This window comes from Geomicrobium sp. JCM 19037 (assembly GCF_000698105.1).
Lineage (GTDB): Bacteria > Bacillota > Bacilli > Bacillales > Marinococcaceae > Geomicrobium_A.
The window spans coordinates 57672-115342 of record NZ_BAWZ01000005.1 but is presented as its reverse complement, the minus strand read 5'-3'; the positions used below and the strand labels follow the sequence as shown (position 1 = coordinate 115342).

Sequence of the window (57671 nt, the reverse complement as noted above, 5' to 3'; positions counted from 1 at the left end):
TGACCATTTGCTGAATTATCGAGTAATGAACTCCACTCTTGTTGATCAAGAGAGATGTTAATATTAAATTCGCTCAACTGATCTTGAACAATCTCTGCCATTTGGATGCTTAATGGGTTCGATTCATCCACGAGTAGCGAAGCGTCGAATCCATCTTCATAACCGGCTGCATCTAACAATTCTTGTGCCTCTTCTGGGTCATACTCCAAAGGCGTCAACCCTTCACTATATCCAAATACGAGAGGGTTCAAAGGACCAATCGCTTCTGAACCATATCCTTCATAGATGCCTTGAACGATCGTTGATTTATCCACTGCCATCGCAATCGCTCGGCGAACATCAGGATCATCAAACGGCTCCACTTCATTGTTCATCCCGATATAATCAAGACGTAAACTCTCAACAGTTGACACATCAGCGTTCTCAAGACTTTCAATTTGTGACATATTAATCGGCTCAATGTCATCAATAACGTGTGCTTCTCCAGTCTCTAACTGGCCAATCCGTGTTGATTGTTCTGGCACAACGCTGTACGTTGCAGTATCAAGGTAGGTTGGCTCACCCCAATAATCTTCATTTCTAGTGAGTACGACTTCGTTTCCTTGATCCCAATTTTCTAACATAAATGGTCCCGTACCGACAGGCTCAAGGTCGAGGTTTCGCTCACCATTCGCTTCTTCCTCAATCGCTTGTGCACTGATCATTCCCCCGCCGTCATGGGCAAGGTTTGCTGCTAATGGCGCAAACGGGAATTCAGTTATAATTTGAACCGTATAGTCATCAACAATTTCAATCTCATCAATCATTTCATACATAAAATTCTTCGGTGAAGCCGTCTCTTCATCGAGTACACGCTCTAATGTCGCTTGAACAGACTCCGCATTAAACGGTGTGCCATCTGTAAACGTTACATCTTCACGTAAAGTAAACTCCCATGTGTATTCATCCAATTGTTCAAAGTCTTCAGCCAATTCAGGTTGAATTTCCATATTCTCATCATGATTGACGAGCTTTTCATAAATATTCGTTCGGATATGTGTAGAAGCCGTGTCATTCGAACCATGCGGATCAAGAGATACAGCATCACGGAATACAGCTATTTGCAAATTCCCACCTTGTTGTGCCTCTCCCGTTTCAGCAGTGTCATCCCCATTGTCATCGTCATCTGCTTCATCATCAGGATCATCTTCTGTTTCCTCAGTATCTGGGCCTTCTTCCACCGTGTCTTCATCAACAGGATCGCTTGAACATGCTGCCATCAAGCCTGCAAACGTTAAAACAGCAACACCACTAACAATTCCCCTTTTGAATTTTCTCACTTTTTATCCCCCTTATCGATCCTTGCAATAATATGATCAAGATCATTGTAGCTTTTTATCTCGTGATAGACAAGATGTTATTTTTTTCCTAGTTTAAATATACAGACAATGTATTCGAACTAGGAGCGATAAAGATCCGTTGAAGGAAAGAAATTCACAGGTTCTTGAGGTTGTAACTACATGAAGCCTCCGCTCCAAACACTCGTCTAAGAAACTCCACCACTTCTTTTAGTCTCAAAAGCCAACAAGCCGTCAGCACAAGTCATGCCATAGACCGTTCGGTTTATCTTCGGCTCCGAAGGTGTTGATGCTTGCTAGGATAAAGCAAAGTTGACGTTCGGTGTAGAAACGAATGTTCAGAGATGGACTAGCGTCTCTTAAGCTGTGGAGTTTCAAAGCGATCTAGATCGTCATTCACCTAGAAATCCCCAAAACTAAGGAGCTATCGCTGGTGCAGAAAGTCGTGAAAAATGATCTAGATAGTGTGAACTTTAGATTTTCCTGATTGGGTAGTGACCCCCAAAAGTTAAAATTTATATTATGAGGCTGATTGGCTGGTTAAAGTTCGGTATTGTACCGGACTATGACCAGCCTAGACTCTGTCTTACGGCAAGGTCACTGAAAAATAACGTCTCACTCTCTAAGTTACTCGTTAACGCGAACAAGCAGGTCCGACCTATGACCTATGTGGGGATTTCAACTATATGGAGCGTTGCGATAGTACATTATCCCATCATAGAACCGTCTATGTGGGGTTATCGCCTTTCTATGTGGGAATTCCGGCTAAAAATGGTTCCTCCTTGAAGAAAATCCCATCATAGACAGGGTCTACGTGGGATTTTCTATTTATAGCAAACGAAACGTTGTTATACATTTTTCAATGAATCTCTGACGACCTGCGAGGCCTCGTCTCGTTCCTTTTTCACCGCATTTCGTTCCAATCAACGGTACTGAAGAGGCGACATTGTTGTGCTAGAGGAACTTAATTGTGACACTGAACGGTGGTCATAGAAACGATTCATTGCTACGTCTACTGTGAACGATTAACATTGATCTTCAATGACGTTGAACTTTTGACGTTAACGGTTGGTTTACCATTGGCTTTTGAAGAAATTCTTTAGTTCAACTTATATAGATCGACCAGTATTTGGTAAAAACCGACGTTTTCCCACGATCTAGATCTCCTAAAAATCCCAAATATTTCTATTCGTGACCTCTAAGGTTAAACATGATGACTTGCGCTCGGCCAACGCTAGAGCGTAAATCTCACATTCATAAAAACTTATGCCCAAACCTGCGATCACCGGCTATTGAATTTTAGCGTTCGGTATATAATTCCCATTCTCCATCTTCAATGATGACATACACTTCGCCATGTTCAGCGGTTCCAAACAAATCAATGCCTTTTTCGTGTATACGTTCGACCACTTCATCATGAGGATGACCGTATTCGTTGTCTGCACCAGCAGAATAGATCGCAACTTCAGGATCTACTGCATCTAAGAACGGAGCCGTGTTTGACGTCGATGAACCGTGATGCCCTGCATGAAAAATGTCGGCTTGTAGACGTTCTGGCTGTTCGAGCATTTGTTCTTCGGCGTCCTCTTCCGCATCACCTGTAAACAGCATCTTCACTCCTTCAACCTCCACGCGCATCGCAATAGAACCATCATTAAGATTTCCCGTCAGTTGATCAGGCCCTACAACTTCAATTTGGAATTGTCCAATGTTCGTATCATCCCCTGCGCGTGGTTCTTCATAATCCGCATCACTCTCAAGAATAGCGTCAACGATTCTTTCATACGTTAAAGATGTATGTTCTTCCCCACTCATCCACACTTCTGACACGTCATATTGATCCAAAATGACATCGGCATTACCGATATGGTCTGCATGAGGGTGTGTTAAAACTAAAAGATCAATCGTTCCAACCTCATCCTCTTCTAAGTACGAAAGAATACGATCGTCATCGTGTCTACCTGTATCGATAAGAATTGTAGTTTCACCGTCACGGAGAAGTGTACTATCCCCTTGCCCTACGTCATAAAATACAATTTCCGCATGGTTCCAATCACTTTCTCCACCTGGATCTCGTTCTGCACCTCCGCTCTCTTCAAAATCACAGCCAACTAGGAGAAGGGTTAGGCATAACACAGGCACCCATTTGCCTAATCTGTTCATTTCATCGTTCCTTTCTGAGCTTTACAATTCCTTTAGAAGCTTTCGGAATTATACTACTGAAAATCCTATAAATACAAGTGTCTTTAGGAATGTTTGCGCTCTTATAAAACCGATGGCAAAATAGTAAAGAGTAAGAAAAACTGAGGAGGCACCTATGTCACAAATTGAACAGCAATTAAAAGCCAATCGTGAACGTCATTTGCAAGAATTGAAAAACTACCTTGCCATCCCGAGTGTGAGTGCATTATCTGAGCATAAAGAGGATACAAGAAAAGCCGCGGAATGGACTGCCGAGCAACTGAAAACAATCGGTCTGGAGCACGTTGAGATTATGGAAACAAACGGTCATCCTGTCGTTTATGGGGATTGGCTCCATGCGAGTGATAAACCGACGGTACTCATTTATGGGCATTATGATGTTCAACCTGTCGACCCCCTTGAACTGTGGGAAACGCCCCCTTTTGAGGCGAGTATCCGTGATAACAAAATTTATGCACGCGGGGCTACAGATGATAAAGGGCAAACGTTTATGCACATTAAAGCGTTGGAGACATTGATGAATGTCAACGGTGAATTGCCAATCAATGTAAAAGTAATGATTGAAGGGGAAGAAGAAGTGGGCAGTCCGAATTTGGACGCGTTCGTGGATACGTACAAAGAAAAGCTCCAGTCTGACGTTCTCGTTATCTCTGACACGACGATGATTGAGAAAGGGAAACCGACGGTATGCTATGGCTTGCGTGGGCTTGCTGGGTTGCGAGTGGACCTAAAGGGAGCAAAAGGGGACCTTCACTCCGGCCTTTACGGCGGCGGTGTACAAAACCCTCTTCACGCATTAACGAAACTGCTTGCATCCATGCATGACGAAAAAGGGAAAATTACTGTGGATGGCTTTTATGATGGGGTTATCGCACTTACTGATGAAGAACGTCGCGCCTATGATGCGTTGAACTTCGATGAACTAGCCTTACTAAAGAGCTCGACGTCCCTGAATTGTACGGTGAAGACGGGTACAGCTTCTTAGAGCGGACATGGGTACGACCCACGCTTGAAATGAATGGCATGCATGGTGGTTTTCAAGGAGAAGGCGTGAAAACTGTTCTGCCATCCGAAGCATCTGCCAAAATAAGTTGCCGTCTCGTTCCTGGACAAGACCCAGATGACATTTTGGAAAAGTTGTATGCGCATATTGAAGCACATACTCCAGCAGGTGTGACAGTAAAGACGACACCATTTGATAAAGGCAAGCCGTTTTTAACACCGTATGATCACCCGGCCATCCAAGCAGCAGGTGATGCGCTGGAGTCTGTCTACAATGAAAAAACGGCATACACACGCATGGGTGGATCCTTGCCGATTGCCGAAACCTTTAGTGAGATTCTAGATGTACCGATTGTCTTGATGGGCTTCGGGCTTCCATCTGAGAATTTCCATGCCCCCAATGAACATTTTCACCTTGAAAACTTCGACCAAGGACTGCGCGCCATTTGTAATTATTATACACGTGTCGCCGACCTAGACTTAGACTGAAGGAACTTTTGTTCCTTCAGTTTTTTTATGTTCCCTCAGCAACTCGATTCGGTTTACGTTTATGAATATATTTTCCGAGTAGAATTCCAATCTCGTAAAGAATGATAAACGGAACGACGACGAGAATATCGGTCAAAAAGTCTGGTGGGTGATGAGGACAGAAATACAGAACAGCACAAAGTAAGCGTATTTACGAATTTTCCCGAGGGAATAAGGATCGATGAGTCCAAACGATGTGAGCGCCATAATGATTAACGGAAGCTCAAACAAAAATCCAGCTGGAATGGTTGTCATGACTACGAAAGAAAAATATTCGGATGCGGTAATCATCATATCAAAGTGAAGCTCACCCAATTCGATTAAAAATGAAAAAGCAAGCGGATGGATGACGAAAAAACCAAATGCTAATCCAATGATAAAGCAAACAAAAATCGCCGGTATGTAGTTAAAAAGAATACTTGCTTCTTTTTGCTTAGCGCAGGTTTTACGAAATTCCAAGCTTCTAAAGCCAAGTACGGTGCAGAAAACCCTAGACCGAGCACACCTGCAAGTGTGAAGTAAAGTTTAATCGCATCAAGTGGCCCTAACATCACTAGATTTGCATCTCCAATGAGAACATCCATATAAAAACGCAGCAATATAAATAGACCAATAAATGCAATCGCGTACACAATTAAAGATCGGATAATGGCCCCTCTGAGCACGGTAATATGTTCTAAGGTAGGTTGTTTATCCATTTGTTCATTCGTCATCACGTCGGTATAGTCCCTCCTCTTTGCTAGTGTTCTTACTATCCCCAGCAATCCAAAAAACATACTTTAAAGGAATAGTTCACCAATGTTTGGCAAATGCTGAGAGAGAACTTACCTTTGAGGAGTGAAACGATGCCACCTGTAACGAGAAGTTTAGAACAAGAATTCGAAGTTGTTTTGCAACGACTCATTGCCAATGAACATAGCCTAGCTCTTTTGCGTTGGGACAGCTATATGTATGGATCTACGAAAGGTGCTCAAATGAGAGCAAACTTAATGGGTACATTAGCCGAAGATACGTACAGACATCTCACATCAGAGTCTGTAAAACAAGTCGTTGAACAATTAGATCCAAATGATTTACCTACTGGAATGTTGTCGAGTTTTACTTATATTCAAAAACAAGCACGTCGTTTAGAAAAGATTCCTTACGAGTGGTATACCAAATATGAAAAACACGCTGCCAAGGCGATGCAAATGTGGACAGAAGCACGAAAAGCAAACGACTTTTCCGTTTTCCGGCCGTTTTTTGACCGGCTGGTAGCATTGCAAATGGATTATGCCGATTACGCAGGCTTCGGAGATGATCGGTACGGTGCCATTTTAGATCTCCGAGAAGACGGTCTCACTTCTGAGCAAGTAGATGCGTGGTTCCAACAATTGCAAGAAGTCGTTTTACCACTACTCTCCCACGTGAAACAATCAAACAAACAACCGAAAACTGGCTTCCTATTCGAAGAGATCGAAATTGAAGAACAAATGGATGTTGCAAAATCTTTATTTGAACTTACAAACTTTGACTTTGAGAGTGGGCGCATCGATTCATCAATTCATCCTTTCTTCGTTCCATTATCACCAGAGGACGTACGCGTAGGCATTTCTGCTCCATCTGCAAAAGAGTTCAAGAAGATGATGAAAGAAACGCTTTATTCATGTGGACAAAGCTTGTTCGCGCAAACGAGCAATCACTTGTTACAAGCAGAAGTACCTGCCAGCATGCAACAAGCATACGGACTGCTGTTCTCCTCATTTATTAGCAAAAGCAAATCATTTTTTCTACAGTGCAAAGAGCACTTACCTGATGCCATTCACCGTTACTCTATTGATGAAATTCACGCTGGCATGAACGCTGTTGATTTCACTATCGTCAAAAATGATTCAAGCGAACTCATGGTGCCTCTGCATTTGCAAATTGGCTATGAACTAGAAAAAGCCATCATGAATGGGGAAATTGCCACACGTGACTTGCCTCACGTATGGGCAGATAAAGCAGGCGACTATTTGTCTCTTGCCACCCCACATGACCTCGGAGGTATTCTCCAAGAGTATCATTTCGCCACGGCTGACTTTGGTCCCAAGCCGTTGAACTAAAGAGCTATCTACAAGCAGCCACCCTCTATCAAACCGTACAAAAAGAAGGGGACACCGATTCGTTGTCCGCAAAAGTTGACCGACTGCGGCAACTCATCGCAACACCACAAAAAGAGACATCGACTAAAGATTTTAGCGATTGGCTCTCTCTGACGTATACGTCAATCTACTAACTGGTAACTCCCACCCCGAAAGGAGTGGGGTTACTCGTTTTAAAAAAAGTAAATATGCCTCTCTGGATGCTTGTAGTCCGGACTACAAGTGCAACATCGGTGGCCCAAATACAGCGACCGTGTTTTCTATGCAGTCCAGACTATAAGGGCAACAACGGTGGTCAAAAAACGCCCACCGTGTTTCTTGACACTCCAGAGCACAAGAGCATCACGGTTCACTTTTCTGACTACTGGCCACAGTGTATAGAAAGAAGTCGAAATGCCCCATAAATTCATTTAAGTGACACTTGAGAAAGAAAAATCATGATTTTAAACGTGAATGCGCACATAAACGGTGTCAACTGTCACAAATATTGCGATTTGTGACAGTTGCGTGCGGAAATTGCCCGGTTTGAGGCTGGATTGTCACATACTTGTGCCAGGTGGTGAGCCTCGGTCACGACTTTTTACCCTTCGGCAAACGTTTTTCGTGTTGCCCGCAACCCTTACAGTGGCGAACGTTGTCGAAGTGAAACGAGATGAACTTCAACAAGCAATGGGTAGGCGTTTGCCCGTATAGACCAATCGCGATCATAGAATTCAATTAAATTCTTTAGTTCAATTCATCTATATAGAATGGACTTAAAATTTCCCTGATTTGCGCTGTTGGTTGTTGGGTTGGGGGGGAAGCGCGTTGCTGGGTGCCATTTTGCGCTCTAGTTTACACTTTCTACGCTCAAGTTTGCCTAGTTTAACGATTTTGGTGCTCATTTCGCTAAACTTGCGCGCAGTTTGTTCGAACTGGAGCGCAGATTCAATGCCCATAAGCGAGCACCCTGTCGGTCCAAGCAGGCCGAAGCCAAATCGGACTCGGTTCGGCGCGGCTCGCGCCGACGTCTCGTGGGAACTTCGGGGCAGGGATGTACTCCTGACCTTGTGATCTGTTACCGAGTTTGCTCATTCTGTTCCCTAGTTTATGAGAATATATCGTTTTTCCTGCGATTTTCCCCAACTTGAGAACAGTTCGGTCGCAACTCGAGCATAGTTTTCACTTTACCAAGCTTACGATTGGTTGTTGAAGAAGTTCTTTAGTTCAATTTATATAAATCCCGGTCGAACGATGATTTTACCAGATACTGGACGATCTAGATCATTTAGAACACCGCAGTTTACCTGACAATGGCCGACCTATGAACGCTCGTTTCTACACTGAACTTAAAACCATTATTCTAGCAACCTTCGGCACCTCTGGTGTCGATGATAAGCCTAACGATCTCCGCCATGAATCATACGAACATGTTGTTGGTTGTGTGACCGAAAAGGGCGGTGGAATTTCTTACGACGAGCGCATGGAGTCGGGGGGATGATGTAGCTAAAACCACAGCAACCCATGTACTCAACGTATATAGACCTTTAAATTGCGGTATGTCGTGTTCATGCGCTAAAACCGAGTGCCCCAGACATATCCGAATAATTCTTTACACTACCCTCGCAACACAAGCTTTTAACGTAGTCTTCCTGCCACTCAGGCAAGACATGGTTGTTTTCAGCGAGCAGAGGCCCCTAACTACGTAAATAACCTTGCCAACTGGCAAGGTTATTTAGGATACTTCATAAGCAAATGACTAAGCTTCACGATCGGGTTTATCCAAGGTATCTTCTTTTGGAGTAGCAGCCGGAGTATCTTCGAAGATTTGAGTTGTGGACTTTTTGAATTCAGTAATGGTTTTACCAAAGGCCCCGCCAATCTCCGGCAGTTTTTTGGGTCCAAAAATTAAGAGAGCTAACAGAGAAATCAAGATAAGACTTGGGATTCCGACGTTAAATGGACTCATATGTTCACCTCCTGCTTTCTTAGTTGTTAGACTGCTCCAATTTCCCATTTTTTATCAAAAAAAATGTACAGCAAAGAAAAACTTTGCTGTACGGGTGACGCTATTCATGTAATGAACAGATGAGATCGATATACGTGGCTACTCCGGTGCTCAATACCCGTTCATCATAGTCAAATGACGGGTGGTGATGTCCTGCTGCCAGTGGAGTGCCAAAGATCATGTACGTAGCCTCTCCACCTGCATTTTGAACGTCTGTCATGAGTACTGCAGCATCCTCTGATGCACCAATAGGGAGGGTCGGTATAATTGTATTCACAAACGGATTCGCCTCGGTTGCTGCGGTCAGCCGATTGACCCAGACGTCATCGCACCTTGCGGTCATGCCATGACCCACTACTTCTATATTGGCCTCTACATCGCTCATTAACGCCGCGGCCTTTGCCACGCGCTGTACTTCGTCAAACATATACGAGTCCAACTCATCTGTCTGTCCTCGTGTTTCTCCTTGAAGGACCGCTCGGTCAGGAATGACATTTCGACCACTTCCAGACGTTAACGTACCGATATTAATGCGTGTTGTTCCTCGCTATGCCTTGGGATGGCAAGAGCATTTTGCACGAAGGCCGATGCCGCGATCATCGCATTCTTACCTGTCTCGGGATATGCTCCAGCGTGGGCAGCTTTGCCTGTGAACGCGAGATCAAATTTAGTCGTGGCTAGAAAACCCGTGGTCGTTGCCGCGACTTGGCCGATTTCTCGATCTTGAATGCCGATATGACCGGATAGAAAATAGTCTGCACCAGTGAGCCAACCTTTAGCTGCCATCGTTTTTGCCCCACGACTACCTTCTTCTGCAGGTTGGAACAACAACGTAAAGGTTCCGGTGAGCTCATCTTGATGATGAGAAATGTAATGCGCAACAGCTAGACCAATCGCTGTATGCCCGTCGTGCCCACACGCATGCATGTTACCCGCAATCGTTGATTGAAACGATTCTTTAAACGGTAGATGGTTGTCGTCTGTCGCCTCTTTAATTGGCAGTCCATCTATATCAAAGCGGAGTACAGTATGTGCCCCAGCTCGTCCTGTATCAAGGCGTGCAACAACACCTGTCGTTCCGTTTTTCATCTTGTCGAGCAATGCAGTTGGAACGCCATACTCTTTCGCACGCAGCATCGCTTCGTCCAACTCTTCTTGGTCGGGAACACCTAAACGCTCATCTGCAGCGATGGCATCCTCTCCTATGTGCAGTAAGAACCCTTTGCCTTCAAGTTTCTCTACAATTTTGGCGGTCGTAACAAACTCCGTCCAGCCTACTTCCGGAACTTGGTGGAATTCTCGTCTCCAGCTTACGAAGCGCTCTTCATTTTGCTCGACCCATTCATGACTTCTCATGTTGTCACCGTTCTTTCATGTTTTCTTTCATCGTAACATGAAAAAAATTACCGGTGTTGTTCATATACAATGGCTTGAGAGCTTCGTTGCAATTTCTCATATTCTTCGTCAGTAAGTGAAGGCAAATCCATCGCTCCGACATTCTCCAACACTTGCTCCACTGAACTTGCTCCCGCAGTAACCGTTGAAACAGCAGGGTGATGAAGCACATAACGAATGGCAAGTTGAGCGGGTGTACCCAAGTGTCTCATTGACGACAGCGCATCCGCCGCAAACTGCACTTCACCTTTCGTATAATCTAAGAAACCTTCTTCAGGCGTCTTCACTCCCGACTTTTCTGTTAACATGCCTTTTGCGATCGGACCTCTTACGATGACACCGATGTCATTTTGATGGAGAAAATCTAACATCGATTCTTCAGGTCTTCTGTCCAACAAATTGTATTGCATCATACACTCGTCATCCCTGAATCCGCATATTCCTTTATGACATTCGGTCGAATTGAAGAAATGCCAAACGCACGAATTAACCCTTCTTGCTTCAATTCTTGGAACGCCTCAATCGTCTCGTCAATCGGATCATCAATTGTTCCACCGTGCAATTGATACACATCAAGATAATCGGTACCTAAACGTCGCAAGCTGTTTTTACACGCCTCTTTAATATACGCTTTAGAAGGATCCCAAAACCAATCATCCTGCCTTCTTGCCAATGATTCCCCCCCTTAGACGCCAGCACAAGTTGTTCTCTTCTGCCTTTGATGATTTCACCGACGACCTCCTCGTTTTTTCCGAATTGATACAGATCTGCGGTGTCCACATAATTCATGCCTTTTTCTATACCTGCTTCAAGGACGAGCCTTGCTTCTTCTATATTTTCAGAAAGACTCATCGTTCCAAAGCCAATTTCACTAACATGAATGTCTGACTTCCCTAGTCTACGCATTTGCATTTGTTTTCCTCCTTCAACGTTCTTAGTCCACGTTTACCCGTTTTCGCTTCGGTTCATACGTACATTTGCGCTTGTTGTTTTGACAGTTTTTTGTCAAAATAGACAATAGTCGTGATTTAAAAGAATGGGGGACCCATAATGAAGACTTACGAACAGTTGCAGCAGACCATTCAGAAAAAAGTGATCGGTCAAGATGGGGTAATTGAGTTGATGACAATCGCCTTATTAAATCATGGGCATGTGTTGCTTGAGAGTGTGCCCGGTACAGGAAAAACGTTATTAGCAAAAACGTTTGCTTCTGCGCTACATATGTCTTTTAGTCGCATTCAGTTTACACCAGACATTTTGCCGAGCGACGTTACCGGCTTACGTTTTTTCCATCCGAAGCATCAAGAGTTTCAATTAGAAAAAGGGCCTGTATTTACGAATGTACTCCTTGCTGATGAAATCAACCGCGCCACACCGAAAACACAATCATCATTATTAGAAGTCATGGAAGAGAGACAAGTGACAATTGACGGGGAAACACATCTGATCGACGGGCCTTTTATCGTTATTGCCACGCAAAACCCAGTCGAATCTCAACAAGGAACGTATGCACTTCCTGCTGCTCAATTGGACAGATTTTTCTTAAAAATCCCAATGAGATACCCGAATGTCGAACAAGAGCGATCAATTTTACATACACATGCCTCCCCTTCTAAAGAAGAGATAGAAGCCGTATTAACAAAAGAAGAGATTTTCTCTCTCCAAGAACAAGTCGCTCGTATTACCGTCGACCAAGATGTCGAAACGTACCTTTTGACACTCGCCCAAGAGACGCGAAATCACCCGCTTATCGAAGTGGGGATCAGTCCTCGGGGAACGCTCGCTTGGCTTCGAGCAGCAAAAGGCATGGCTTTTCTACGCGAGCGAAGTTATGTTCATCCAAATGATCTACAAGACACCGCTCCTTATGTCATCGCTCACCGACTTCTTTTATCCACAGAAGTACATGACAAAAGGGGCCGATCAAATTCTCAAAGATATACTTCATGAAGTTCCTGTCCCTGTTGAGGCGAATGAAGCATGAACCGGACCGTTGAGAGCTCGCGTGTCACAGGCATCGCTACGCTAGCCTTTTCACTATCTTTAGTCTTCGCTTTAATTCAAGGCGAAGCCTTATGGTTATTGCTTTCCGTTTTTGGTGTGTTATGGGTAGGTGTCTCAAACGTAATACTCAAACGCCTTGGTACGCAAATTTCACTCACCGAGACTGGAAAGAAAAGGCGGTATCATATCGACAATGAAGGTGCCTTTGAATTTACGATTCGCAATGACGGTCTGCCCATTTACCAAGCAACACTCATCATTCAATTTGATAACAATGTCAATCCGATTGATGTTGAGAAGACAACGAGTTCTGGCGAAGGCATTCATGAGGTTCGGACTCGGATCACGTTAGGATACCGCTCTGAAAAAACAATCCATATTCCTTTTGTTGCTTTTGAACGGGGAATCGGTCGCATTCGTTCAATTCGCATTGACATTCCGAATTGGGCAGGATTTGGGCATGTGGAACTTCGCTATTACCATACGCTCAAGCAAGAAGCACTTGTTTTTCCAAAGCTTCTCCCTGTTGCTGAAACGGAAAAGCCGCTCACTCAATTTGAAGGAGACTTCCCTAAACCTTTTGCACTGTTTCAAGATCGCATGTTGCCCGTTAGCGTTCGTGATTATCAATTTGGGGATGATTTCAAAGATATTCATTGGAAAGCGAGTGCAAAGATGCAAAAGCTTCAAACGAAACAATATGAAACGATTACCGATCAAAGTGTACTTCTCACCGTTAATATCACTTCCGACTATGGACTTTCTAAAGATTTAGATGCCCTCGTAGAGCATAGCGCATTTATTGCTAACGAAGTTTAGGAGACGACATGGCCTTTGGCCTTGCATGAATCGCATGACATTTGGCAGTTTTCGGTTCATGCACACGCAGGCAGGAACGGGTAATGAACAGCTGCTCTATTTACTCGAACAGTTAGCTTCTGTGACGAAGGGACGTACACTCACAACGTCCTATACGAAACTGCTCTCACATCTCATCTATCAGCGGGAACATCCCGTTCATTGGATTCATGCTGGAGAGCGCACCCAAGAGGTTGACGAGATGCTTCACCACTTGCATAGAAACGGTCAACCGCTGAGCATTTTGCACCTGCACAAAGAAACCGCCTATTTATCCCCGTATACGCCACTCGAACAAAGGGGGAGAGATCATGGCTCGTAAGATTATGTTCGGTTTCTACACTGGAATTGAAGTGAACCTATTACTCGGATTATTCTATGTGATCTATGCACTCATTTCACCGAGCTTTCCATTGCTCCAACTCGTTTTGTTCGTGTTCACTTGCTCATTCATTCTCGTATGGGCTGTAGAAACGCCCAAAAAAAGCAAAGACTTTTCATTATTGGGGCTTTACTCCTTCTATTTGTCGTTGGGTGGGGTCTGTATCAAATCATACTCATTCCAGTACTTCTTATACAATTGCTCGTGATGTATCGAATTATTTCTCATCAACCATTCTCGGTATCTGAACGACTCGTGGGGAGATTCCTTGTTTTAATAGGGATGAACGTGATGGTCGCCGCTTTTCTCCAAAGCTTCGGAGCAACACTTCCAGTAACGGAGTTGTTTTTTTACTTAGCGAGTATGACATTAGCTGCAATCACGTATTTAACGTTATCTTTTATGAGTGCAAATAACGGCAAAAGTAACCAAACACTCATTGTATGGCAAGGTGGACTCATCGGATCTCTATTGCTTATTTTAACGGTCATCTATTTCAACTTATCCGTTATCGAACGAATGGTAGCGATGATTATTGAAGGGATACTCACATTACTAACGTTCATCGTCACACCTATTTTCCAACTATTTGGAATGCTGTTTGCGTTAATCGCGCCAGAAGATGTGGAACCTCCCCTTGAAGCAGAAATCGAGATGGGCGCAGGTTCGCTTGAAGAACAGGAAACGTACGTTCCAACTGAACTGTTTGACATCACTTGGATCTTTGCGACACTCACGTTTCTCGTTTGTATCGTGTTGGCTGTCATTTTCATACGAAAAGTGATCCGCGGAAATGAAGATTACGCACAAAACAACCACCTCGTCCAAAATGCTTCATCTGGACTGCAAAAAACATTAACAAATCGATTTAAAAACCTTTATTCCGCTCCAGACAAACAACAACTCATTCGAAAAGAAGTCGAGAAATTGGAACAGTACGCCAAGAAAAAAGAGGTACCAAGAGACCCTAGGCAGACCATTCATCAATGGCTGCTCATTGTGACGAAAAATCTCACTGACTTTGACTTAACAGCGTACGTTGATGTGTACGAAGGCGCCCGCTATGGTCACCGAACGATTGATGATCAAGATACTAACTGGTTTAAAAAAGAAACGAAACGAATTAAGAAACATTTGAAAAACTAGAAAACCTGGGCAGAGGACCGGGTTTTCTAGTTAAGTTGAACGAAAGAAATTCACTGAAACGATGACCGAGATCGGTCTTTGAGGGTGAATGGTTACCGTATATTGTCTGTTGGAATTCATCTGTTTGTCGATCGTTGTTCGTCACTGTAAAGGTTGCGGGCAATACGCAAAACGTTTGCCGAAAGGTAAAAAGTCGTGACCGGTGCTCACCACCTGGCACAAGCGTGTGATGGCCGGTCACGTATGTGACAATCCAGCCCTCAAACCGGGCAAATTCGGCGCGCAACGGTCACTTATCTCAGGATTTGTGACTGTTTGTGTCCCGGCCCCTGCACTCTCATATATACTTCTCTTCGATTGCATGGGGCGGAGGGCGGCTGAGATCGACGGAAACAGTATGGTGCGAGGAATTGTGTCCGGAGAGCGCCTTAGTCGTGCACTTCGATGTCGAAAACGTGCACTTGCATCTGTACCAGATGGTTTGTGCATGCTACGTAGGGCAAGGATCCATCCCGGATCGAGCATGGCTTTGCATTCGCAAGATGAGAAGCTGGAAGTACTATCTTGCTGTCGGCACCGGTGGTGCCGAAGAAAAAGCGAGCGAGTCGAGGCGACTGGGGTTGGCTTCGGCGCCGGAGGCGCCGACATGTTGCTAGTCTTTCGGATTTTCTTAGCGTCTGTTGCGTCTATACGGAGCTGCTCAGGGTTAGAAGGACAGAGACTTGGGCGGTGCGAGGAATTGTGTCCGGAGAGCGCTCCTAGACGGACAGAAGAGCTCATTTATGTGACCATCCGTACTGGAAATAATGCTCGTAGCGACTCCGATTGTCACTGAAACGACTTTTTGTGACCAGTCGGAACCTTTTTGTGACATTTGCCAGCACCAAACACCGGTTTTGCTACCTGAACTGTCACTTATCTGAGGATTTGTGACAATTGACACTGTTTATGTGCGCATTCACGTTTAAAATCTTCATTTTTCTTTCTCAAATGTCACTTAAATGAATTTATGGGGCATTTGGACTTCTTTCAGCACACCGTTGCCAAAAGGCAGAAACGTGAATCGTGTTGCACTTGTGCTCTGGAGTACATAGAAAACACGGTGGCTGTCTTTTGGCACCGATGTTGCACTTGTAGTCTGGACTGCATAGAAAACACGGGGGCTGTCTTTTGGCCACCGATGTTGCACTTGTAGTCTGGACTGCATAGAAAACACGGGGGCGTACTTTGCCCACCGATGGACACATCTTTTTACACGTGATCCTTCTCAATGAGTGCATTCCGTGCAACTCTTTTTATTACAGCGCAATCGTTTTGTCACAAAAATAAGACCCATTTTCCGCCTTTTGCCCAATTTCCCTCAATGAGTACCAAATGTTTCATCGTTTCCCAAGCATATCGTTTGTGGTTTTATCAGTTTATCTTTATACTGATAAATAAGGAGGTCATTCTATGGACCACACATCGACACATGACCGCCGACTTGCCATATTATTATGGTTTAGGTTGGCTCGTTTCTACAATCAAAGCATTAAAGCCTCCAATAAACACCTTGAACAGTGGCAGTTAACGACCGCGCAATTTGATCTACTCGTACAAGTAGGCGCCCATCAGCCGTAACTCAGCAGCATTTAGCAGAAAAGCTACTCGTTACAAAAGGGAACATTACACACCTCGTTAAAAAGATGGAAGAACGTGGCCTGATTATGAGGCAGCAAGATTGGAAAACCAAATACTTGTCTTTAACAGAGGAAGGGACCACCTTCTACGAAGAAGTGGTTCCGCAGCAAGAACAGTTTCAAATTGACCAATTTGGTGAGCTCGATACGGCTGATCAAAAAGAACTGCTTCGACTGCTCAATATACTTCATAAACAAGGAGAGAATTAACTTGCACTTACGTGGCATTCATCACGTGTCCGCCATCACAGCCCATGCAAGCGCAAATTATGACTTTTACACGAAAATTCTAGGCTTACGACTCGTGAAAAAATCTGTTAATCAAGACGACCTAGGCGTATATCATTTGTTTTATGGTGATCAAACTGGAGCTCCAGGAACGAAGATCACGTTCTTTGAAATGCCAGATGCTGAAGTGAACAAACACGGGTCAGGTAGCATTTCAAGCACTTCATTTAGAGTAGCCAATGAACAGGCGTTGCAGTATTGGAAAGAACGATTCCTCGACAAAAACATTGAACACGGAGAAATCAGTCGCTGGGCCGGAAAGCTCGTCCTCCCTTTTCAAGACTTCGAAGGCCAACGATTGCGAATCGTCTCGGATGATCCGGACAACGCGTCGCCGAACGGATCACCTTGGGAACATTCTCCCGTCCCTGAATCAAATGCGATTCACAGATTGGGTCCTATTGAGATTAGTGTGCGAAATGAAAAGCCAACCTTGAAGTTACTCACAACGGTATTTGGCATGCATGTCGTACACGAAGAAACAGTAGAAGAAAAGAAAACATTGTATCGACTCGCTATGTCTAGCGAACAGACGACCGACGAGGTACACGTCATACGTGACCCGGCACTTCATTTCCAACGTCCCGGTCGAGGTGGTGTTCACCACGTTGCTTTTCGTGTGAAAAACCGCGAAGAGCTCCAAAGCTGGGTCGACTACGTGAATGAGTTAGGTATCCCTAATTCTGGTTTTGTTGACCGCTATTACTTTCAATCATTGTATGTAAGAGACCCGAATGGCATTTTGTTTGAACTTGCCACCGATGAACCTGGGTTTCTGATAGACGAAGCGGAACATCAATTGGGTGAATCCCTTTCATTACCTCCATTTCTGGAGAATAAACGAACACAAATCGAAGCCAAACTACTGCCATTGAATACAACTTGGCATAAGGAGTGAAAAATCATGAAACACATTTTTCAACAAGGTACTGACAGCCAAAAACCTGTTTTGCTACTTTTGCACGGGACGGGTGGAGATGAGCAAGACTTACTTCCGCTCAGTCAATTAATTTCACCTGGATCTTCTGTACTCAGTGTAAGAGGAAACGTTTCTGAAAATGGCATGCCACGTTTCTTCCGTCGCTTAAGAGAAGGTGTTTTTGATGAAGAGGACTTGATTTTTCGCACGAAAGAGTTAGCAGAATTTCTCGACCAAAGTGCAGAACAGTACGGATTTGATCGCAACAACATCGTTGCTGTTGGATATTCTAACGGGGCAAACATTGCCGCTAGCTTGCTTTTCCATTTTGAACACGCACTTAAAGGGGCAGTGCTTCATCACCCGATGGTCCCAAGGCGTGGCATTGATCTTCCAAACTTAGCGAACACTCCAATCTTTATTGGTGCTGGAGAACAAGATCCAATTTGTCGTCCTGAAGAAACGGAAGAACTAACAAACTTGCTCAAAGGTGCAGATGCTGATGTACACCTTCATTGGGAACCAGGCGGTCACCAATTAACTCAAACTGAAGTAAACGAAGCTTCTGCATGGTTCAAAAAGAATTTTTAATACACATCGGTGCAAAGGGCTGCCTCTTCAAAACGAAGGCAGCCCTTTTACATTCGTTATAATGGCACATTTCCATCTAAGATGTATGTAGCAGCCTTTCTTACGAGCGGTGAACTGTTCAACTCCGTCATCTCCTCTAACCCGATCCATTCAACACCACTCGAATCATTTGTCGTCACCGCTTGACCTTTGAGCTGAGCTTCTATTTCAGGCGTAGTCCAATGTTCAATTGAGACATCGACGAAAATGGCGATATGATGCGTCACGTCTGTCTGTTTATAACGATAATCAACTAAAAAATCAAACGTGCCAATTTGATGATTGATCAAAATGTTTTGACCTGTTTCTTCAAGAAATTCCCTTTTCAACGCTTGCCTCAACGTTTCGCACTCATTTATAGACCCACCTGGCAAATCAAACATGCCTTTATAAGGACCTTTAGTTTTGTGAATGACGAGTAGTTCATTGTGATCGTGGCAAATCCCATAGATCCCTAGATGCCGATGCCAACGCGACAACACATTCCCCCCCTTATCGTACGAACCACATATGTACTGAAAAGCCACACCAAAACCTCAATAGATTTTGGTGTGGTGACTGGGTTGTACGTTTATGATTCTACTTGTGTGATGCGATCTTCAACGCTTGGAATTGTTGCACCAGACTGAAAGTAGTCAATTAAGATTTCACTTAACAGCTCTCCTGTGGACAAAACGATTTCTTGATCGCTAAACATAGAATAACCGTCGCCTCCAGCTGCTAGAAAATCATTCGTACCGACGACATACTCGGCTTCGGTGTCCAATGGTTCATCACCGATCATTACGTCTTGTACGCGGTTGTAAGGTTCTGCATTCGGGTCATACGTAAAACTCATTCCTGAGACATGTAAGAAGCCACCATTGCTCTCAGGATATAAGCTGACAGATTCTTCAAGTGCCTGAACAACGACATCGCCTGTCATCTTTTGGGCTTCAACGAGATTAATAAATGGGAAAGCATTCACAACGTCATGCATCGTCACTTCGCCTGCATCAATGCTGTCACGAATTCCTCCACCGTTCATAAAAGCAATGTCAGCACCTGTGCGCTCACGCATCGCATCCGTTATTAAGTTACCAAGATTGGATTCACTCGAGCGGACAACTTCACGGTCACCAATGAGACGCTCACTCGACTCCCCAACGACTTCACCGAGAGCTTCCTCGACTTCAGAAACGACACCTCGAACTTTTTCTTCTGTGTCAGGATGGTTTTCGAACCGAGTGCCGTCATCACGGATGAGCTGACCGTTCATTGACGCTAACTCATCCTCGTAATAAAACATATTCACAACGCCTACGGCTTTCGTATGCTCATGTGCTTGGGCGACGAACGTTCCCGATTCATAAAACGGGCGTTCTACCGCTGTGTGACTATGGCCACCAATGACTAGGTCTACGCCTTCAATCTCTTCAGCCATCGTTTGTTCAACAGCGTGACCGGAGTGTGTAAGTAGTATGACGTGGTCCACATCATCTTGCATGGCTTCAACTTCACGTTGGGCAATTTCAACATCATCATAAAATGCTAAACCTTCAACATTACTCGGGTGCGTTCGAATCGGTGTATCTTCTGTCACAATCCCGATAACACCTACTGTTTTATCCCCTAGCTCTAGGATCGTGTTTCGCTCAAGCAGTGGATCGCCCGTTTCCTCAACAATGACGTTGCTTGCTAACACGTCAAAATTCGCTTGCTCACTTATTTCAACTAACCGCTCATATCCGTAGTTAAACTCATGGTTGCCTGCAGCCATCGCATCAAAACCAATGTGATTCATCAGATCAACCATTGCTTGTCCTTCGGTGAAATGGACATTATTCGTCCCGTGGAACGTGTCTCCTGCATCTAAGAGGAGCGTATCTTCACTCGTCTCTTTAATGTGATTGTAGATCGTGTGAACACGTGGTAAACCCATCACATCTTCGTCAAGCTCCTCTACGACACGTCCGTGTATATCATTCGTATGGACAATCGAATAACGATCAAACCGCTCGTCAACCCGATTTAGAATGGACTCGACTTGGTGAGGATAAATCGTTTGTGCCGGTCGTATGGAGCCGTCTGAATATCCCGTCATAATGCCATACGCTGCGGTCGCCGCTATTGCCTCAACACCCCAACTGTTCTCATCAATGTCAGTAAGTCGTTCAATTGCATCTAAATTATCTGTTTGCAAATTCATCGCTCGTGTGAGAAATAATGACGCATGTGCTCGGGTAACGGGGTCATCTGTCCCAAATGTTGTTTCCGTTCTCCCGGTTGTGATTCCTAGCTCTAAAGCAGCCGCTACATAAGGTTTATACTCATCATTCACATCTTCAAACGGAAGAGACTCTGTATCATAATGATGAACCTCAACATCTAAACTCGTCATCATACTCTTCAAGAATTCCCCTCGAGAAACATCTGCTGCATCTGTCACTGCGGGTAGACAAAGCAATGAAGCCCCTAGACCGAAGGCTACAATATTCTTTTTCATTCGTTCTCCCACCTCCCATAAGATTACTTCTATCGTAGCAAAATCTCATATATCGACAAGACACGAGAAGGAACTTTTACACAAAAGAAGGAATTGTTTACAAATCAATAACAAAGACCTGCACCTTTCGTCTAAGGCGCAGGTCTTCGTGTTTATGAATGCGGACGACGATGTCGTTCTTTGTTCTCAGCTTGTCGCTCTTCTTGCGTCCCGAGAATTGGCTCTAGATCGTCTTGAACCGTCCTCTTATCTAGTGGGACACCACTTCGATAAGCTGCTCGGCACACAAGATGACCTGCAACAGGTGCAGTCAAGAAGACGAATACAATTCCAAGCACGAGACGAATGCTAAAGAATCCTTCTTCAAGACCGAAAAACATAAAGGCACCTGTCAACGTGACGAGTACGCCGAGCGTAGCACTTTTGGTCGCAGCGTGGGACCTCGTATAGACGTCTGGCAATCGTATGAGACCAAATGCACTAATCAAGGCGAGGATGACACCGAACAATACCAACACACTAACAATCACTTCAATCGTCGTTACGTTCAATGGCGACACCTCTCTCAATGTATTTGGCAAAGGCGACTGTACCAATAAATGCTAAGATCCCTAGTAAGAGAACCGCTTCGAGATAAGCGGTCGACCTCATATAAATGGAAAAGACGGCAATCAGAGCGATCATATTAATCCCAATTAAGTCCAGAGCATAGACGCGGTCTGGCATTGATGGACCTTTAATGACTCGGTACAACCCAACGAGTATAGAAAGGGTAAGAAGCAATAGCGAAATGAGAAGTACAACATCAAACATCTCTTGTTACCCCCTTAATCGCTTTTTCAAATTGATCTTTTGAGCGCAGTACCATGTCACTTGAATCCGGAATGTCCATTGCATGCATGTAGAATGTCTTACCATCTTCAGAAAGCTCAACGACAACAGAGCCCGGTGTGAGCATTAATAGCAATGCTAAAAGCGTAATTTCAAAATCTGTCTCCAGTGATGTTTCCATCGTGAATATCCCTGGTTTAATTGTTAGTTTCGGACTCATAATCTGTTTTGTAATGAGAATGCTCGAAGAGATCAACTCTCGTACAAATAAGATTAACAAGGACACTAGTGCACCGACACGTTTCAGATAGAAAGGAGCGTTGAAAAACCTTCGCATGAGGAAGATTAACAAGAGGCCGAGAATATACCTAACGTAAACGCGCTGATGCTCCAATCATTTTGCAAAAACATCCATAGAACAGCAATAAAAATGTTAACTAATAACTGAATCGGCATTCTCTCACCTCTTTTACTCCGTAATCTGCATCACTGCATCAATATATAGTGAAGGATTGCTCATCACTTCTGCTGCTTGCATAATATATGGGCTGACAAACTCTGCACCTACACCCATACCAATAACTAAGACGGTCAAAATCGCACAAGGCAAAAGCGCTCCTTTTGTTGACATCTTCTCATCTTCAACACTTAGTTGGTTTTCACCCCAGAAGCCGTTAATGAATATCTTCACGACAGAGTAGAGAACCATCAAACTCGTAATCAAACCGACGGCCGCAATGACATAAAAACCTTCACCTATAGCCTCATGCAATACTAACAGTTTGCCCATAAAACCACTGAGCGGTGGAACTCCAGCAAGTGCAAGCGCGGCAATAAAGAACATCCACCCTAACGCAGCGTGATTTCGAATCATCCCGCTCATTTCTCTTAACTTGTCTGTTCCCGTCAATCCAATCATGATTCCACCGAGAATAAAGAGCAGCGCTTTAACGAGCATGTCATGCACAATATAGAAAACAGATCCTGCCATAGATGTTGTTGTAAAGATGGCAAAACCAGCGACCATAAAACCAACCGCAACAACGACGTTATACGCGAGAATCTTTCGTAAGCTCCAATGTGCAACGGCACCTATTGCACCGAGAATCATTGTAATAATTCCGAGCCACGCGAGAATCTGATGTGTCATTCCCTCTTGATGATAAAACACAAGGGAAAACATCCTGAAGATCGCATAGATCCTACTTTCGTTAACAACGCGGCAAACAGTGCCGAAATTGCCATCGGTGGTGCTCCGTAAGGTCCAGGTAACCAGAAGTACATGAGCAATGCTGCCTTAAGTGCAAAGACGAGCATTAAGAAGATTGCCACCGTTGTAATGAGACCATCTTGTCCGGCCTCTGCAATCCGCATTGACATATGTGCAAAGTTCAACGTTCCGGTAATGCCGTATAAGTAACCGATGGCTACAAGGAAGAACATTGAAGACACGATGTTAACGAGTACATATTTAATCGATTCTCGAAGCTGCCTTTTCCCTCCCCCTAGAGAGATCAACACATAAGAAGATAGGAGCATCACTTCGAAGAATACGAACAAGTTGAACAGGTCGCCGGTTAAGAATGATCCCATAACACCGACGAGCATAAAATGAAAGAACGTATAAAAGTAAAAGCGTTCCCTCTCTTCCCCAATGGTTTTAAACGCGTACAATAAACAAGTGATGGCCACGATAATCGTCGCTAACACGAGCAACATCGCCAACATATCAGCCACAATGACAATTCCAAATGGCGGTTCCCAACCACCGAGGTTTAACGTTTGTGTGCCTTGATTATGAACGTGTTGTATGACAACAACGGCGACAATCCCGTTAATAATAAGACTGATCAGACTGGTCCATCGCTGCAATCGTAAATGTTTTCTAAAGAAGATTAAAACCAGACCGGTTATAAGAGGAATGATTAATAATAAGATTATGATGTTAGTCATCTTCAGTACCCCTTAATTTATCCATATCGTCCGTGCCAAGTTCTTTATATGACCGGTATGCAAGAACGAGGAAGAAACCCATCGTCGCAAAATTAATGACGATTGCGGTGAGTATTAGTGCCTGAGGTAGCGGGTCACTAAAACTGACGGCGTCCCCACCTGTGATTGGCGGTTCTCCTTGCTGCAGCCCAGGTGTTGTTAACATTAACAGCAATGCGCCATGACCAATAATTGCTGTACCTAAAACAATTCTTAGTAAGCTTCTTGCCATGACCAAATAAAGACCTGCAGTAAAGAGAATGCCGACTAGAATGGATACAAGTATTTCCATAATTAAACATCCTCACTAATACTTAGAATGATTGTCAGAGTTCCCCCAACTACCGTCAGCACAACGCCTAATTCAAATAGGACGGAGGTCGCTAATTCAATCTCACCGAATAGCGGGAAATCAACATACTCAAATGTATGGCTCAAAAACGGGAATCCTAATACGATCGACCTACCGCAGTAACGGTTGAAACAGCCAGTCCGATACCGACTAACAGTCTATAGTTAATCGGGATGCCGTTACTTATCGTACGAATGTCAAAAGCTAAAAATAGCAAGACGAGGGCTGAGGCGGTCACAAGACCGCCAATAAACCCACCACCTGGATCGTGATGACCGGCAAAAAACAAATAGGCTGCAAATGACAAGATGATAAACGATACGACTTTCGTGACCGTCTGCAATATCACATCATTGGCTTTCATCGCGACCCCTCCTATTTAAGCGTAATCGTATGAGCGCAAACACACCAAGCGCGGCGATCGCTAATACGAAAATCTCTAGATACGTATCAAACGCTCGGAAATCTGCAAGGATAGCGTTCACCATGTTCGCGGCACCCGCGAGTTCGTAAGCATCTTCGTAATACCACGAGATGGATTCGAACAATCGATGATCATTCACACTGAGCATAATGAGTGTAATGAGTGTTCCTGTTGCTAACGCCACGATAAAGTTAAACGGCTGGAACTTCTCTCCTTGCTCTTCTTCTCGAGATCGAAGTTTCGGTAGATGATAGAAACAAAGCAAGTATAACGCCACAGACACGGTCTCAATTGCTAACTGTGTAAGCGCCAAATCGGGTGCACGTAATATAATAAAGAATAACGCGATTACGTACCCTAGCACGCCTACTGATACAACGGCTGTTAGCTTGAACGTGTAATTACGACGAGCGCTGCAGCACCGATAAGACCAAATGCAAGCGCATATTCAAACAAGTTCACTTCCCCAATATCTGATTGCATCGAGAAACTGTTTGTCAAAAAGAAACTTCCACCAACGATAATTAAGAACGTAATCAAGATGTAGACGAGATAATCGCGAATGTATCCAGTCATATGGAAATCAATAATCTTATGAGACACGCGCTCCATACGTCGAATACCCCCACTGAACCAGTTGTTCAGGTGCATGCTTTGCGGGATATTGTTGTACATCCACATCCATTTCTTAAGCGTTGAGAACAGGATAAGACCTAAGGCTACGACCGCTACTGTCATCCACAGTTCAATCGCGTCCCACCCATGCCATGCTTCAATCGTATAATCAAGTGACGGGCCAATTGAAGGTGCAATTGAATTGACCATTGGATGAAGCACGTAATCGTACAACACATTCGGGAAGAAAAAGATCGCAATCACAAAGAACCCAAGAATTGACGGAGGAATAAGCATTCCGAGAGGCGCTTCATGCGCTTCTTTTTCAAGTCGTTCTGGCTGGTACTTTCCGAAAAACGTCTTAGCGACAAGGACAATGCTGTACACGAATGTAAAGATACTCGCAATCCATGCGACAATCGGTATCATTACCCCATACGTTCCAACGTTAAAGATGTCTAGTTGAGCAGCATTTAATGTTCCAGTAAAGAACATTTCTTTACTTAAGAACCCGTTAAATGGTGGCAAACCAGCCATCGCTAAACTTCCGATCAGTGCGAGCGTAAACGACACCGGCATAATCGACATTAAGCCGCCAAGTTTTCGCATATCACGGTTCCTGTTTCATGGTCAACAATCCCGACAACCATGAACAAGCTTCCCTTAAAGGTGGAGTGGTTAATGAGATGGAATACGGCTGCTAAAATCGCGATGAGATGAATTTGAGCTGCGTCATCTCCCGAACCGAAGTACAGCGCTGCAGAACCCATTCCAAGAAGAGACATAATAAGCCCTAATTGACTAATCGTCGAAAACGCAAGCAATGCTTTTAAATCTCTTTGCTTCACAGCATTAATCGAACCCCAGAATAAGGTGAATAGACCGACACCCGTCACGATCCAGAACCATTCAGGCGTACCACCGAAAATCGGTGTGTAACGAGCAACAAGATAAATGCCTGCTTTCACCATCGTAGCCGAGTGCAAGTAAGCACTAATTGGCGTCGGCGCTTCCATTGCATCTGGTAACCAGATGTGAAACGGAAACTGTGCGGACTTCGTAAATGCACCTAAGAGCAGTAACAGCATCGCTGGTAGAAACAACTCATGTTGCATCACCACGTCGCCTTGTGCGATGAGCTCTTGAATGCTAAATGTACCCCCAATGTTATGCAGCATTAATATCGCTGCAAGCATCGAGAAGCCACCAAACACTGTAATGAGCATCGCCTTTTGTGCACCAAAACGCGATTGCTTACGCTGGTACCAATAGGCAATAAGTAAGAATGACGAAACGCTTGTTAACTCCCGGAACAAATACAACACAATCATGTTATCTGAAAGTACGACACCGAGCATCGCACCCATGAACATCATTAAATACACATAGAAATTATGGAGAGCTTCTCTCGCTTTCGATAAGTAAAAGATCGAATAAACGACGACAAGAGCACCAATTCCAGAAATAATTAATGCGAAAATTAATCCAAGACCATCAACGTAAACATCAAAGTTAATATCAAAATAGGGGATCCACGGCACTTCCAACATTGCCGTTTGCCCACTTGCTACCATCGGTAGAAAACTGGCTAAATAGCCAAAGATAACGACAGGTACCGCCAATACAAACCAACCTGTATGTATCTTCGGAAATGCCTTATATAAAAACGGAATGAATACAGCAAACAATAGTGGTAAAACGATCATTACATGTACCCAGGACAATAGATTATGGCCTCCTCTTGCTTATATCGAATCAGGTCATCATACACAGTCATTATAACTTCCCCGATTGTGTGTATAGTTATTACGATGCTTTCGCTCGCTGACCGAATATGCTTTATTGTTCATTGTACAAGTTGGAAATCGAACCGAAGGACGGTTCATCAAACGGGGTGTGAAACATGGGGAGTTTACGTTCGTCAAAAAGACTGAATTTTCTCACATGAGTGTTCGGGACAACAGGGTTATTCATCTGTCTCATTAAAAGAGCGATACCGGAGTATCGTTCCTCATACTGCGTTCTTTTACGATCATATTATACTCATACAGTACTTTTCGATGCAAAAGATACGCTTCAAGAATCGCACAAAAGGCTTGCTGTTCTATTCAATTCTTCACTGAGTATATAACAGATTGATATTCAATGCACGACAGAAGCATCCTATTTAAAAGGTTGTTGATGAATTGTAACATTTATGTCCGAATGTATAATTCCCATTCACTCATGCCAAACTTTATGTATACTCGTGTTTTTATCCGTGATTTACACCGGCCAAATAAAAAAAATATAAAAAAGAACGAAACTACAATTGACAGCATAAAACAAACAGGAGTAAGCTATTAGTTGCATGAATTCATGGTGCGGCCTTTGAAAGCCCCCCATTTCGTATAGAGGTGAAGAACTTATGGAACAACAAATTCAAGCGAAGATGGAAGAAAGCCTGCTTGTGTGTGTTTACCATGGCCCTAACGGCGAACGTTTGATTCGAAGAGGGGCTAGAATTGCATCGAAACTACAATGTCCGCTTTACATTCTCACAGTTGACGCGGCTCCTGTAGATGAGCTTGACCATGAAAAGAGCCAATATCTTGATTATTGGAAAGAATTATCTAAAGAAGTCGATGCCACAGAATTTATTATTAAAGACAATGAAAAGCGGCCTGCTGCAAAAGTAATTTCAGAAGTCGCCAAACAAAAAGATATTACGCAAGTGCTAATCGGGCAAACCGCTAAAAGCCGATGGGAGGAAATTACAAAAGGATCGCTCATTAATGTCTTATTAAAAGAGCTACCTTTCGTTGACCTTCACATCATTGCGGTTACACGGGGCTTGAAAAACTATACAGAAGAGCACTTCGAAAAAGGTGTTCGTGCGTATCTCGTTAAAGATACATCTGGTAACGGCTACCAACTAAGCTTTAACCACACGATGGCTTGTGCCTATGAAGGCATTTTCTTTAAAGAAGTCGGTACCGATTTTAACAACGGCGTATTCAAGTTTATGAAAGATAATAAAATGATTGAAGTTCACGTCACTGATGATAACGTGAAACCATCTGAGAAGTTCCTAAATGAACCTAAAACATAAAACGCAGAGCCATTCGGCTCTGCGTTTTATGTTTTAGCGTAAATTCATACATACCTATATAGAATGAACGTATGATTTTCCTGATTTGCGCTATTCGGTGTTGGTTGGAGGGGAGTGCGGTGCTAGGTGCCATTTTGCGCGCAAGTTTGTTCCAACTAGAGCGCACATTCAATGCTCACTCATAAGGGAGCACCCTGTCGGCCCCAGCAGCTGAAGCCAAATCTGACTCGGTTCGGCGCGAACTGCACCGACGTCTTGTGGGTACATCAGGCCGGGAATGTACACGTGACCCGGTAATCTGTTACCGAGTTTAGGAGAATATACCACTTTTCCTGTGATTTTCCTCAGCTTGAGAACCGTTCAGTCGTAACTCGAGCACAGCTTCCACTTTACCAAGCTTCCCATTGGTCTTGAGGAAGTTCTTTAGTTCAACTTATATAGAAGCAATTTCTTTTCCTTCCTCCATCGTCACCCTACGACTTTTCTTACTGAATATCTAGCTTTTCAATTGCCAAATACTCACACCTACGCCTTGTTTCAACTCACTCATGCTGAAACTCGTTTCCCCCCTACTCTCACTAAGTGGTATAGACCTATTGATCATCTAGTTGTCCGCTGTATGATTACATAAAGGCTTTTGCATGTACCTGCTTTATATTTTTTCAAAATATTTAAACATTTAAAAGGAGGACTGCACATTGAAACTCAAGATCAAATCGCTTTTGTTTATCACGACGTTCATCGCCAGTGCGTCTGTTCTACCAGCTGAAGGACAAACGAAACAGGAATTGCCCCTTAATGGGACAATTCCAGAAACTGTGGACTCAGCAAAAATTGAACTAGAAAACAAAAAGACAGCCCCGATTTATTCTACAGAAGATGTGATTATTGAGCACCTCTACGTGGAAACAGAAGTTGATACCGATGGTGACGGTGAGTTAGACCGTGTATCGATTCAAGTAATGCGCCCAAATACTGCTCCAGATGTAGAAGTTCCAGTGATTTACGAAATGAGTCCATACCGTTCTGGAATTAACCCGATTAACTTTCACGATGTTGACGTTGATCTCACTCCCGTTGAAGCACTTGCCGGTGTGCCTTTTGCAAATGAAGCAACCACCCAAAACTTTGGTAGGCTAGGAAACTACTACGTCCCCCGCGGATATGGGGTCATCTTAGGTGAGAGTATCGGAACCGGGCTTTCTACAGGGTGTCCAACGACCGGTGACATGAATGAAATCTTAGGTACAAAAGCCGTTATTGATTGGCTAAACGGTGAAGCGAGAGCTTTTAATGAAGAGGGTGAGGAAGTCGATGCCGATTGGTCAACGGGTAATGTCGGTATGACCGGTGCATCGTATAACGGTACTCTCCCGAACGGAGTGGCTACAACCGGTGTGGAAGGACTAAAAACAATCATTCCCGTCGTTGCCATTAGCAGCTGGTATGATTACTTCCGAGCAAACGGCGCCGTTGTCGCACCTGGAGGGTTTCAAGGAGAAGATACAGACAACCTTGCTGAAGGAGTACTCACCCGCGACAACCGAGAAGTTTGTGATGGGATGATTTCTTCTTTATTTGAAGGACAAGACCGGGCGTCTGGAGATTATAACGAGTTCTGGGCAGAGCGTGACTACGTGAAAGACGCTGACCAAATTGAAGCGAGTGTCTTTGTTGTTCATGGTCTTTCAGATTGGAATGTAAAAACAACCCAGTTTGCGCAGTGGTGGGAAGCACTGAAAGAACATGATGTCACTCGGAAGATGTGGCTTCACCAAGGCGGACACAGTGGGGCTCCTAGTTCTATTTGGCAAGAAACTGAGCATAGGTGGTTTGACTACTGGTTATATGGAATTGAGAATGGCATTGTGGATGAACCGATCGTAGACGTTCAACGTGAAGACGGTAGTTGGAATCAAGAAGCGGATTGGCCAGCCGTCGAGATGGAAGAAAAGACACTTCACTTTAATTCTTTAAATGAAGGTGATGGAGGAACGTTGCGTGTTGAAGCAAATGCTGACGCGGTGAATGAAATGTTCACGGACAACCCAGCGATCCGGGCGAATCAACTTGTCGAAGATCCTCAGTTGAGCAATCCCCATCGCTTATCTTATCTATCTCCTGCACTTAGTGAAGATGTACGTTTAAGCGGAACACCAAAAATAAGTCTAGAAGCTAGTATTGACCGACCAGTTGCGAATCTCACCGCACTGCTCGTTAATTATAGTGGCTCCAATGCAGAAATCATCTCACGAGGTTGGATGGACCCACAAAATCGCAACTCTGTACAACAATCCGAGGCCATTGTTCCCGGAGTAACGTACACATTTGAATGGGAAATGGAACCGAAAGATCACGTATTTGAAGACGGGCATCAAATTGGAGTCATCATTATAGCGAGCGATCATGAGTATACACTTCGTCCCCTTGCAGGTACAGGATTAACCGTCATACCTGGCGCCAGCAACATCACGCTGCCCCTTGTCGGAGATGAAAATTCTTGGACCATCTCTTCAGATAGCTTACAATCACACATTCAGCAATTTGCTGACGAGGGTGCTTTTGAAAACGAAAAAACCGTTCGTGCTTTGCAATTACATTTAATCGCAATTAGTCGTTATGAAAGTCAACAAAGCAGTGAAAAGATTGTACGTCACATGGATGGGTTTCAACATCTACTCACTCACCACCTTGAAAACGATTTGATCTCTGAACAAGCCTACGACACATTGCGTATACAAGGACAAGAACTGGTTGAATATTGGAACTGAAAAATTGAATTAACGAAAGCCGACCTAAAGAAATTTCTTTAGGTCGGCTTTTTATCGGATTATAGTACTTTTCTAAGCAAAACACACCAAAAGTTCACAACGGACGGAAACTTCTGGGGGGAGAGCGATCTGCTTATCAGCTGTTTCGTTTACGTCGCTTTTTTATCCAATGACTCGTTCCACTCATTGATGCCGTTGAGCAATTCTTCCACAGACTGCTCAAAAGGATACTCTTTCAGAATGATGTGTCGCTCATTGTCTGAAAGCTTCTCCATGCGTGCTTGAGTTCATTGCCCTCTCGCGTAAACTTCATCAGCTCGTACTTAAAATCCATTCATCATCACTCTCCTTAGAAGGTATACGTATACGTACCCTTCACTAGCGACACGCAAACTGTAAATTCTGTTATCATTGCGATATGCTACCACCTAAAGGAGGGTTTCCTATGTTCCATATTTCAAATTTACTCACACTCATCGTATTCTCTATTATTGGATTTTATCTACTGTATTGGACAATACGCCTCGCGGTAAAACACGGCTTAGCTGACCACGCCAGTGGAAAAAAATAAACCTGTTTTAAGTCTCAGGGTAGAAATGACGCAAATCCAATTCAAGCTCGATACCGAGTATAAGGTCGGCAAGTAATTTCCCAGCTCCTGGTGCCATCGTGAGACCTGTTGCCCCAAATCCATTGCAGTGATAGACATTGTCATAGGCGCGCATTGGACCGATTAAAGGCTTGTTATCGGCAGGTATAGGCCGAAACCCTATTCTCGTCTCTAGTAACTCATATTCGTAAGCACCTGGTATGACGCGTTTCGCTTCACTGAGCACTTCATGTAGTCCGCCTGCGGTTAATCGGTAATCAAAGCCTGTATCGTCTTCTCTCGTCGCTCCGACGACGAGCCGCTCATCATCAAATGTGAGCATATAATAACTCGATTCTGGTTGTACGATCGGCCACTCACTCGTATCCATTCCGTTCGGCCGTAAATGTACAATTTGCCCTCGTTGCGCGCGAATCGCGTGGCGTGGTTGAACGGGCATATTTAGTTCATTTTCCCAAGCGCCGGTAGCAAGAACGAATCGCTCGGCTTCAATCTGTTCACCGCTTTCGAGCTTAATGCCCGTCACTTCGTCACCTTCGATGACGATTGCTGCTTGACCATTTATCCATGTTGCACCATGATGCACCGCTGCTTTTTGAAGAGCAAGTTGCAACTTCTTTCCATCAACCCGTGCTCCACCGGTAATATGTAGCGCATGAAGCGCGTCTGATAACGGTGGAAACAAGCGTCTCGCCTCTTCGTTGGATATTTTATTTACTTCACCAATTTCAGGTGATGTTCGCCGCTCTTCTTTTAATTTCAGCACGGCGTCCTCCACTGCCTGTTCCTCAGTGAATACACCAAGTGACCCCACTTGTCGATAGCTCGTATCCGAAAAGCCTGTTACTTCTAATGATTGCTGCAATCTTTTGTAGTAGCGCGCACCATATGTTGATAACTGATATGCCATTGTGTTTTTGTTACGCTTCGTAATCCATGGACAGATAATGCCTGCCCCGGCATCTGTTGCCCTTCCTTCGTGATTTGCATCAATGACCGTTACGTTCTCACCTTGTGCTGCTAAATGGTAAGCGACACTGCTTCCTGCAATGCCACCGCCAACAATAATGGTCCTCATACATGTCCTCCATTTTGCTTATTTTTTATTTTATATTCTACACGATCAATCCGGGTTGAAAAATACAATTCGTGTCAACACTAATGTCGAAAGCGCTTACTTGATTTCACAGCTTCTCAATCCACGTCATACACTGTATAACAGAATGAGTTTTCTCTTTTAAAAACATAAAAGCCTTGATATGATGAAAGATAGGCTAACGCTCAACAACAAAGACAGAGCGTTGTATTTTCACGCTGGATTGAACAAAAAGGGTGAATGACATGACTGATTGGATTTATGATGCACTAACGAAAACGATACCTGAAGATAAAATTCTTATAAATGAACCGCTTAAACATTATACACATACACGCACAGGCGGAATCGCAGATTACCTTGTTCTTCCTGCAACGTACGAAGAAGCTCAGCATGTAGCTGCACTCGCACACAATGAAAACATTCCACTGACGATGCTCGGAAATGGTTCCAATCTCATCGTTCGGGACGGTGGAATTCGGGGAATTGTTCTACACTTTCTCCATTTGGATGCAATTGAACAAGATGGAAATTTGCTCATGGCCCAAAGTGGTGCGCCGATTATTGATGTGTCACAACGAGCTTTAAGCGAGCACTTAACAGGGTTGGAGTTTGCTTGTGGAATTCCTGGCTCTGTCGGCGGAGCACTCGTGATGAACGCAGGCGCTTACGGAGGCGAAGTGTCTAACGTATTGAAGCACGCCAAACTGCTAACGCTTGAAGGCGATATTATTACACTTACGAACGAGGAACTTGAGCTTTCCTATCGGAGCAGTGTGATCTCGAAAAAGCATTACATTGTGTTAGAAGCTGTTTTTGAACTAGAGGTTGGCGATGTGACAGCAATTCGAGCGAAGATGGATGAGCTTACGCATTTGCGCGAACTCAAACAGCCACTTGAGTATCCTTCTTGCGGCAGTGTATTTAAGCGTCCTCCAAACCATTTCGCAGGAAAACTCATTCAAGACAGCGGACTTCAACAAACACGAATCGGAGACGCCGAGGTTTCAGAGAAACATGCCGGTTTTATTGTGAACCGTGGAAATGCTACCGCTACAGATTATGTTTCGCTCATTCAGCACATCCAAAAAACGGTGAGCACGAAATTCAATGTCGACTTGCATACCGAAGTGAAAATTATTGGAGAAGACTGAGCCTAGGGCTCAGTCTTCTTTGTACGGTGCCCGCTGGTACAAGTAGTTGGGCAACTTTAGCTTATTGTCTATTTCTTGATGAAAAATGGCAGTTGTCGCCGGAGACATGGGAGGAATCAGCCAAGTCCAATCTCCTGTTACTTCCCTTCCCGCGTCTTTTTCTAATTGCTGAAAGTACTCAAATTGTTTGGCTGCCGTATGGTGATCAACAATCGTCACACCGTTTTCTTGATAGGAATGTAGTACTGCTCGATTTAATTCAACGAGAGCTTCGTCTTTCCATAACGTTGACGGGTGACCTCTTGGGATATTTAGCGCATCGGCCACTTCTGGAAGTTTATGATATCGAAATTCATCCGCCAAATTTCTCGCGCCAACCTCGGTCCCCATATACCAACCGTTAAACGGTGAGGCAGGATACGTTACGCCACCGATTGAAAGACTCATATCAGAAATAATTGGCACGGCATACCATTGTAAGTGCAAGTCGTCGAATCGCTCGTCTTTCGGATGCGTAATGGCTACCTCTCGCACGATTTCTTCGGGTACTTCTTTTAGTTGAGCTCCGCATCGCCAAATTGAACGACGAATGGTAACACATCATATTCTGTGCCTTTCCCTTGCCACCCTAACTGTTCACAAACCTGTGTAAAAGGAATGGAGCGGCATCGCCAATAATCCCTCCATCACGTTCATAACCGGCGTAACGTATGAGCTGATGGTTCCATATTCGACATTCATTGTTACTGCCAGCTGCTGGGAACACTGTAATTAGCGAGCGAATTCGGCCGTTATTCGTTGCCTTAACAATATGGTTCTCTAAATACAAGAAAATGTCTTCGGCCGATTCAACGTGTCGAGCGTCCACGACCTCCAGGCTATTCCAAAACAACCGCCCAATACAGCGGTTGCTATTGCGCCATGCAACTCGTGCACCGTACGTCAGTTCTTCTGTCGTCTGAACGTACGTGCCTGTACGTTCAATCTCTAATTGGACATCGTTCCACCTGCTATGACAAATGTCTTGTTGATTTGTTTCTTGATAATAGCCCATTAGAAACTCGTGGGCATCTTGTTGTACATTCATGACCGTTTTGGCACCTCTTTTTCATGTCATACACGTATCTTTCGTCAATCATCTAAGATCCATGAGAAATTTTGAAACCTTTATGTTATCTTGTCGTATAATCAATAGGAGTGCTTTTTCGACTTAACAGCGAGATCAACTTCGCTTACAATATATATGAGTTCCTAGATAAAAGGAAGTGTTACGCACATGAATATTGGGTTTTTCCTACTGCCAAAACAAGAGGTCAAGTACTTAAGCCCGGATGCGACAATTAGACAAGCGATCGAAAAAATGCGCCACCATCGGTATACAGCTGCCCCGCTTGTGAATCAGGACGGAAAATATGCCGGCACAATAACCGAAGGTGACTTACTTTGGGTCATTATGGATAATAGAGATCAAGCGATGGAAGATATTATGAACTTGCGATTAAAAGATATTCCGCAGCGCGTGAAGAATATTCCCATCTACATTCATGAAGAGATGGAAGATCTAGTCGCACTATCATCTGACCAAAACTTCATCCCCGTTATGGATGATTCTGGCTACTTCATTGGTATTGTTCGCAGAAGAGATATTATTAAGTACTGTTCCAACCGTCTATTCGAATCAAAGCAAGAAGAAAACATCTAATCCGAAGATTAGATGTTTTCTTTATGACTGATATTGCTTGACGACATGATGAAGCTTTAGCGCATGGCTAATTTCACCGTCAATTTTTAGCTGGCCTGTCATGTAAGCGGTTGTAGGATTCCAGTCCCCATCAAGTAACTTTTCGAAGTTCTTGTCGCTCATCTTCAAAACACAGTCTGCTTCCCCAGGAACCGGGTTTGATTGCACCTGAACGGACCTTCCGGTAAAAGCAATACCGTGCAATCCTTCGGTCTTTAATTCAAAATGGTAGGTTCTCTCCAAATGTTGGATATGTTCAGGATTGTTGTTCATTTGATCGGCTAGTTTTTGAATCTTCTCTTCAGTTGACATACAATTTCTCCCTCTCATTCCAGCGTTACGTACCCTTTCATTGTACCTAAAGGCTAGAGAAGATTAAAGAGAAAAATCATCAAAATCAACGAAAAAATGAGACGATTCTACGGGCGAGCTGTCGTATACGATGCTGCCTGTTCCCGCAACTTATATTTTTGGATTTTTCCCGATGCTGTCATCGGGTATTCGCTCACGAAGAATATGTCTCTTGGAATTTTGAAGTGCGAGATCTGGTCTTTACAATACGCCTTTACATCTTCGGTCGTTAAACTCGCTTCTTCTTTTAGAATCACCCAAGCTGTTACAGCTTCACCTAGTCTCGCATCAGGGACACCCACTACTTGTACGTCCAAAATGTCTGGATGTGTATACATGAACTCTTCAATTTCACGTGGATATACGTTCTCTCCACCCCGAATGATCATATCTTTTAATCGCCCTGTAATTCTGCAGTAACCGCTCTCATCCATGACTGCCAAATCACCTGTACGTAGCCAACCATCTGCTTGTAGAACAGCCGCAGTTGCTTCTTCATTTTTGTAATACCCTCTCATGACATGGTAGCCACGTGTGCATAACTCTCCTTGAACATTTGTTGGAACCTCTTCATCTGTTCCAGGGGTAACAATCTTCACTTCAACATTCGGTAGCGCTTTCCCTACCGTTTCCACTCGTACTTGCAAAGGATCATCGACTCTCGTTTGTGTTGAAACAGGTGATGATTCTGTTTGCCCGTAAGCAATCGTAATTTCCGTTAAGCCCATGCGCTCAACTACCCCTCGCATGACCTCTACAGGACAGTTCGATCCTGCCATAATACCCGTACGAAGCGAAGATAGATCAAACGAATCAAACCGCTTTTCATTCATTTCAGCAATAAACATCGTAGGGACCGTGTAAAGCTGTGCACTCTTCATCTTGGACCGTTTGCAACACTTCAAGCGGTTGAAATTCTTGAACCGGCACCATCGTTGCACCAACAGAAACAGAAGCGATCGTCCCCATTACACATCCGAAGCAATGAAAAAACGGGACAGGGATGCATAACCGATCTGTACTTGTTAACTCCATACAAGCGGCAACGTTACGGGCGTTATTCACGATGTTTCTATGAGTCAGCATCACACCTTTAGGAAACCCGGTCGTCCCTGATGTATACTGCATGTTGATGACCTCATCCGCATCGAGGTCAGCCATACGTACGTCCAATTCTTCTTCAGTCACACTGTCCGCAGCAGCGATAACATCTGGCCAATTGTACATACCCGGATGCCTCTCATCCCCCATAAAGATGACGCGCTTAAGGTGCGGAAGTTTCCTCAATTGCAACGCACCGGGGGTGGCATCTTTTAGTTCCGGAATAATATCATATAACATGTTGATATAAGACGTTTCTTTATATTTATCCATCAAGATTAATGTCGAAGAATCAGATTGTTTCAGTAAATACTCTAACTCTTTCTTTTGATAATTCGTATTGACTGTAACTAAAACAGCGCCCAACTTGGCAGAAGCAAATTGCGTGGTCACCCACTCCGGTTTATTCGTTGCCCAGATCGCTACATGGTCACCTTTTTCAATCCCTAGCTGTATAAATCCCCGAGCCGTTTGCCGACATAACTCTTCAAACTGTGCATAAGTGAGCCGCAACCCACGGTCTCGATAGACGAGCGCTTCCCGCTCTGGCTGTTTTTTTGCTGTGTTTTCAAGAAGGTGACCTAATGTATCATGGATCATTTCTACCATTTCAATAACCGCCTCCTGTTTCGTAAATGGATGTATTACTTGATTCGCTACAAACCATCCAATGTCCTTGCCAAGATTTTATATTCTATTAACATTTGTGTAGACAAGAAAATAAATTATCAAAAATTGTAATTATCTATATTTTATCGTATGTAAGTGATACCTTTACAGACGAGGAATAAGTAAACAGGCAGAGGAGAAAAATGATATGAAAAAAACATTCACTATCGTTTTCATTTGTGCCATTTTAGTCATTGTATTTTTGCAGTTTAATGCCGAACCTGAAATATCAGAAGGAGAGGCACTGTCATAGTTGAAAATAGTCATGACACCGGAAAAGTCGATATATTGTCTATAAGTAAGCGATGGGGAAATTATATTATAAAATGGGAGAATGAAGAAAACTGCGAAAGAGGTACAAATACCGTTGATGGACATACTGCAGAGACGATAAGAGGTCAAGTAACCATTTGTTAGTTTGGAATGTACAAGCCAAATATTATATATGAATATGGCGAACTACAACTATAATTAGTTCTTACTTAAATGTGCACGCTAACGACAACGTCTTGTTTCGACACCTCCGGTTTCAATAGAGATTAGCCCTCAAGGTTTATGTGGGTAAACACGTAGCTTTTCCACATATGAACAGGTTCCTCTGACTCTTTTATATGACAATCCTCCCTTCAGACGAGTTACTTTAGGACACCAACTGCCCCATATGTTACGATTTGTGACAGTTGACAAAGCTTTTGTGACAACATAGCTCTAGAATGACAGATATTGCTTAATGAATGGCATCAAAAACCGATTTTTAATGCCATACGAACACCCTCCACTGTATTATATAGAACAGTGTACAGAGGAACGAGTTCATGCTGTACTTTCGGTCTGGAATACACAGTAAACGCGGTAGCGCGAGTCGATGTCGCACTTGTGCTGTGATGTACAACCACCTGCCTCTAGTCCTAGTTGCGGACGCCTTTCTACTATTCCCTGACCATAGTAAAAACGGGAGGTGCTTGTGCACCTCCCGTTTTTACTAGTTTATACTCTTACGATGTGAATTTCGTCTGCATTTGCGTTAAGTGCAGTCGTTAACGCGTTTAGCACGTTCTGGTGTTCACCATATGCACCTTCTGCGCTTCCATTTACATACACTTGATACACATCTCCTGACCCTGGAGACGGATACTGATAGTTGTTGCTGCTTCCAACACGCTGGACGGTAATTTCTCCAGCGGTTCCTAAAGCTGACGACACACTGTTCGTAATATTGTCTGTGTCCCCATAAGCCCCTTCTTGAGTCCCATCAACGATGACACGATACGTTGATGATGGTGGTTCACCACCACCGCCATCTTCTAAATCAAAGATGTCAGCAATTCCGTTTGCGTGTCCAACAGCGACCGATTGCAAAAAGCTAGAATCTGAAAGAAGCGCTGCATCGCTTGCATTATCGATGAACAGGTTTTCTGTTAAGATCGCTGGCATTGATGTTTCACGTAATACCGCGAAATTTTGTGACTTTTGGCCACGATCGCTCACACTAATCTGGCTCATAATCGCATTGTGAATTAACGGCTGAAAGTTCACCTCATCTTGGCTTGGAGCAGAATGAATGAACGATTCAAAACCTGTTCCCCCACCTGCGTTTACGTGAATGGATACGAAATAATCAGCACCCCAGTTGTTTGCGAGTATTGCTCGTTGACTTAAATCAACAAACACGTCCGTTGTCCTTGACATTTCAACCTCTACCCCAGCGTACTCTTCGAGCAAGTCTCTCACCCGAAGGCCAATATCAAGTACTAAATCCTTCTCTTGAAGACCATTGCCAACAGCACCTGGATCGTTACCACCGTGTCCTGGATCTAAAAAGATTCTTACCATGCTTATCATCTCCTTTCGTTACATAAAGACGATAAGCATGCCAATCATCAACATGAAATCAAAATTAGGCTTTGGCTTAGTCCTTTTCGACCTCATTGTCTTCATAAGAGATCCAGTCACTCCAACTTCCTGGATAAAGTTTTATATTTTTTAATCCTGCTTTTTGCATGGCAATAATGTTCGCATTTGCGGAAACCCCAGAACCACAGTAGACGATCACTTCTTCTTCGTTTCGTAAATGATCATACATTGCCCGCAAATCTTCCTCTGGCTTCCATACACCTCGTGCCGCAAGATTATCTTTCCAAAACATATTGATCGCTCCAGGGATATGTCCCGCCTTATGATCCACTGGTTCACTTGTACCGTTGTACCGTTCAGGTGCCCTTGCATCAACGAGCGACACACCATTTCGATCCTTTCTTTGTTTCAGTTCATCCATAGAAATGACCATGTTCTCATTCACATCGGATTCAAAAGAAACCGGTATAAGTTTAGGTACTTCCGTTGTAACGGGATACCCTTGCTTCACCCACTCTGAAAAATTCTCGTCCATAATCGATGCGTTTTTTTGACCGACATAATGGAGCAACCACCATAGCCGACCCGCCATCTGCCCATGATCGTCATCATAAATGACGACGTGCTTCTCTTTGTTTATGCCTTTTTCACGAAGCTGCTGAGCGAACACTTCTGGATCTGGAAGCGGATGTCTGCCCCCGTGTGTACCTACATTTCCAGACAAATCATTTTTTAAATCAAAGAACAATGCACCTGGAATATGAGATTTACGATAGGCTTCACGACCGGCTTTCGCGTCTTTCAAGTCAAATCTACAATCAGCAATAATGACATCGGAATCATTCATATGCTCAAAGAGCCATTCCTTTGATACAGTACATGTTGTGTTCATTCGTATCACCTCTTTAAAAATTGCCGCGCGCCCTGATCTTCTTATAGAAGATCAAAATCCCAACATAGACACGCTATGATGGGACCGTGGTGTTTTCAATTAACATTCCTTAATCGCCCAATACTCGAGTACTAGCAATCGTTAGGAAAGGATTTACGTCGAAAATGTTCGTTTTTGTAAGACAGCACCTAGAGATACAAACAATACAGCGGTAGCTAGTAGGACAAGAAAGCTCCAATGCGCTTGTGTACCTGGTGTGAATAACATTGGGAAAAACGCCCAGCCTATCGCAATCGTTCCAATTCCAATACCTAGCGTATACAATCGATGACCTGTTTTCATCATTGCACCCCTCTATATTATCAAACTGTTCTCATGATTTTGTCAACATAAATGAATTAACAAATGTTCATTATTATAGTAATCTTTAAGAAATAGAGAGAAGGATGTGTTTCCTTGAAGAAACGATTAGACCAACTTAAACAAACGTCAAAATCGCAAGGTCAAGAAGCGGTGCTCATTACTTCAACAGCCAACGTATATTACTTAAGTGATTTTTATTGCAACCCGAAAGAGCGATTTCTCGGCCTGCTTTTATATACAGATGAACGTGAGCCTGCCATTATCTGCCCTAAAATGGAGACAAGCCTAGCGATTGATGCTGGCTGGACGCACGACATTATCGGCTATGAAGATACTGAGAATCCATTAGAGAAAATTCCTTTCGTATCATCGTTGGCGATTGAGGAAGATCACCTTATTGTGGCAAGATACAACGAGCTAAAGCGACTTCAACCAAGTCTATCGCTTTCTTCCATCGATGGCGCACTGCTCGCACTTCGTGCAGCTAAGGATGATGAGGAAATTGTCCGTCTACAAGAAGCTGCAGAGTTTGCTGATATCGCTGTTGAACTTGGTGTATCTGTCCTTCGCGAGGGAGTTAGTGAGCTTGAAGTGATTGCCCATATTGAATCTGAATTGAAAGCAAAAGGCATTACGAAAATGAGCTTTGATCCAGTTGTATTGTTCGGACCAAATGCCGCAAATCCTCATGGTAAACCAGGGACATCAACGTTGAAGCGTGGAGATGCCGTATTGATGGATTTAGGTGTCATGTGGAAAGGGTATGCCTCGGACATTACCCGAACGGTCTTTTTCGGTGAACCGACGAGCGCTCACCGTCACGTATATGAAACCGTTCTTGAGGCAAATGAAGCCGGAATTTCAGCTTGTGTGGCAGGTGATCAAATTAAATAGGCCGACATCGCGGCCCGAAACGTCATTGAGCGTGCCGGTTTTGGTGAGTACTTCACGCACCGCCTCGGTCACGGTTTAGGCATCGAAGTTCATGAAGCGCCGTCGATGCATGGGAACAATGAAGAGCGTCTAGAAAACGGGATGGCACTAACCGTTGAACCAGGGATTTACCAGTCTGGGGACATCGGCGTGCGCATCGAAGATGACATAATCGTAACCGTGAATGGACCACTCGTACTCACACGCTATCCGAAAACATTACAAATCATCTAAACGCAAAAAAGCAGACAAGGAACGATCCTTCGTCTGCTTTTTTATGTGTTTGCATGAACGGGCAAAAAGAAATTACGAATGTCTTTCCAATGATCGACTCGAGTGAATCGATCTTCTCCGTGATTGTGAAATGCAGTGTAGAGAATGCCTTCGCCCGTAAATCCTTCTAGCTTTGATACGTGATCATCCACGAGGTAATCGGCATGAATAATACTTTTATCTCACAGAAAACGAAGTTTTGTGGTGTGAGAAACGGGAAATGTTCAAGCAACCATTCGTACTTTTCATTGAAACAAGTGGGCACTTCCATCGCTGCGGTTGCAATAAATAGTTCATAGTGTTCGTCTAACTCTTTCATGACTTCTACCGCATCTTCCATAACTGCTAGCCCTCTAAAAAATCCAGGCTCTTGCAAAATTTCATAGATTTCTTTTGTGTGATGCGGTCGCAAATCTTGAAGCTTTTGTGTGACCAATTGGTTAGGCTGGATGCTGTCTTCAAAACGCTCATTGTATCGCTCGAGTAACTCGGACACGAGATCGGCCATCACTTCATCCATGTCAAATGCAATTCTTTTTTTCATATTTTCATCCCCCATCATTCTAATTGTACTAAAAATACAACTGATGAGCCATTCTCACTCATTACGATCTCGGCTTACCGACAAGCAAGGTCACATCAACCGTTACGTCTAATTCAGTTAGATGTAACATCTGCTCTTTACGATCCACACTTGCATCCCAACTCACTGGCGTCATGTGTATAAGTGCGGGAATGTATTGACCCGCGACGGTTTTCACATCGTAGACTTGTTCTTTTTCTAAAATATGAAACCGTTTTTTAAAGTTCTCGATTACATCAGTAGGATCGAGGGGATCAATATGATCTCCATACAGCCGGACGCGCAATTCCTGTAGATAATCCGGTCCCGGCATTGCTTTAATGACGAAGCCATCTGAACGTAATACTCGGGAAAACTCACGGCTATTTACAGGAGAAAAAAGGTTCAATATCACATCAACAGAATCATCTTGAACGGGCAGTTGTTCAAGATTAGCGACAACCCACATCAGGCTTCCTGTGAAATCCGTCGCCTTTTGGATTGCATCTTTAGATAAATCCAACCCGATTCCTACAGAACTTCCAAGCCGACGTTGAACAGATGCCAAGTGACTTCCTTCTCCGCACCCCACATCTAACAGCTCTCGCACATCTTCTTTATGCCGCTGAATCAATGCCCCAATGCGATCGATCATCGGTTGATATAAACCTTGGGTGTAGATGTCCCTTCTTGCCGTGAACATCTCTTTCGTGTAATCACTATTCACCGCTTTTTGGAGTAGGTGTACGTAACCTTTTTTTGCGAGGTCATACACGTGCCCTCCAGCACATTGGAGCTGTTTATCAAGGAGCGTCAAGTTTCTGTGGCACGTCGGACAAACGATCAAGTGCCCATGTTCCCGAAACGTTTCAGTCGCAATCTCAATCTTTTTCACAGTGACAACTCCTATCGTTTTAAACTTCTCACATCATATCACAATACCCTCTATAGCTTATTAAACCTGTTGATAAAGATGTATTTTTTTAAAAAACGTCGATTGATTATTATTTTTTTGGACAGGCTAAAGTGAAGCTTCATATTATAATTTTGTGGAGGGTTTACAACATGAAAAAGATAATTCTTTGTACAACAATGATGGTTATGCTTACCGCTTGCGGAACTGGCATGGATGAAACAGACACAAATGGAAACGGAAATGGAGGAACTGATGGTGCGGAAACTTCTGAAGAACCTACAGATATGAGCATGAACCTATCTAATCCTAATAGCCGAGTAGACAATAATGAGTCTGGTAACGGCGAAAATGCGATGAATGAAAACGGATCAGCATATGATCGGGGCGTCGTGGAACTTGAAATTGATATTGAATTTCAAAATGGTGAGGATTGGGAATACGACTACGAAAATCAAAATACGAATGTGAAGGCGGATGTGGAAAAGGGAGAACAGGATTTAGAAGGAGATGAAGCCATTGAGGAAGTAGAGAATTTACTTAAAAATGTTGAGCTTCATGGAGACCAAGGCTCCGAGGAGATGGTTCAAGAAGTTGTTAACGCTCTTGATTTAGAGGATGGCGATTTATATAAAGTTGAACTTTATATTGAATTTGAAAATGGAAACATGTACCAAGTATCACAACAAATGTAAGGTAATGCATTTTTTTAAGCACGAGTCTTTAGTAAATATAGCAAGGTACGTTCTTTAAGCCCTCAAGGTCATTACGAAAAAAGTATTCACAAGTATGGAAGAGAAGTATTGAATATCCTCATGTGATGTGATTCGTTGGGGAAATGCATATATAATTTCACCTTATACGTTGCCTTAGGTGTTGAGAATTCCTCAAAATAAAGATAGCACATTTCATACTTCTTTTCTTCTATATAGAATGAACTTTAGATTTTCCTGATTTGCGCTGTTGATTGTTGCTTTCCACTACAGGCGGATACTTGCAGTCCAGACTATAAGGGCAACATCGGTGGTCAAAAGACTCCCACCGTGTTTTCTTTGACACTCCAGGGTATAAGGGCAACATCGGCGGCCAAAAGACAGCCACCGTGTTTACTTGACCGCGAAGGACCGGCCGAGCTCCTCGGTCTTACGACCTGCGGGGTCTCGTCTCGGCCTACTTCCGCAGGCGTCACCGCCTTTCGTTCCAATCAACGGTACCGAATCGGCGACGTTGCTGAACTGGGGTTGCTCAATATTGGCATTCAACTCGATCCGTACACTTTGGAGGTCAATGACAGTAGATATTCCTCATTGCTACGTCTATTGTGAACGATTAAGATCGACCTTCAAAGTCGTTGAACGTTAGGCTGTAATGTTTGGTCTACCATTCGTTCGTGAAGAAATTCTTTCGTTCAGCTTATATAGATCGCGCACGAAACAATCTAGATCGCTTTAGAACATCGCAAATCACCTTATACTGGACGATCTATGAACATTCGTTTCTATACCGAACGGTCGTCGCATGACTCATGCCGACCTCTCGTTAGCCTTTGTGATGGAAAATGATGGGATTAATAAGTCACGCCTATAAATGAACTGTCCAGCTCAACGAATACACTATAAAGACTGAGAAATGTACTCAATGTAAATCACGGATACGAGAGTGCTTTTTTCTATATTTCCCTTGCCTCATATAGACGCTTAGTGGGAGTAGGAGGGACAATGCCTTCTTCAGCTGCCCGAGCTAGTAGTTCGTGTATCGCCCGATACCCTTCAGTGCCTAAATCTCTCGTAAACTCATTTACATATAGATCAATGTGTGACGCTGCGACGTGTTCGTCCATCTCTTGCGCATGTTCCATCACGTAAGACTTTGAGGCTTCAGGATGCGCCCATGCGTATTCAATTGATTGGCGAATCCAGTCTGTAATTGTGGACACATCAAGCTCTCGCTTGGCAATAATGGCGCCAAGTGGAATCGGCGAGCCTGTGTCAGCCTCCCACCAGTCGCCTAAGTCAACAAGTTTTGATAGCCCAAATTTTTCATACGTAAATCGCGCTTCGTGGATGACGAGACCAGCATCCACCTCGCCTTCTTTTACCGCGGGCATGATTTCGTGGAACGGCATGACGACAATTTCACCAAATTGACCTTCCACTTGTTGCTTTGCCCATAACCGAAACAGCATATATGCGGTTGACCTTTCACTAGGGACAGCGACTCGCTTCCCAATCATATCTTGAGCTTGTCTCTCCCCGTTTGTAAGCACAAGTGGACCGCACCCTCTTCCAAGTGCACCCCCGCATGGGATAAGGTGATAGTTTTCTAACGCCCAAGGAAGTGCAGCAAACGATATCTTCATCACGTCATGATCATGGGGGTCTCCGTCAATAGCAAGTGTATTCGTCACATCAATATCTGCATACGTCACTTGAAAGTCAGGGGCACCTTCAATCTTACCGTGCGTGAGTGCGTGAAAGACGTAAGTGTCGTTCGGACATGGTGAAAATGCGATTTTCATCGTAAAACCTCCATTGCTTTCGCAAGTTGTTCCAACGCCTCAGGAATTTTCCAGGCACCTCTATCCCGTTTGCCGACAAAGTTGGATATTGACCGTATTTCGACGACAGGTACGCCGTACTCCTTTGCAGCTGAAGCGACGCCAAATCCTTCCATCCCCTCAGCAACCGCCTCAGGAAATCGCTCTAGTAAATCTAGCGCTGTGTCGTCTGTGCCTGTCACAGTAGATTTCGTGATGATAACTCCTGATTTCATCGTTTGCATAATTTGGGGGATTGAATACGGGATGAACCAAACCCGAGTTCTTCTACTGGTATAAAAGAATCGGCTGTCTCCGCCCCTAAATCTCCACAAACGATGTCCGAAGAAATGACAACTTCTAATAGTTCCACTCTTTCCTTAAAGCCACCACCGATTCCGGCATTGATCACGAGATCGTAATCATCTTTCGCCAAACATATTGCCGTTCTCGCTGCAGCACTTGCAGGGCCAACACCTGCCGTTTCCACTTGAATGTTCGGATTTGTACCAATGCCTTTTTCCACAGCTTCTTTTTCCGCATCAACTGCAGTCATAATTAATATTCGTTTCATCGTCTAACTCCTCACGTTAATGCCCAATCTGTTTGCCATTGTGTCGGAACCGGGTAGCCTGATTGCTTGAGCGCAACATAATATTGTCCCGTATGAATTCCTTCGTGTTGAACGGCAATCTGCATTAATTCTACCGGTGTAATCGCACGATCGTCAAAAGTAATATGGTTCTTTTCGGTATACAAAAACGCCTCCGCAAGTCGCTCCGCACTAGACAGAAGTAGTGAACGAACAGGGGCATCATCGGGCACCTTCTCACCTGGAAATTGCACTTTGCCCGAGAATAGCGCTGATCGATACACGAGGCGCACTCGAATAAGATGGGCAAACAACTGGGACGGTGTGCCTAATTGTTCATGAACAGACTCCCCCCATCGTTCTTCTGGAATGACATCTGCTAGTTGATTGTTTAACGATGTAGCATGTAACAGCCGTCTGTTTCGATGCTCATCCCTTCCTCTCATCATGTATATTGTCTTTCGCTACGCGCTCCACAGCTGTAATCGTCGCTTCAATTTGAGTGGAGGTCACGTCTTTATGGGTGACAAGATGGATGATGTTCTTTCCGTAAGGGTTTGCGAGAACCCCTTCAGAATAGAGACGTTGTGTAAACTCTTTTTCTGTGCATTGGAGTCCATCTGTTTCGACAAGAATAATATTCGTTTCAACTGGTGTGTGAATGCCCATCCCGGGGATATTTCCAATCCCTTCAGCAAGGCGTTTTGCGTTCGTGTGATCGTTCTCTAAGCGATCAATCATATCGGTGAGTGCAATCTTTCCCGGCGCTGCGATCACACCTGCTTGCCGCATTCCACCACCTAATCTTTTTCGCCACTTTCTTGCACTCTTTATGAAAGTTTGGTCCCCGGCAATGATGGATCCAACAGGCGCGCCTAATCCTTTCGAGAGACACACTTGTACCGTCGTGAATGACTCAGTAAAATTCTTAATCGGTTCTCCCAATGCCACACTTGCATGAAACAACCGCGCACCGTCAAGATGCGTAGGGATTTGATAACGGCTTCCTAAGTCAGTAACATTTCTCATCTCCTCAGGGGTTATAATGGTACCTCCGTGTCGATTATGGGTGTTCTCCATGCAAATGAGCCCAGTCTCAGGAGCATGAATATCATCTGGACGAATCGCTTCTTCAACATCCGCGACGTCCATCACTCCTCGCACCCCATATACCGTACGAGGTTGCACACCAGCAAATGCTGCGATAGCAGCTCCTTCATAGTGAAAAATATGGCTTTCTGCTTCCATTATGACTTCGTTGCCAGGTTGGCAATGTGCCAAAACCGCAATTTGATTTCCTTGTGTTCCACTCGTCACAAATAACGCCGCTTCTTTTCCAAGTAGCTCGGCTGCGTATTCTTCCAAGTCATTGACCGTCGGATCATCTTCATACACATCATCACCAACAACCGCATCTACCATTGCTGCTCGCATCGCTTCTGTCGGCTTAGTAACCGTATCGCTTCTTAGGTCAATCATCGACCTGCCTCCTTGTCGTAAAAGTGCAAGTTTTGTAGAAAATAAGGAAAGGTTATCCTTTCGACAAGATTATCGTGCATAATGACCACCTGTCCTTTATAATGCACTAATGGATCATAAGAAACAGTAAAGGAGCGTACCCTATGGACTTTGGATTATTGGCCCTTTTGCCCCCCGTGGTAGCCATTATTCTAGCCATCTTAACGCGTAATGTTGTACCTGCCTTATTTGTAGGTGTTTGGATTGGTGCAACGATGCTTAGTGGTTGGAACCCATTTCTCGGCCTATACGCAACGTTTAATGACTTTATCATACCTTCTTTAGGCGATGAATGGAATGCAACGGTCTTATTGTATTGCGGCTTATTCGGTGTTCTCATCGTCGTATTCCAGACGACCGGAGGCGCCCAGGCGCTAGCGAATGCTTTTGCAAACCGCATCCGCTCACGCAAAGGTGCTCAAGCTTCAACAGGATTTTTAGGATTAACTTTGTTTATTGATGATTATTTTAACGCATTAACTGTTGGTAGCGTCATGCGTTCAATCACAGATAAATTGAGAGTATCTCGAGAAAAACTTGCTTACATCGTTGACTCAACGTCAGCACCGACATGTCTTTTAGTGCCGGTTTCGACGTGGGTCGTTTATGTGATGGGGTTAATTGGTACTGAGTTTGTGCGAATGGATATTGACCAAAGCGAGTATCTCATGTACTTAGCCACAATTCCGTTTAACTATTACGCGATTTTGGCGATCTTCACCGTGTTTATCGTCATCTTTTTACGATTTGACTACGGACCGATGGCAAAAGCCGAGCTCCGTGCAGTAACAACTGGGAAACTCATTCGTGACGGAGGTCAACCGCCTGCCGCTGACGAGATTACACAAGCGGAACCCGTGACTGGCACACCAAAAATTCGAAACTTGCTCGTTCCGATGCTCGTGTTGCTAGCGCTCATTCCACCTCTTTTCTTATGGACCGGAAACTACCCAGAAAACAGCTTTGTCGTTGCGATCGGCGAAGCGGACGGAGGCATCTCAATCCTGCTTGCCGCTGTTGCTGCCATTTTCGTTGCACTTATTATGGGTGTATCTCAAAAAATGTTTAGCTTCATGGAAGCTGTTGGCTGATCATGAAAGGCATCAAAGGCATGATGCTCGTTTTCGTTATCTTAATTCTTGCCTGGTCGATCGGCTCTGTGTCATCCGAAGTCGGTACCGATCAGTTTCTCGTAAATGTAGCTGAACAGTCCCTCATCTCACCGGCGTTTATTCCAATCCTTATTTTCATTGCTGGGGGCATTATCGCTTTTACAACGGGCACATCTTACGGTACCTTTGCCATCATGATTCCGATTGCGATTCCGTTAGCGGTATCGATGGACATTAGTTTACCGTTAGCAATCGCCGCTGTTTTAAGTGGAGGGATTTTCGGAGATCATTGTTCTCCCATCTCTGATACGTCTGTGCTTTCTTCTGCAGGTGCTGCGAGTGACCATATCGACCACGTCAACACGCAACTTCCCTATGCGATTACTGCAGGAATTGTCGGGATGATCTGCTTCTTCATTGCCGGCATCACCAATTCATGGTGGATTGCTCTTTTAACAGGGCTTGTGCTTATGACTGTCGTCGCCTTCTTGCTCACAAAGCTTTGGGGTCAAAAAATACCAGTAGAAAACCAGTGATCTTCATCACTGGTTTTTTTTGTCGTCATCGGTTAGTGCACGAATTAACTGCGCGGGAATGGCGTATTGCGTATCTTGTACGTTGACCGATTGCAGTGACTCGGCATCGACCGCCTCTTTCTTATACTCGTTTGCTTGCTGATGTAAGCTTTCCATTCTCCGATCTAACTTCGCCGCTGCTTCTGCAACGTCTTTAAGTTCTGAGGACAGCTCTGATGGAACGACCTCACCGAATTTGTAAAAGATCTTGTGCTCCAAGCTTGCCCAAAAATCCATTGCAACCGTGCGAATTTGAATTTCGACAGCGACGTGTTCAATTCGGTCAGACATGTATACAGGCACTTCCACAATCAGATGCAAGCTCCGGTAGCCATTCGGCTTTGGCGTTTGCAAGTAATCTTTCACTTCCAGAATACGAATATCCTCATGCTTTTCTAGCATATCTTGAATCGCATATATATCCTTTTGAAAAGAACAACTGATGCGAATTCCTGCAATATCTTTAATATGTTCTCGAATGTCTTCCATGTTCATTGGAATTCTTTTTCGCTGGACTTTTTGAAGAATACTTTCAGGAGACTTCAATCTTGATGAAACGTGTTCGATCGGATTGTATTCATGGACGTATTGAAATTCTTCTTGTAAGATGCCCACCTTCGTATTCATTTCATCTAACGCAAACTTGTACGTCATCAAAAACCTCGTCAGTTGATTCTTCATCATTTTCAAACGTGCTGGATCAATGGGAATTGAAGTGTGTTTTCTTTCCATTTTCGTCCCTCCTCATTACAGCATATCCAACTCATACACAGACTTCAAGAAAAGCCATTGACGCGTGCTACCCACCCCTGCAAACTAAGTAGAAAGGAGGGCTTATCTTGGCGCAACTTTTCCAAAAAATCATTCGATTTATTTTTGCAGCTTTAGGTATTACTTTTTTTTGCTGGCATTGGTTATCTCTTTTTATTGTTCGTCATGACTAATACTATGCATGCTTATTTATACTTCGGAGCGTACATATTGATTATTATTTGGACGTTCTTTGCTGTTTTTGATATCTCTACTAGAAAAATACGCGGGGTCGGCCTTGGCATAGGTTGAGTTTGGTCGTCCTCACACTCGGAGTCGTACAGTTCCAGTCATACCAAGAAGCTCAGCTAGATACGATCACCGAGGCGGATGTTGAGATTGATAACTACATCCCTTATGCGAATGACAATACGTTAGCCACCCTCGATAAAGAAGCATCAATCCAGTTTGACGATGATCTTCCTGTACTAGACGGTGCGACGGCTCTTTATCCCATCTATGCAGCTTTTGCAGAAGCTGTTTACCCAGAAGGTACGTATAACCCTGACCGGAGTGCCGTTCGAAGAACGCAAACTGACAACGCCTATACAGCACTCCTACACGAAGAGGTGGATATCATCTTTGCACCAGCACCTTCTAGCAATCAACGAGCTGAAGCCGAAGAGCTTAATGTAGAATTTGAGCTTACACCACTAGGTAGAGAAGCTTTCGTTTTCTTTGTAAACGAAACGAACCCTATCGAGTCTCTCACTTCTGAACAGTTACGATCGATTTATACGGGTGAGGTGACCAACTGGGCTGAGGTAGGCGGGGAATCTGGAACGATTCAGGCTTTCCAAAGACCAGAAGGAAGTGGTAGCCAAACTGCTTTACAACAATTCATAGGGGAAGATGAACTTATGGACTCCTGCTGAGGATCGGGTAGCGGGTATGGGTGGAATTATAACCGAAACGGCGGATTACAGAAACCATCCTCATGCAATTGGGTATTCCTTTCGATTCTTTGCTACAGAAATGAATGACACTGATGAAGTTCGGCTTTTAGCCATTGATGGCGCTCGGCCAACACGAGAAAATATCGCAAACGATTCGTATCCCCTCTCATCCGAATTCTATGCCATTACTCGCGCAGGGGAAGATGACGAGAAGGTGGCAACACTGGTCGAATGGATGATCGGACCCGAAGGCCAAACGATCGTTGAGAGAACGGGTTATGTAGCAAACGAATAACCGTCTTTCTATTTTGGCAGTACGATGTCCAATAATTACCACTACCGATAAAAAGGAGCCAACCTACGGTTAGCTCCTCAATGCTCTAGTATTCTAATTCAAAGTCCTTTACATACGCTTGCGGGGTCATGACCGCTTTGCCATCGAAGTTACCCAATGGCTTCCCTTCTTTAACTCGATTTGGCGTATCTGGATTCGCTAATGCTTGGCGAGCAACGGCAATATAATCAGCTTCTCCTTGCTGAAGCACTCGTGCGGCTTTTTCTGGATCGCCTAAATCTCCGCACGTGATGATCGGCTTGTTCGCATATTGTTTCGCCGCTTGCGCCATCGTTTTCGTTCCTTCACCAAAACCGGGAGCAGCCGCATCGATATCCGAGATGTGGATGTAGTCAGCGCTCGTCTTCCCGAGTGCAGAGAAAATGATACGGGCATCACTCTCCCCTCCTGGCCAAACATACGACCCGTTCGTCGCTTTCAACTGTGAAATGCGGATGCCTAGCATCATCTCAGTGCCAACAGCCTCTCGTACTTCTTCAATTAATTCAACGAGCAGACGGACACGATTCTCCACACTACCGCCATATTCATCGGTACGTTTGTTGCTCACTTCAGAAAGAAACTCATCAAGTAAATACCCATTCGCCCCATGTAATTCAACGCCGCTAAACCCAGCCTGACTGGCAAGCTTCGCTGACTGTACAAATCCTTGTTTGACTTCTTCAATCTCTTGTTTAGACAATTCTTTTGCTGTCGGGAACGCTCCGCTTCCGTAATACACTTCCACTTTGTCTGCAGGTGGTGAAAACTCAGAAGGAGCAACCGTGACGTCTGTATAATGATTTCCTTGCGTTTGCGCCCCTCCGTGCATTAACTGCGCAATCATGAGCGCGCCGTGACTTTTCACACCTTCTACAATCGGTGCCCAAGCACTTGCATGTTTCTCCGTCGCTAAACCACCTTGGTAGCGATACGCTTGACTATGCTTTGTATCCGGATAAACACCCTCAGTTATGACCGCAGCAAAGCCACCCTTAGCAAAGCGCTCATAATATTGTCGGACACGTTCATTCGGCGTTCCATCTTCCTCAGAGCTCACACGCGTCATCGGCCCAACGATATATCGGTTTTTTAGTATATGATTTCCTATAGATCCTCTTGCAAATAACTCGTTCACAGTTTCACCTAGCTTTCTAAAGTCTCTGTTCATGACATTCCTGTTCTTTTGTCATTTTAAACCTCACGAAATTGTTTCGCTTTGAAAAAGATAAAGAACCAAATGACGAGCCCCACGACTCCAAGACCAAATAACACGAGTTGAATTGGAATCTCGAAAGCCACCATCCCGGTTACAATCCCGTAAGATACCGGGTCAAACCCATTCATGGCTAAAAAGATGATACTCATGACTCTTCCCATAATGTGTTGATCCGTATTTTCCTGAGCGACGGTAAAGAATGGAATATAGACAAACACCATTGAAAACCCAATAAAAAAGATTAAAACCGTTAACCCCGTTAAGTTCGGAATGAGGCTAAAGATAATAAAGAGCACAAGAGCGGCAAGCAACCCGTATAGGTCATCGCGCCTCTTCGCCTTTTAATTGTATACACACCTAGAATCATGCTTCCGAGTAACATGCCGATCCCAAGACTTGCCTCCATGAAGCTGAGGTTTAATGGAGAGCCTCCGTGAACATCTACTAAGAGTGGAATGGCAATATGAAGTGCGCCAAAGACAAAGAAGTTAAGCGTAATTAATACGAGCAAACCGACGAGCAAAAATTGCGACCTGCGTACGTATTGCAAACCGTCTTTAAGATCTTGCATCGGGCTTTGCTGTGTGCGCTCTTCCACAGCTGCTTCTTTAATGAGTGGTGGAAAGATGAATATCGCTGAAAAGAACACGAGAATCGTGGCAATGAGAAAGCTTCCGGCCACCGAGTAGGCTTCCATCAACACCCCAGCAAGAATTGGACCGATGATAAATGAAATTTGGTCAGCCCCTTGAAACACGGCATTCGCCCGTTGCAATTGTGCTTTAGCAACAATTTTTGGAATGAGCGAAGAGCTTGCCGGACCAAAAAAGGCATCAAGCATGCCAAAGATCCCCGCTAACACTAAAAGAATCGTTAATGTCAGGTTGTCACTTGCAACAAACAGATACAAAAGAAGCAATAAAAACCCTTGCGTCAGGTTCGTAATAAACATGATTGTTGTTTTCTTATATTTATCGGCAAGAACACCGCCAAATACCATCATTAGCAGTCGAGGAATGGTCGCTGCCATCAGCACTAAACCTACGGCTGCAGCCGAGTCCATTTCTGTAACGGCATACCATGATACCGTCGTAAGAAACATACTAAACCCTACTACTGCAAAGACGCCAGCAATAAACATGAGGATAAATGTGCGGTTCCTTGATAGTTTAACTTCTGTCTCCATCATGATTCCTCCTTTACACAGACCGAGCGGTCGGTCTATAATATAATCGATAAAAGAACTCTCGTCAAGGAGGAATTTCACTTGAAAGAGCAATCCATCATTGAAGCCGCAAAACAGCTGTTTATTGAAAAAGGGTACCGAGAAACATCGGTTGCTGATATTGTTCGAGCATCAGGAAGCAGTAAAGGGAATCTTTATCATCATTTCAAAAACAAAGAAGCTTTATTCCTAAAGATTATTGAAGAAGACGATGATCACTGGTTACATGAATGGTCTCTTAAAAGCTATGAATTCAACAACGCAAGAGAGAAATTCATCGGACTCGCCACATATAGTGCGACCCGGCAAACGTATCATCCGATGAGAAGTGCGGTTGCTGAATTTTATGCTTTGGAAAGTCATTACTCATCAGAGATTAAAGCCAAAATTAAAGAAATCGACGACCGCTACACCGAATGCTTTATGGACATTATTCAGGAAGGGAATCGTCAAGAAGAGTGGAACGTAGGCGATCCGTGGGAAGTGAGTGAAATTGCAAGCGCCCTTTCTGTCGGCATGGACATGCTGTACGGTGATTATCCAATTGAGGAACGAAAACGACGCTACGTAAAATCCGTGGAAATTTTCCTAGATGGACTCTCATAACAAAAAACTAGCCGGAGGCGGCTAGTTTTTTGAGGTTTTGGTTTCGCGAACTACACTAGCGATTCTTTATCGTTTTAACTGTACTTTAGTTCACTTCCATGGTAGCAATGACGGGTGGGTCAACTGCCATCTCCCTGATGTTTCCGATTGAGCGATTTCTTCGACAACGTTCATTCCGTCAACGACTTCTCCAAAGGCGGCATAGTCTCCGTCTAAAGATGCATGTTCCCCGAGCATAATGAAGAATTGGGATGATGCTGAATTGGGATCTCCTTGAACTCTAGCCATGGAGAGCACACCTTCTTCGTGATCTAACGGATTTTCAAATTCATTACTTGCGAACTCACCGGTGATGGTTTCAGGAGAGCCCCCCATTCCAGTGCCGTCAGGGTCACCGCCTTGGACCATAAACCCTGGAACAATACGGTGAAACGTAAGTCCATCATAAAAGCCATCTTCAACAAGAGAGACGAAATTGTCTACAGTTTCAGGCGCATTGTTCGGATACAAGTGCATCTCGACTTCCCCGCCCGTTTCCATCGTCATCGTCACTTCTACCGCATCATTACGGTCAACCCCGTCTTCAGAAACTTCCCCTTCTGTGCTACACCCAACGAGAAGTACAGTTAAACCTAACAACAAACCAATTCTTTTCATCTGTATTTTCACCCTCATCTATTAAACGTTCGACCATTCTATTCTAGCAGAATTCTGCTAAAATAGACGGGAGGTGACCAGATGTTACGAAAATTATTCGTGCTAATCATACTCGTATCATTAGCGCTTGTGGCATTATTATATGGAGAAGAACTTGCTCTTTGGATTGACCAAGAAGGTACCGAGTCAATTTTGATCACCGCAGCAATTGCTACATTGCTCTCGCTTTTCCCGATTATTCCTTATCCGATTATCGGGGGTATTTTAGGTGCGATTTACGGCTCTGTTCTCGGAAGTTTCGTTACATGGGTCGGCTCTGCAGCCGCTTCAATTATTATGTTTATGTTCGTCAGGTACGGCTATCAAGATTGGGGAGAGCGCGTACTCAATCGGTACGCTACACTGGCGCGTATTAATGGTTTATTTGAACGGAATGCCTTTATGACGATCTTTTTGACACGGTTAATTCCGATCGTGCCATCAATTATTGTGAACATATATAGCGCGCTTAGCCGCGTTGGGTTTTGGGGTTACGCGATTGCCTCTTCACTCGGCAAAATTCCATCAATGATTTTATTTGCGACGGTCGGTAGTACGATCGTACATAACCCGCTCGGCTTAGTTTATGTTGCCGTTTTTTACGGTTTGTTTTTACTCGTCGTGTACAGTTGCTATCGCTTATGGGTCCGCTATACGTTAAACAAATAAACACGACGTTTGACTGAGCGCATTGCGAAATAGAGTACACCTCCGCTAAAAGCGCCGATCACATTCAAAATAAGATCATCGACGTCAGCAACTCGATACGTGAGCAAAAACTGCATCACTTCGATCCATAAGGATACAAACAAACCTACGAGGACAATGCGCAGGATCGTACGCACCTGTCTGAATAATAACGGCAGAAAAAAACCAAGCGGCATAAACATAATAATATTTCCAATGAGAATACGGACAGGTGCTACCCATTCAGGACTAAAAACAGCAATCCGGTAAATGCTCCTCACTGGGGTGAGATTATAATTTCTTCCCCCAGGACCTTCAGGCCCGAGGGACGCCCCGTGATTCCAAGCAAAAAACGTCACGTATACCAACGCACTCATATAAAGCGTGAACAATACCCAGTACCAGGTCCTCACAAAATCTCCCCCAGGACATGCATTTCTATTACTGTATGCACACACCAAATAAGCAATGACTTCTAGCAATGTCGGCAGGAACAATACGTAAGAAAGAGAAAATGCTTTTCTCGTTCACACAGGCGAGCGGGACCGAAATTTGTAAGGGAGGGTTTCTCTCATTTGATCGCGTATAAAACGAAAATCTTGCCATTGAACTTTGATATGGTAAGATTCCCCAACATACCACACGCAGCCGGCACCTCTCAGTGGAACACTCATCGAATTAGCCTCCAAGTATGGTATGCAACCTCCTCTATTTCTCGATTTTAATTAGTTCATTCAAGCATAACGAAGGGGAGCGACTCAAACATCATACGGTTCTAATTCCATATACACCTTTTTGAATTCACATGCCCACCGATTGGAAGCAAAGAATAGTCAAACAAACATGACAGCACCTTCGGAAGGTACAATCTCCATTCATCAACCAGCACAAGGCGGCCTATGATCGTATCTGTTTATTCTTATTCCATCTATTAAAAATACCGTTCCCCGTCCTAGGTATGACGGTAGAGAGCAAGCACCGATCGCCCACATCTAAAGAATCCGCGCTCAACATGTATAAATCGAACTCGCCGCATACTAAAAAAGGTTGATGAGAAGTGATCTTCTCATCAACCTTTGTTCGTTCACGAAATTTCTCCTCGTTTCCAGCGTTCACGTACTAGATAGAGTGCAGGTACAACAAACAACGTTAATACGGCGGAGAATAGCGCGCCTGAAACGATGGTAATTCCTAACGGTTGGAACAATGTGCTGTTACCAAGGGCAACGGGCATTAGACCGGCAATTGTCGTAAGGGACGTGAGCACGACCGGGCGGAAACGCTGCTCTGCAGCGAGCGTAACTGCTTCTTT

General features: G+C 44.1%; 48 protein-coding genes and 13 pseudogenes (2 of these 61 cut by a window edge). 23 read left to right on the top strand and 38 right to left on the bottom strand.

Translation table 11 applies throughout. The annotated features are described in order from the left end of the window. Together JCM19037_RS04575 and JCM19037_RS04570 are read right to left on the bottom strand one after the other, a co-directional pair. Positions 1–1319, bottom strand: the 5' portion of a protein-coding gene (locus JCM19037_RS04575) for a glutathione ABC transporter substrate-binding protein (RefSeq protein WP_042398327.1). It extends 355 nt beyond the left edge of the window; the window shows 1319 of its 1674 coding nt (coding positions 1–1319); its start codon is at positions 1317–1319; its stop codon lies beyond the left edge, outside the window. Positions 1320–2636: 1317 nt separating this feature from the next. Next, positions 2637–3500, bottom strand: coding sequence for a ComEC/Rec2 family competence protein (locus JCM19037_RS04570; protein ID WP_042398324.1), 864 nt, complete (start codon positions 3498–3500; stop codon positions 2637–2639). Positions 3501–3654: 154 nt separating this feature from the next. Here JCM19037_RS04570 and JCM19037_RS04565 point away from each other — a divergent pair. Continuing rightward, positions 3655–5030: pseudogene (locus tag JCM19037_RS04565) on the top strand (dipeptidase). A gap of 132 nt (positions 5031–5162) precedes the next feature. Here JCM19037_RS04565 and JCM19037_RS26715 read toward each other — a convergent pair. Next, positions 5163–5767 (bottom strand): annotated as a pseudogene (locus JCM19037_RS26715) (twin-arginine translocase subunit TatC). Positions 5768–5914: 147 nt separating this feature from the next. On the opposite strand from JCM19037_RS26715, the gene JCM19037_RS04555 reads away from it, so the two are divergent. Then, positions 5915–7153 carry a hypothetical protein gene (locus tag JCM19037_RS04555; protein WP_042398321.1) on the top strand — a complete coding sequence of 413 codons (1239 nt, stop codon included), beginning with the start codon at positions 5915–5917 and terminating at the stop codon, positions 7151–7153. A 1777-nt stretch (positions 7154–8930) separates the two neighbouring features. Here the strand turns inward: JCM19037_RS04555 and tatA are convergent. The 4 genes and pseudogenes from tatA to JCM19037_RS04535 all read right to left on the bottom strand — a co-directional run bounded on the left by tatA (position 8931) and on the right by JCM19037_RS04535 (position 11486). After that, positions 8931–9140: a twin-arginine translocase TatA/TatE family subunit gene (gene tatA / locus JCM19037_RS04545; RefSeq protein ID WP_042398315.1), complete on the bottom strand. Its 210-nt coding sequence runs from the start codon at positions 9138–9140 to the stop codon at positions 8931–8933. Positions 9141–9240: 100 nt separating this feature from the next. Beyond that, on the bottom strand, positions 9241–9606 hold the full coding sequence (locus JCM19037_RS26710) for a M20/M25/M40 family metallo-hydrolase (RefSeq protein WP_238544543.1): 366 nt from the start codon (positions 9604–9606) through the stop codon (positions 9241–9243). 86 nt (positions 9607–9692) lie between these two features. Continuing rightward, complete coding sequence (locus JCM19037_RS04540; RefSeq protein WP_238544542.1) at positions 9693–10535, bottom strand: amidohydrolase; 843 nt, start codon at positions 10533–10535, stop codon at positions 9693–9695. 47 nt (positions 10536–10582) lie between these two features. Next, positions 10583–11486 (bottom strand): annotated as a pseudogene (locus JCM19037_RS04535) (aldo/keto reductase). Positions 11487–11624: 138 nt separating this feature from the next. Here JCM19037_RS04535 and JCM19037_RS04530 point away from each other — a divergent pair. The 8 genes and pseudogenes from JCM19037_RS04530 to JCM19037_RS04500 all read left to right on the top strand — a co-directional run bounded on the left by JCM19037_RS04530 (position 11625) and on the right by JCM19037_RS04500 (position 18441). Next, positions 11625–12524: a MoxR family ATPase gene (locus JCM19037_RS04530; protein WP_307189726.1), complete on the top strand. Its 900-nt coding sequence runs from the start codon at positions 11625–11627 to the stop codon at positions 12522–12524. 30 nt (positions 12525–12554) lie between these two features. Beyond that, positions 12555–13397, top strand: coding sequence for a DUF58 domain-containing protein (locus JCM19037_RS04525; RefSeq protein WP_042398312.1), 843 nt, complete (start codon positions 12555–12557; stop codon positions 13395–13397). 58 nt (positions 13398–13455) lie between these two features. After that, positions 13456–13758 carry a hypothetical protein gene (locus JCM19037_RS04520; RefSeq protein WP_152548941.1) on the top strand — a complete coding sequence of 101 codons (303 nt, stop codon included), beginning with the start codon at positions 13456–13458 and terminating at the stop codon, positions 13756–13758. Continuing rightward, complete coding sequence (locus JCM19037_RS24905; RefSeq protein WP_152548940.1) at positions 13748–14026, top strand: hypothetical protein; 279 nt, start codon at positions 13748–13750, stop codon at positions 14024–14026. The genes JCM19037_RS04520 and JCM19037_RS24905 overlap by 11 nt, the downstream gene beginning before the upstream one ends. Before the next feature lie 83 nt (positions 14027–14109). Further along, a complete protein-coding gene (locus JCM19037_RS04515; RefSeq protein WP_152548939.1) occupies positions 14110–14964 on the top strand; it encodes a hypothetical protein in 855 nt (284 codons plus the stop codon). A 1452-nt stretch (positions 14965–16416) separates the two neighbouring features. After that, positions 16417–16853 (top strand): annotated as a pseudogene (locus tag JCM19037_RS04510) (MarR family winged helix-turn-helix transcriptional regulator). A gap of 1 nt (position 16854) precedes the next feature. After that, a complete protein-coding gene (locus JCM19037_RS04505) occupies positions 16855–17829 on the top strand; it encodes a ring-cleaving dioxygenase (RefSeq protein ID WP_042398304.1) in 975 nt (324 codons plus the stop codon). Between the two features lie 6 nt (positions 17830–17835). Beyond that, positions 17836–18441, top strand: a complete 606-nt coding sequence (locus tag JCM19037_RS04500) for an alpha/beta hydrolase (protein ID WP_042398300.1) — start codon at positions 17836–17838, stop codon at positions 18439–18441. Positions 18442–18497: 56 nt separating this feature from the next. On the opposite strand, the gene JCM19037_RS04495 is transcribed toward JCM19037_RS04500, so the two are convergent. The 9 genes and pseudogenes from JCM19037_RS04495 to JCM19037_RS04455 form a co-directional block, all read right to left on the bottom strand. After that, positions 18498–18959, bottom strand: a complete 462-nt coding sequence (locus tag JCM19037_RS04495; RefSeq protein ID WP_193744652.1) for an NUDIX hydrolase — start codon at positions 18957–18959, stop codon at positions 18498–18500. A 92-nt stretch (positions 18960–19051) separates the two neighbouring features. Next, entirely contained in the window at positions 19052–20965 is a 1914-nt protein-coding gene (locus JCM19037_RS04490) for a 5'-nucleotidase C-terminal domain-containing protein (RefSeq protein ID WP_052363535.1), read from the bottom strand. 152 nt (positions 20966–21117) lie between these two features. Beyond that, entirely contained in the window at positions 21118–21516 is a 399-nt protein-coding gene (locus tag JCM19037_RS04485; protein WP_042398297.1) for a Na+/H+ antiporter subunit G, read from the bottom strand. Continuing rightward, the gene (locus JCM19037_RS04480) at positions 21497–21778 is read right to left on the bottom strand and encodes a Na(+)/H(+) antiporter subunit F1 (protein WP_042398294.1); all 282 of its coding nucleotides are present in this window, start codon (positions 21776–21778) and stop codon (positions 21497–21499) included. The genes JCM19037_RS04485 and JCM19037_RS04480 overlap by 20 nt, the downstream gene beginning before the upstream one ends. Then, a complete protein-coding gene (locus tag JCM19037_RS04475; RefSeq protein WP_307189728.1) occupies positions 21771–22133 on the bottom strand; it encodes a Na+/H+ antiporter subunit E in 363 nt (120 codons plus the stop codon). The genes JCM19037_RS04480 and JCM19037_RS04475 overlap by 8 nt, the downstream gene beginning before the upstream one ends. A gap of 132 nt (positions 22134–22265) precedes the next feature. Beyond that, positions 22266–23335: pseudogene (locus JCM19037_RS04470) on the bottom strand (proton-conducting transporter membrane subunit). Positions 23336–23741: 406 nt separating this feature from the next. Beyond that, a complete protein-coding gene (locus JCM19037_RS04465) occupies positions 23742–24080 on the bottom strand; it encodes a Na(+)/H(+) antiporter subunit C (RefSeq protein WP_042398291.1) in 339 nt (112 codons plus the stop codon). A gap of 2 nt (positions 24081–24082) precedes the next feature. Beyond that, positions 24083–24504, bottom strand: a pseudogene (locus JCM19037_RS04460) (Na(+)/H(+) antiporter subunit B). Further along, a pseudogene (locus tag JCM19037_RS04455) lies at positions 24491–26903 on the bottom strand (Na+/H+ antiporter subunit A). The pseudogenes JCM19037_RS04460 and JCM19037_RS04455 overlap by 14 nt, the downstream one beginning before the upstream one ends. 683 nt (positions 26904–27586) lie before the next feature. Between JCM19037_RS04455 and JCM19037_RS04450 the strand changes: the two are divergent. Together JCM19037_RS04450 and JCM19037_RS04445 are read left to right on the top strand one after the other, a co-directional pair. After that, positions 27587–28270, top strand: a complete 684-nt coding sequence (locus tag JCM19037_RS04450; RefSeq protein WP_042398289.1) for a universal stress protein — start codon at positions 27587–27589, stop codon at positions 28268–28270. 698 nt (positions 28271–28968) lie between these two features. Continuing rightward, a complete protein-coding gene (locus JCM19037_RS04445) occupies positions 28969–31041 on the top strand; it encodes a Xaa-Pro dipeptidyl-peptidase (protein WP_081829053.1) in 2073 nt (690 codons plus the stop codon). A gap of 149 nt (positions 31042–31190) precedes the next feature. Here JCM19037_RS04445 and JCM19037_RS28205 read toward each other — a convergent pair whose 3' ends face one another. Then, positions 31191–31316, bottom strand: a complete 126-nt coding sequence (locus JCM19037_RS28205; RefSeq protein ID WP_255357844.1) for a hypothetical protein — start codon at positions 31314–31316, stop codon at positions 31191–31193. 170 nt (positions 31317–31486) lie between these two features. Here JCM19037_RS28205 and JCM19037_RS28200 point away from each other — a divergent pair, with 170 nt between their 5' ends. Continuing rightward, a complete protein-coding gene (locus tag JCM19037_RS28200) occupies positions 31487–31612 on the top strand; it encodes a hypothetical protein (protein WP_255357843.1) in 126 nt (41 codons plus the stop codon). A gap of 7 nt (positions 31613–31619) precedes the next feature. Here JCM19037_RS28200 and JCM19037_RS04440 read toward each other — a convergent pair whose 3' ends face one another. Next, positions 31620–32729 carry an FAD-binding oxidoreductase gene (locus tag JCM19037_RS04440; protein ID WP_042398286.1) on the bottom strand — a complete coding sequence of 370 codons (1110 nt, stop codon included), beginning with the start codon at positions 32727–32729 and terminating at the stop codon, positions 31620–31622. A 263-nt stretch (positions 32730–32992) separates the two neighbouring features. Between JCM19037_RS04440 and murB the strand changes: the two genes are divergently transcribed. After that, on the top strand, positions 32993–33901 hold the full coding sequence (murB, locus tag JCM19037_RS04435; protein ID WP_042398283.1) for a UDP-N-acetylmuramate dehydrogenase: 909 nt from the start codon (positions 32993–32995) through the stop codon (positions 33899–33901). Between the two features lie 9 nt (positions 33902–33910). Here the strand turns inward: murB and JCM19037_RS04430 are convergent. Beyond that, a pseudogene (locus JCM19037_RS04430) lies at positions 33911–34988 on the bottom strand (nitric oxide synthase oxygenase). A 189-nt stretch (positions 34989–35177) separates the two neighbouring features. Between JCM19037_RS04430 and JCM19037_RS04425 the strand changes: the two are divergent. Further along, complete coding sequence (locus JCM19037_RS04425) at positions 35178–35603, top strand: CBS domain-containing protein (protein WP_042398280.1); 426 nt, start codon at positions 35178–35180, stop codon at positions 35601–35603. A gap of 21 nt (positions 35604–35624) precedes the next feature. Here JCM19037_RS04425 and JCM19037_RS04420 read toward each other — a convergent pair whose 3' ends face one another. The 6 genes and pseudogenes from JCM19037_RS04420 to JCM19037_RS04400 form a co-directional block, all read right to left on the bottom strand. Further along, complete coding sequence (locus tag JCM19037_RS04420; RefSeq protein ID WP_042398277.1) at positions 35625–35954, bottom strand: SCP2 sterol-binding domain-containing protein; 330 nt, start codon at positions 35952–35954, stop codon at positions 35625–35627. Positions 35955–36061: 107 nt separating this feature from the next. Continuing rightward, the gene (locus tag JCM19037_RS26705) at positions 36062–36331 is read right to left on the bottom strand and encodes a hypothetical protein (RefSeq protein ID WP_238544546.1); all 270 of its coding nucleotides are present in this window, start codon (positions 36329–36331) and stop codon (positions 36062–36064) included. Between the two features lie 225 nt (positions 36332–36556). Then, positions 36557–37694: pseudogene (locus JCM19037_RS04415) on the bottom strand (AMP-binding protein); the annotation flags it as partial. A 1056-nt stretch (positions 37695–38750) separates the two neighbouring features. Further along, entirely contained in the window at positions 38751–39596 is an 846-nt protein-coding gene (locus JCM19037_RS29140; protein WP_081829051.1) for an N-acetylmuramoyl-L-alanine amidase, read from the bottom strand. A 76-nt stretch (positions 39597–39672) separates the two neighbouring features. Next, positions 39673–40509, bottom strand: coding sequence for a sulfurtransferase (locus JCM19037_RS04405; RefSeq protein WP_042398273.1), 837 nt, complete (start codon positions 40507–40509; stop codon positions 39673–39675). Positions 40510–40662: 153 nt separating this feature from the next. Next, positions 40663–40854, bottom strand: coding sequence for a hypothetical protein (locus JCM19037_RS04400; RefSeq protein ID WP_152548938.1), 192 nt, complete (start codon positions 40852–40854; stop codon positions 40663–40665). Between the two features lie 111 nt (positions 40855–40965). Between JCM19037_RS04400 and JCM19037_RS04395 the strand changes: the two are divergent. Beyond that, positions 40966–42039 (top strand): annotated as a pseudogene (locus tag JCM19037_RS04395) (M24 family metallopeptidase). Positions 42040–42080: 41 nt separating this feature from the next. Here JCM19037_RS04395 and JCM19037_RS04390 read toward each other — a convergent pair. Both JCM19037_RS04390 and JCM19037_RS04385 read right to left on the bottom strand, forming a co-directional pair. Next, positions 42081–42622: pseudogene (locus JCM19037_RS04390) on the bottom strand (5'(3')-deoxyribonucleotidase). Between the two features lie 61 nt (positions 42623–42683). After that, on the bottom strand, positions 42684–43535 hold the full coding sequence (locus JCM19037_RS04385) for a methyltransferase domain-containing protein (protein WP_042398267.1): 852 nt from the start codon (positions 43533–43535) through the stop codon (positions 42684–42686). A 170-nt stretch (positions 43536–43705) separates the two neighbouring features. On the opposite strand from JCM19037_RS04385, the gene JCM19037_RS04380 reads away from it, so the two are divergent. Next, entirely contained in the window at positions 43706–44248 is a 543-nt protein-coding gene (locus JCM19037_RS04380) for a YusW family protein (RefSeq protein ID WP_042398263.1), read from the top strand. A 974-nt stretch (positions 44249–45222) separates the two neighbouring features. On the opposite strand, the gene JCM19037_RS04375 is transcribed toward JCM19037_RS04380, so the two are convergent. The 4 genes and pseudogenes from JCM19037_RS04375 to JCM19037_RS04360 all read right to left on the bottom strand — a co-directional run bounded on the left by JCM19037_RS04375 (position 45223) and on the right by JCM19037_RS04360 (position 48160). Beyond that, on the bottom strand, positions 45223–46071 hold the full coding sequence (locus tag JCM19037_RS04375) for a 1,4-dihydroxy-6-naphthoate synthase (protein ID WP_042398260.1): 849 nt from the start codon (positions 46069–46071) through the stop codon (positions 45223–45225). Beyond that, positions 46068–46663: pseudogene (locus JCM19037_RS04370) on the bottom strand (futalosine hydrolase). Before JCM19037_RS04370 ends, JCM19037_RS04375 begins: the two are co-directional and overlap by 4 nt. Before the next feature lie 11 nt (positions 46664–46674). Then, positions 46675–47130, bottom strand: a complete 456-nt coding sequence (locus JCM19037_RS04365; protein WP_052363534.1) for a DinB family protein — start codon at positions 47128–47130, stop codon at positions 46675–46677. Then, positions 47111–48160: a low specificity L-threonine aldolase gene (locus JCM19037_RS04360; protein ID WP_042398257.1), complete on the bottom strand. Its 1050-nt coding sequence runs from the start codon at positions 48158–48160 to the stop codon at positions 47111–47113. The genes JCM19037_RS04365 and JCM19037_RS04360 overlap by 20 nt, the downstream gene beginning before the upstream one ends. A gap of 143 nt (positions 48161–48303) precedes the next feature. Here JCM19037_RS04360 and JCM19037_RS28195 point away from each other — a divergent pair, with 143 nt between their 5' ends. Together JCM19037_RS28195 and JCM19037_RS28190 are read left to right on the top strand one after the other, a co-directional pair. Beyond that, entirely contained in the window at positions 48304–49290 is a 987-nt protein-coding gene (locus tag JCM19037_RS28195) for a Na+/H+ antiporter NhaC family protein (RefSeq protein ID WP_202963218.1), read from the top strand. A 2-nt stretch (positions 49291–49292) separates the two neighbouring features. Further along, entirely contained in the window at positions 49293–49847 is a 555-nt protein-coding gene (locus JCM19037_RS28190) for a Na+/H+ antiporter NhaC family protein (protein ID WP_202963217.1), read from the top strand. Between the two features lie 6 nt (positions 49848–49853). Here the strand turns inward: JCM19037_RS28190 and JCM19037_RS04350 are convergent, their stop codons facing one another. Beyond that, positions 49854–50618 (bottom strand): GTP pyrophosphokinase family protein, encoded by a 765-nt coding sequence (locus JCM19037_RS04350; protein WP_042398254.1) that lies wholly within the window; start codon positions 50616–50618, stop codon positions 49854–49856. Between the two features lie 326 nt (positions 50619–50944). Between JCM19037_RS04350 and JCM19037_RS04345 the strand changes: the two genes are divergently transcribed. Together JCM19037_RS04345 and JCM19037_RS22045 are read left to right on the top strand one after the other, a co-directional pair. Continuing rightward, a complete protein-coding gene (locus JCM19037_RS04345; protein WP_081829050.1) occupies positions 50945–51571 on the top strand; it encodes a PstS family phosphate ABC transporter substrate-binding protein in 627 nt (208 codons plus the stop codon). Continuing rightward, positions 51549–51887 carry a PstS family phosphate ABC transporter substrate-binding protein gene (locus JCM19037_RS22045; RefSeq protein ID WP_152548937.1) on the top strand — a complete coding sequence of 113 codons (339 nt, stop codon included), beginning with the start codon at positions 51549–51551 and terminating at the stop codon, positions 51885–51887. The genes JCM19037_RS04345 and JCM19037_RS22045 overlap by 23 nt, the downstream gene beginning before the upstream one ends. Before the next feature lie 85 nt (positions 51888–51972). On the opposite strand, the gene JCM19037_RS04340 is transcribed toward JCM19037_RS22045, so the two are convergent. The 3 genes from JCM19037_RS04340 to JCM19037_RS04335 are packed head-to-tail and all read right to left on the bottom strand — an operon-like array spanning position 51973 to position 54334. After that, on the bottom strand, positions 51973–53097 hold the full coding sequence (locus JCM19037_RS04340) for an NADH:flavin oxidoreductase (protein ID WP_042398251.1): 1125 nt from the start codon (positions 53095–53097) through the stop codon (positions 51973–51975). A gap of 23 nt (positions 53098–53120) precedes the next feature. Then, the gene (locus tag JCM19037_RS29135; protein ID WP_307189725.1) at positions 53121–53441 is read right to left on the bottom strand and encodes a hypothetical protein; all 321 of its coding nucleotides are present in this window, start codon (positions 53439–53441) and stop codon (positions 53121–53123) included. Continuing rightward, positions 53405–54334, bottom strand: a complete 930-nt coding sequence (locus JCM19037_RS04335; protein WP_307189724.1) for an MFS transporter — start codon at positions 54332–54334, stop codon at positions 53405–53407. The genes JCM19037_RS29135 and JCM19037_RS04335 overlap by 37 nt, the downstream gene beginning before the upstream one ends. Positions 54335–54412: 78 nt before the next feature. Here JCM19037_RS04335 and JCM19037_RS04330 point away from each other — a divergent pair, with 78 nt between their 5' ends. Next, a complete protein-coding gene (locus JCM19037_RS04330) occupies positions 54413–54976 on the top strand; it encodes a TetR/AcrR family transcriptional regulator (RefSeq protein ID WP_042398248.1) in 564 nt (187 codons plus the stop codon). A 90-nt stretch (positions 54977–55066) separates the two neighbouring features. Here the strand turns inward: JCM19037_RS04330 and JCM19037_RS04325 are convergent, their stop codons facing one another. Beyond that, entirely contained in the window at positions 55067–55633 is a 567-nt protein-coding gene (locus JCM19037_RS04325) for a peptidylprolyl isomerase (RefSeq protein WP_042398245.1), read from the bottom strand. An 81-nt stretch (positions 55634–55714) separates the two neighbouring features. Here JCM19037_RS04325 and JCM19037_RS04320 point away from each other — a divergent pair, with 81 nt between their 5' ends. Then, on the top strand, positions 55715–56341 hold the full coding sequence (locus JCM19037_RS04320; RefSeq protein ID WP_042398241.1) for a TVP38/TMEM64 family protein: 627 nt from the start codon (positions 55715–55717) through the stop codon (positions 56339–56341). Here the strand turns inward: JCM19037_RS04320 and JCM19037_RS04315 are convergent. Together JCM19037_RS04315 and JCM19037_RS04310 are read right to left on the bottom strand one after the other, a co-directional pair. Continuing rightward, a complete protein-coding gene (locus tag JCM19037_RS04315) occupies positions 56323–56772 on the bottom strand; it encodes a VanZ family protein (protein ID WP_238544541.1) in 450 nt (149 codons plus the stop codon). The two genes, JCM19037_RS04320 and JCM19037_RS04315, sit on opposite strands and share 19 nt — an antisense overlap. A gap of 671 nt (positions 56773–57443) precedes the next feature. Continuing rightward, positions 57444–57671 (bottom strand): annotated as a pseudogene (locus tag JCM19037_RS04310) (efflux RND transporter permease subunit); it runs 1643 nt beyond the window's last position.

Excerpts from the sequence above, each read along its gene's own strand:
- JCM19037_RS04570 (WP_042398324.1), bottom strand. The coding sequence starts at position 3,500 with ATGAACAGATTAGGCAAATGGGTGCCTGTGTTATGCCTAACCCTTCTC.
- JCM19037_RS04555 (WP_042398321.1), top strand. The coding sequence starts at position 5,915 with ATGCCACCTGTAACGAGAAGTTTAGAACAAGAATTCGAAGTTGTTTTG.
- tatA (WP_042398315.1), bottom strand. The coding sequence starts at position 9,140 with ATGAGTCCATTTAACGTCGGAATCCCAAGTCTTATCTTGATTTCTCTG.
- JCM19037_RS26710 (WP_238544543.1), bottom strand. The coding sequence starts at position 9,606 with ATGTTTGACGAAGTACAGCGCGTGGCAAAGGCCGCGGCGTTAATGAGC.
- JCM19037_RS04540 (WP_238544542.1), bottom strand. The coding sequence starts at position 10,535 with ATGAGAAGTCATGAATGGGTCGAGCAAAATGAAGAGCGCTTCGTAAGC.
- JCM19037_RS04530 (WP_307189726.1), top strand. The coding sequence starts at position 11,625 with ATGAAGACTTACGAACAGTTGCAGCAGACCATTCAGAAAAAAGTGATC.
- JCM19037_RS04525 (WP_042398312.1), top strand. The coding sequence starts at position 12,555 with ATGAACCGGACCGTTGAGAGCTCGCGTGTCACAGGCATCGCTACGCTA.
- JCM19037_RS04520 (WP_152548941.1), top strand. The coding sequence starts at position 13,456 with ATGCACACGCAGGCAGGAACGGGTAATGAACAGCTGCTCTATTTACTC.
- JCM19037_RS24905 (WP_152548940.1), top strand. The coding sequence starts at position 13,748 with ATGGCTCGTAAGATTATGTTCGGTTTCTACACTGGAATTGAAGTGAAC.
- JCM19037_RS04515 (WP_152548939.1), top strand. The coding sequence starts at position 14,110 with ATGGTCGCCGCTTTTCTCCAAAGCTTCGGAGCAACACTTCCAGTAACG.
- JCM19037_RS04500 (WP_042398300.1), top strand. The coding sequence starts at position 17,836 with ATGAAACACATTTTTCAACAAGGTACTGACAGCCAAAAACCTGTTTTG.
- JCM19037_RS04490 (WP_052363535.1), bottom strand. The coding sequence starts at position 20,965 with ATGAAAAAGAATATTGTAGCCTTCGGTCTAGGGGCTTCATTGCTTTGT.
- JCM19037_RS04480 (WP_042398294.1), bottom strand. The coding sequence starts at position 21,778 with ATGTTTGATGTTGTACTTCTCATTTCGCTATTGCTTCTTACCCTTTCT.
- JCM19037_RS04475 (WP_307189728.1), bottom strand. The coding sequence starts at position 22,133 with ATGCGAAGGTTTTTCAACGCTCCTTTCTATCTGAAACGTGTCGGTGCA.
- JCM19037_RS04465 (WP_042398291.1), bottom strand. The coding sequence starts at position 24,080 with ATGGAAATACTTGTATCCATTCTAGTCGGCATTCTCTTTACTGCAGGT.
- JCM19037_RS04450 (WP_042398289.1), top strand. The coding sequence starts at position 27,587 with ATGGAACAACAAATTCAAGCGAAGATGGAAGAAAGCCTGCTTGTGTGT.
- JCM19037_RS28205 (WP_255357844.1), bottom strand. The coding sequence starts at position 31,316 with ATGGAGAAGCTTTCAGACAATGAGCGACACATCATTCTGAAAGAGTAT.
- JCM19037_RS28200 (WP_255357843.1), top strand. The coding sequence starts at position 31,487 with ATGTTCCATATTTCAAATTTACTCACACTCATCGTATTCTCTATTATT.
- JCM19037_RS04440 (WP_042398286.1), bottom strand. The coding sequence starts at position 32,729 with ATGAGGACCATTATTGTTGGCGGTGGCATTGCAGGAAGCAGTGTCGCT.
- murB (WP_042398283.1), top strand. The coding sequence starts at position 32,993 with ATGACTGATTGGATTTATGATGCACTAACGAAAACGATACCTGAAGAT.
- JCM19037_RS04425 (WP_042398280.1), top strand. The coding sequence starts at position 35,178 with ATGAATATTGGGTTTTTCCTACTGCCAAAACAAGAGGTCAAGTACTTA.
- JCM19037_RS04420 (WP_042398277.1), bottom strand. The coding sequence starts at position 35,954 with ATGTCAACTGAAGAGAAGATTCAAAAACTAGCCGATCAAATGAACAAC.
- JCM19037_RS26705 (WP_238544546.1), bottom strand. The coding sequence starts at position 36,331 with ATGTATACACATCCAGACATTTTGGACGTACAAGTAGTGGGTGTCCCT.
- JCM19037_RS29140 (WP_081829051.1), bottom strand. The coding sequence starts at position 39,596 with ATGGTAAGAATCTTTTTAGATCCAGGACACGGTGGTAACGATCCAGGT.
- JCM19037_RS04405 (WP_042398273.1), bottom strand. The coding sequence starts at position 40,509 with ATGAACACAACATGTACTGTATCAAAGGAATGGCTCTTTGAGCATATG.
- JCM19037_RS04400 (WP_152548938.1), bottom strand. The coding sequence starts at position 40,854 with ATGATGAAAACAGGTCATCGATTGTATACGCTAGGTATTGGAATTGGA.
- JCM19037_RS04380 (WP_042398263.1), top strand. The coding sequence starts at position 43,706 with ATGAAAAAGATAATTCTTTGTACAACAATGATGGTTATGCTTACCGCT.
- JCM19037_RS04375 (WP_042398260.1), bottom strand. The coding sequence starts at position 46,071 with ATGAAAATCGCATTTTCACCATGTCCGAACGACACTTACGTCTTTCAC.
- JCM19037_RS04365 (WP_052363534.1), bottom strand. The coding sequence starts at position 47,130 with ATGATGAGAGGAAGGGATGAGCATCGAAACAGACGGCTGTTACATGCT.
- JCM19037_RS04360 (WP_042398257.1), bottom strand. The coding sequence starts at position 48,160 with ATGATTGACCTAAGAAGCGATACGGTTACTAAGCCGACAGAAGCGATG.
- JCM19037_RS28195 (WP_202963218.1), top strand. The coding sequence starts at position 48,304 with ATGGACTTTGGATTATTGGCCCTTTTGCCCCCCGTGGTAGCCATTATT.
- JCM19037_RS28190 (WP_202963217.1), top strand. The coding sequence starts at position 49,293 with ATGAAAGGCATCAAAGGCATGATGCTCGTTTTCGTTATCTTAATTCTT.
- JCM19037_RS04350 (WP_042398254.1), bottom strand. The coding sequence starts at position 50,618 with ATGGAAAGAAAACACACTTCAATTCCCATTGATCCAGCACGTTTGAAA.
- JCM19037_RS22045 (WP_152548937.1), top strand. The coding sequence starts at position 51,549 with ATGAACTTATGGACTCCTGCTGAGGATCGGGTAGCGGGTATGGGTGGA.
- JCM19037_RS04340 (WP_042398251.1), bottom strand. The coding sequence starts at position 53,097 with ATGAACAGAGACTTTAGAAAGCTAGGTGAAACTGTGAACGAGTTATTT.
- JCM19037_RS04335 (WP_307189724.1), bottom strand. The coding sequence starts at position 54,334 with ATGATGGAGACAGAAGTTAAACTATCAAGGAACCGCACATTTATCCTC.
- JCM19037_RS04325 (WP_042398245.1), bottom strand. The coding sequence starts at position 55,633 with ATGAAAAGAATTGGTTTGTTGTTAGGTTTAACTGTACTTCTCGTTGGG.
- JCM19037_RS04320 (WP_042398241.1), top strand. The coding sequence starts at position 55,715 with ATGTTACGAAAATTATTCGTGCTAATCATACTCGTATCATTAGCGCTT.